Here is a 55,885-nt window from a genome sequence, read left to right as displayed (position 1 = left end):
GCGGTTGTCGGTGCAGTGCAGCACCTGATCCGGACGAAACGGCCCGGCCATGCGCACATAGGTTTCGTAACCGAGAACATCGTTGGCCCGGGCCAGTTCAGCCTTGACCGCAGGCACCATCAGGTCGGCGGCGCCAGGCCCCAGGCCAATCACCGCCAGGCGACCGCGGGCGCGGCCAATCTGTTGCACATCGATTGGCTGGTTGGCGACCACAATGGCCAGGCCATCAGTTGCCGCTTGCGGTGGCAGCAATTGCGGCATCGCTTGGGCGGCCAGGGCGCTGGCATTACCCGCACCCGGTGCAAATCGCACGACCACACCCAGCTCGGCCGCCGCAGCATGCAGGGCCGGGTTGGCCATGTGCGCGTCGTCTGCCAGCAGGCAGGCCAGCGCCGGCTCGGCAATCCGTGCTGCCTGCAGGGCAGCTCGAATGGCCTGGGCCAACTGCGGCAGGACTTCACTGACCGCCACCATCACACAACGCGGATAGATCACCAGCTCATTGGCCAAGGCTTCACGGGCATCACAGCCGACATGAATGGCCAACCGGGCCTGCTCGCTTTGTGGCAGCTGCGCCTGCTCAAGCCAGGGTGCGGCGCCCTCGATACGCACGCTTTCACCCGCCAGCAGATCAGAGACAAAGCGCTTGCCCAGCTCAAGGTCAGCCAGGGCATAACCGCTGGGTGGATTGAGCAGGCAGGTACCGAACCGCAGCTCGCCACTGGTGGTAATGGCTGCCGCCACGCCCAGGCCGGCGCCGATTTCCCGGGCCATGACATTGACCCCGCCCAGGCCTCCCAACAACGGCACCACAGCGCTGCCATCTTCGGCCACGGCCAGTACCGGCGGCTCGACACCTTTCTCCAGCAACAGGCCAGCCAGGCTGCGGATGACGATGCCAGCAGCACACAGGGCGATGATTGGCGTGTCCTGCCGATAGAGCTGACACAAGGTGGCGCCAAACGCCTGGTAGCTGCGATCGGCGCCTTCGACCCGGCCTTCAAGGCCATGGATCAGCGCGTCCGGGTACAGCTGCTGAATCTTGCGGGCAGTGGCCAGGCTGCCTTTGCCGAGGATGACAATGGCCGGTGCTGTGCGTGTCATCAACCTTGCCACCTTTCGCCCGGAACGATGATCAGCGAGAAATACGGCGACGATTGCGGGTCGACTTCATCCAGGGCCACGATCTTCTGGTTGGCCATGGTCGCGCGCTCCACGTACAGCGCGCGCTCGGTCAGGCCGAGTTCGGCCAGCACATCGCGAACCTTGGGGAAGTTGCGCCCAAGCTTCATGATCACCGCAGCATCGGCATCGGCCAGGCGGCGCTTGAGCTCATCGTGGGGCAGCACGCCGGAGAGCACCGACAGGCTCTGGTTGCGATAGACCAGCGGCGCACCGAGCACCGAGGCGCCGCCGAGCATCGAGCAGACACCCGGAATCACCTGCGTGTCATAGCGCTCGGCGAGACGATCGTGCAGGTACATGTAGGAGCCGTAGAAGAACGGATCGCCTTCGCAGATCACCGCCACATCGCGGCCGGCATCAAGATGGGCAGCCACTTCCAGGCTGGCGGCATCGTAGAAGTCGCTGATGACCTGCTCATAGGACAATGGCGCGGGCAGCACTTCGGTGGTCACCGGGTACACCAGGGGCAGCAAGGTCTGGGCCTGCTGCAGGTGAGCCTCGATAATGCCAAAGGCATTGCCACGCTTGCCCTTGGCGACGAAGTAGGCCACCACCGGCGACTCGCGCAACAGGCGCAGGGCTTTGACGGTAATCAGTTCCGGGTCGCCAGGGCCGACGCCCAGGCCCAGCAAACGTCCTCGAGCCTGCATCATTCGACCTCCGTGGCCAGGGCATTGACCGCCGCGGCGGCCATGGCGCTACCGCCCAGGCGCCCCTGCATGATCACGAAGGGTACGCCACGGCTGTCGGCGGCAAGCATGGCCTTGGACTCGGCCGCGCCGACAAAGCCCACCGGGAAGCCGAGAATCAGCGCGGGTTTCGGCGCGCCGGCATCGAGCATTTCCAGCAGGTAAAACAGTGCGGTCGGCGCATTGCCAATGACCACCACGCTACCTTGCAGGTGTGGCCGCCACAGCTCCAGAGCCACCGCCGAGCGGGTGTTGCCCAGTTCGCGGGCAAGCTCCGGCACCTGCTCGTCGCGCAAGGTGCAGATCACCGGGTTGTTGGCTGGCAGGCGTGCGCGGGTAATCCCTTCACTGACCATCCGCGCATCGCAGAGGATCGGCGCGCCAGCGGCCAGGGCATCACGCCCGGCCTTGCCGGCACCCGGGGAGAACTGCAGGCCATCGATCGCATCGACCATGCCGCAGGCGTGAATCACCCGGACCGCGAGTTTTTCCAGATCGGCCGGGATGCGATCGAGCCGCGCTTCCTCTCGAATGATCGCGAAGGAATTGCGATAGATCTCCTGACCATCGCGGATGTAATCAATCATCAAGGGTGCTCCGTGAGCAGGCGTCTAGCAATGCGCCGGCTTCTTTCAGTGTGAGGTTGCGTGCGCGCAAGTGGCCGAAGCCCGGCTGGGTTGCGTCACGCAGAAACAGGTCATAGCGGCCGGGGCTTTGCGCCAGCAGTGTCGCCGGGGCGACATGAGCCATGGCGCAAGAGCGCGGACAGCCGCTCAGGTGCACGCTGGCCGGCGCACCGGGCGCCAGCAGGGTGGCCAGCAGGCGGGCATCGCCCTTGGTGTCGGCCTGGCCCTTGGCACAACCGGCGGAACCGGTGCAGGCGACCAGGCGCGACAGTTGCTCCGTGGCTGAGACCAGCAGGCCCAGGCCGGCCAGGCGGGCGCTGACGCCTTCGGCATGGCGCTGCGCGATGTTGGGCAGCAGCACGCCCTGCCACGGGGTCATGCGCAGGGTACCGTCGCCCTGCTCACGTGCAAGCCGGGCCGCACCGCGCAACATCGATGGATTCAGGCGGCCCAGGGGCGCTGAGGTACCGATGGCACTCAGGCCGTGTTGCAGCTGTGGATAAATCCCCAGATAGCTCGCCGAGGCCTGCACACAACGCCACTGGCGAACCGCCGCATCCGCCCGCACTGGCACAGCCAACCCGGTGATGAACGCCTCTGGCAGATGTTCGCTCAGCAACTGACGCATTCGCGTCTGCTCTGGCCGGGCCAGATCGAGAAACCGCTTGAGCACCGCCAGCACCAGCTCATGCCCCCGCGTCAGCGGCACCGCGCCCAACGGCGCATCCTTGGCCGGGCAGCCCGCCAGGCCGAACGCCAGCCACAGCTCGCCGTCCAGCTTCAGGGGGCTGAGCCACAGGTCATGGGGGTGGTCGAGCATCGCCAGGGCTTCACCGCCATCCAGCTGCACGGCGAACTTGGCCGACAACTGATGAAAACGCGGGGTGGTTTCCAGCGACTGCAGTACCTGCGCAGCCAAAAGCCGGGTGTCGAACAGCATCTGCGGGTCGATACCTGCGCAGGGGCTGAGCATCAGGTTGCGCACATCGTCGCCAGCAGCCTCACGTGGCCCAAGACCGGCAGCCAGCAGCATCTCGATCAGTGCGCTGTGGTCGCGGCCGATGCCGCGAATTTGCAGGTTGCCGCGGTTGGTGACTTCGATTTCACCGCCCGCAAAACGCTCGGCCGCTTTGGCAACGGCCTCGGCCTGGTCCGCCGTCAGCGCGCCGCCCGCCAGCTTGATCCGGCAGATTCCGCCGTCCAGCGCCTGGACGATACGCCACAACCCCGGACAGGCCGAGGGACGCAGCGAAGCTTGAGGCTGGTGGGCCGATACAGGCTGGTTCAAAAGGTCACCCGGTAATCGTGAAAAGGCACTTCAGTGTAGAAGGCGCGGTATTATGCCTGCTTTGTCCGAAGGCATGAAAAGCCTGCCGGTCGGATTGCGTAGAATTGAGGAAATCCATGTCGCCCTGGCTGACAGTAGTAGGTATCGGTGAAGACGGTTTCAGCGGCCTGGGCAAGCAGGCCCGGCGTGCGCTGCTGGGTGCTTCACGGGTGTTTGGCGGCCAGCGCCAGCTGGACCTGCTGCCCCGATGCATCACCGCTGAACGCCTGCTGTGGCCCAGCCCCTTCTCGCTGGCGCCGGTGCTGGTGTTGCGCGGCGAGCCGGTGTGCGTACTGGCCAGCGGCGATCCGATGTTCTATGGCATTGGCGCAAGCCTCGCCCGGCAGCTCGATACCCGTGAGATGAGCATCCTGCCGATGCCCTCCTCCTGCGCCCTGGCTGCCGCGCGCCTGGGCTGGCCGTTACAGGAGGTCCTGACGCTGTCGCTGGTGGCCCGACCGATCGCTGCGCTCAATGCCCACCTGTACAGCGGCGTGCGGTTGCTGCTGCTGAGCAACGATGGCAGCAGCCCGGCAGCCATCGCTGCACTGCTGCGCGAGCGCGGATTCGGGCCGAGCCGCCTGCAGGTCTTCGAGCACCTGGGCGGCAGTGCTGAACGTCGCCTGGGCGGAACGGCCGCAGACTGGCCGCACACGCAGATTGCCGACCTGAACCTGGTTGCCATCGAATGCCTGGCCGCGCCCGATGCGCCGCGCCTGTCGCCCCTGGCCGGCTTGCCGGACAGCGCCTTCAAACACGATGGCCAGCTGACCAAGCGCGATGTACGCGCCATCACCCTGGCACGCCTGGCGCCGCAACCGGGCGAACTGCTCTGGGATGTCGGCGCCGGCAGCGGTTCAATCGGTATCGAGTGGATGCGCGCGCACCCCAGTTGCCGGGCGCTGGCCGTCGAGTCCGACGAGGGCCGCCAGCAGTTGATCGAACATAACCGCGATGCCCTTGGCGTGCCTGGCCTGCAGTTGATCCGCGGCCGTGCGCCGCTGGCCCTGCAAGGCCTGGAGCGCCCTGATGCAATCTTCATCGGTGGCGGCGTGACTCGCGAAGGCGTGCTGCAACACTGCTGGGAGCAACTACGCCCCGGCGGGCGCCTGGTGGCCAACGCCGTGACCCTGCAAAGCGAACTGGCCCTGGTCAACTGGCGCGAGCGTCATGGCGGTGAACTGACCCGCATCCATATCGCCCAGGCGCAGCCCCTGGGCGAGTTCGACACCTGGCGCCAGGCCCTGCCGATTACCCTGCTCGAAGCGGTCAAGCCTGCCGATGCGTGACGAAACCCGTGAACAACCCGCACCGCTGCGCAGCGGCCTGACCACCGGCAGTTGCGCCACCGCCACCAGCCTGGCGGCCGCCCGTCTGCTGCTTGCCGGCCAGAGCGATGATGCCGTGCACATCACCCTGCCCAAGGGCAAGGTGGTGCAGATGCGCCTGGAGTTCTGCCGCCTGCTGGCCGACGGCGCCGAAGCCGGCACCCTCAAGGATGCCGGGGACGACCCGGACGTTACCCACGGCGCCTTGCTCTACAGCCAGGTGCGCTTGCAGGCCGCCCCCGGCGTACGCTTCGTTGCCGGTAAAGGCGTCGGCACGGTAACCCGCCCCGGGCTGGTGCTGGCGGTCGGCGAACCGGCTATCAACCCGGTCCCCCGGCGAATGATCAGCGAGCACCTGCAACGCCTGGCGGCCGAACATGCCTATGCGGGCGGCTTCGAGGTCACGGTCAATGTCCAGGACGGTGAAAGCCTGGCGCTGAAAACCATGAACCCGCGCCTGGGCATTCTCGGTGGCCTGTCGATTCTCGGCACCAGCGGCATTGTCCGGCCCTTCTCCTGTTCGGCCTACATCGCCTCCATCCACCAGGGCATCGACGTGGCGAAAACCAACGGCTACCAGCACATCGCCGCCTGCACCGGCAACGCCAGCGAAGACACCATGCGCCGGGTCTACGACCTGCCGGAAATCGCCCTGATCGAGATGGGCGACTTTGTCGGCGCAGTGCTCAAGCACCTGCGCAAAGTGCCTGTGGATAAACTCAGCCTGTGCGGCGGCTTTGGCAAGATCAGCAAGCTGGCCGCCGGGCACATGGACCTGCACAGCCGCCATTCGAGCATCGACTTGCCGCAACTGGCCGACTGGGCTGCGGCCATTGGCGCCGACCCGGCCCTGCAAGACTCGATTCGTCAGGCCAACACCAGCCAGCAAGCGTTGGCCCTGGCCAGCGCTGCCGGTATTGCCCTGGGCGATGCAGTCTGCGCTCATGCCCTGGCGTTTGCCCGCAGCGTGGTGCCTACGCAGGTGCAGGTCGAGGTGTTCGCCATTGATCGCCAAGGCGGCATAGTCGGGCATGCCGGAGGCTTTGCATGAAACGTATCCTGTTGCTTGGCGGCGTCACCGAAGCACTGGCCATCGCCCGCAACCTGGGCCCGGAACATGTCTACAGCCTGGCCGGGATTGGCCGGGTGCCCACTGACCTGAACTGTCAGGTACGGGTTGGCGGCTTCGGTGGTGCAGAGGGTTTGGCGGCGTACCTGCTCAAGGAAAACATCGACCTGCTGATCGACGCCACCCACCCTTATGCCGCGCAGATCAGCGCCAATGCCGCGCGTGCCGCACAGCTCAGCAGCGTGCCGTGCTGGGCATTGCGCCGTCCGGCATGGACCGCCCAGGCTGGCGATGATTGGCGCGAAGTGGCCGACTGGGCCGAGCTGATTCAAGCCCTGCGCCCGTTCCAGCGCCCGCTGTTCACCCTGGGCCGTGAACCGCTGCAGCACCTTGATGAGATTCCCGCACAACAGTTCTGGACCTTGCGCGCCCTTGAGGCCTGCCCCGGCAACCAGCGCTGCGAAGTGATCGGTGCTCGCGGGCCGTTTCACCTGGAAGACGAACGCGCGCTGTTCGAGCGTCGGCAGATCGATGTGCTGGTGAGCAAGAACAGTGGTAGCGGGGCGACCGAGCCAAAACTGCAAGTCGCACGCGAACGTGGTGTGCCCGTGCTGGTGCTTCGCAGGCCTGATCTTCCCCGAGTCGCTCGCAGCTTCTCGACGCCCCAAGCACTGGTGCATGCGCTTGCGCCAGTACTTACAGGGGGCTCAGCTACATCCCGTTGACAGTTGCCAGTGCTCTTTTAAACTTGGATATACATTTGGCATATACAACGAGGTGGATCATGGAGCAAGGTGCCGTCTTCAAGAGCAACCGCAGCCAAGCTATACGGCTGCCCAAATCCGTAGCCCTGCCAGAGGATGTGAAGCGCGTGGATATAGTCGCAGTGGGTCGAACCCGAATTATTTCCCCCTCCGGCGAAGCCTGGGACAGCTGGTTCGAAGGGCAGGACGTCAGCCCGGATTTCATGGCCGAGCGCGAGCAGAATGCCGATCAGGAGCGCGAGGGCTTTTGATGCTCAAGTACATGCTTGATACCAACATTTGCATCTTTACCTTCAAGAACAAGCCTCAGGCCGTACGTGAGGCCTTCAATCGCCACCACGGGCAGCTTTGCATCAGCACAGTAACGCTGATGGAGCTGATTTATGGTGCAGAGAAGTCTGCCGCGCCTGAACGTAACCTTGCGGTAGTCGAAGGTTTTGCCGCACGCCTGGAAGTCCTCAGTTACGATGAGCACGCCGCCGCTCATAGCGGTCAGTTGCGTGCGGAACTGGCCAGAGCCGGAACACCGATTGGGCCCTATGACCAGATGATTGCCGGGCATGCACGGTCTCTGGGGCTGTTACTGGTAACCAACAACATGCGTGAGTTTTTGCGTGTTCCGGGGCTGCGTGTGGAAGACTGGCTCAACCCTGCGCCATAGCCCATCCCGCTCCACTCCCTTACACTACACCCCTCCTCCCTCGGAAGACTTCACCCATATGGAAATGCAATGGTGGATCTGGCTGGTGTTCGGTTTCGGCCTGATTGTGCTCGAACTGGTCCTGCCAACCTTCTTCATCCTCTGGTTCGGCATCGGCGCCGTGCTGGTTTCGCTCATCGCCTTTTTCGCACCGAGCCTGCAACTCGACATGCAGGTATTGCTGTGGGTGGTGTTCTCGTCGATTACCACGCTGCTGTGGTTCAAGGTGTTTCGCAAGAAACAGCCGGATACTCGCTGGACCGCGGACAGCGTGCTCGGCGAAGTCGGCTTGCTCACCGCCACGGTCTCCGAGTTCCACAAGGGCCGCGTGCGCTTTCAAAAGCCCATCCTCGGCAATGAAGAATGGGTGTGCGTCGCCGATGCCGAGATTCCGGCCGGCGAGCGCGTGCGCCTGACTGCCATCGAAGGCAATACCGCCCGGGTTGCCCGGGCCTGATCAGTAAAAGGAAAGATTGACTCATGACCAGCCTTATCGTCGTCGGCACGATCGCCGCATTCGTCCTCATCACCCTGTTCAAGGGCGTACGCATCGTGCCCCAGGGCGAGGAGTGGATCGTTGAACGCCTGGGCCGCTACCACAGCACCCTCAAGCCGGGCCTGAACCTGCTGATCCCGTACATGGACGTGGTCGCCTACCGCCTGCCGACCAAGGACATCATCCTCGACGTGCAACAGCAGGAAATCATCACCCGCGACAACGCGGTGATCGTCGCCAACGCCCTGTGTTTCGCCAAAGTCGTCGACCCGCAGAAAGCCGCTTACGGCGTGCAGGATTTCTCCTTCGCGGTGACCAGCCTGACCATGACCTCGCTGCGCGCCATTGTCGGCGCCATGGACCTGGACGAAGCGCTGTCGAGCCGCGAACAGATCAAGGCGCGCCTGCGCGAAGCCATGTCCGAGCAAACCGAAGACTGGGGCGTGACCGTGCGCTCGGTCGAGATCCAGGACATCAAGCCGTCGCAGAACATGCAGGCGGCCATGGAGCGCCAGGCTGCAGCCGAACGTGAGCGTAAAGCTGACGTTACCCGTGCCGAAGGCGCCAAGCAGGCGGCCATCCTCGAAGCCGAAGCGCGCCAGCAGGCGGCCAAGCTCGACGCGGAAGCACAGATCAACCTCGCCGAAGCCTCGGCGCGTTCGATCACCCTGGTCAAGGACGCCGTCGGTAACGAAATCACCCCGGCCATGTACCTGCTCGGCGAGCGCTATATCGGCGCCATGGAGAGCCTTGCCAGCAGCGACAACGCCAAGGTCGTGGTGCTGCCCGCCGACCTGCAGGAAACCGTGCGCGGCTTGATGGGCCGCAACAAGCAGGCCTGATGTGCACTGGGTGTGCGGCACTTCACCGCACCCCCGGTAAATTTTCCTATACTGGGCGTTACAATAGCCCCCTCTGATTCCTGACCGGATCTTTCCATGTCCTCACACCGGCCCGCCATTGCCTGGATCGCCTGCTTCGCAGTGCTGTTCAATCTGCTGGCCATGCCGTTGGCGTCCGCCGCCCCCAAGGGCCCGGCCGAACAACTGCTGTGGGGCGCCTTCTGCTCGAGTGTCGGTAGCAAGGCCAAGGCGCAAATCATCGCCCTGGGCAAGATCGACCTCGGTCAGCAAGGCGATGATCACGCCAGCATGCAGCACTGTTGGTGCTGCTCTGGCGCTGCACCGTTGCTGGCATTGCCTGGACACCCGCCACGCTTGCTGGTGCCCAGCCAGGATTTTGCGCCCTCGCCGGCGCCGCTCGCCATCAACCAGCCGACACCGCGGCAACAGTGGCCGGCCCTCAACCCCCGCGCCTCCCCTCTGGTCTGAGTTCACTACGCTACCTGTTGCGAACCTGAATCGACTGGAGAATCACCATGTTCAAGAACGCCCTGCTGCTGGCCGCCCTGATGCTGCCGGCGACCTTTGCCAACGCCCATGAATACACTGTTGGCGAGCTGCATATCGCTCACCCGTGGTCGCAGGAACTGCCACCCAACGCCCCCAACGTTGCGGCCTATTTTGTCGTGCATAACAACGGCAAGACTGCCGACACCCTGCTCAGCGTCGACAGCCCGATCAGCGACGACGCCCAGTTGCACGAACATGTACACAAAGACGGCCTGATGAAAATGCAGCAGGTACCGAGCGTCGAGGTACCTGCCGGCGGCGACCTGAAATTTGCCCCCGGCGCCTACCATGTAATGCTGATGCAACCCAAGGACCGCAGCCTGCTGACTGACGGCAAGCGCTTCCCGCTGACCCTGCACTTCAAGAACGCCGGTGATATCACCGTCGAGGTGGCAGTGCAGAAGCAGGCCCCCGAGGAAGCTGCCCACAGCCATTGATTGCTGAAGGCTGCCCGGCGTGAGTATCGCCCGCAGCAGGTTCAACCACCCCGCGCGTCCTGACCCCAGGACGGTTCGTGGCGGTTGGCTGAGCCTGTTCGCCATGTTGATGATCTTTATCGGCCCACTGGTTTCCCAGTCGATGCCGATGGATCACCGTGCCATGCCGGCAGGCATGAGCATGGCCATGGACAGCGCCGCCGATTGCCATGCCGACAGCCATCACGGCGGCAGCCCGGCGCTGAAGGTCATCTGGGAGAAGTGCGGCTACTGCAGCCTGTTCTTCCACTGCCCGGCGCTGCCTCAGGCCCTGAGCCTGCTCAACACCGAAGCCGTTCCCGCCAGCAGCCAGCTGCTGGTCTCCCCACGCCAGGGTCATGCCCGGCAAACGGTATTCCCCGGCGCCCGCAGCCGAGCACCGCCTGCCCTCATCGTCGTCTGAACCACTCCCTGCGCCCGAAGTCCGGTATCTGCCGTCGACTGCGCGCACCCTTATGACTGATCGATGTTGGAATCACTATGTCCGGCTGCACCGCTGTTTTTCGTCTGTCCCTGCAAGGCACCATCGCCGTGATCTGCGGCACCCTGCTCAGCCCCCTGGCCCTGGCTGCCAGCCAGGCTCATGACACGCATGTTCATGACCAGCCCGAACTGAGCCCGACGGTAATCACCGCCGTGGCCCCCAGCTCGCCATTGACTATCGTCACCAACCCCAAGGACCCACGCCAACCGGTACCGGCCAGCGATGGCGCCGACTACCTGAAAACCATCCCCGGCTTCTCGGCCATTCGCGCCGGCGGCACCAATGGCGACCCGGTATTGCGCGGCATGTTCGGCTCGCGCCTGAATATCCTCACCAACGGCGGCGTGATGCTCGGTGCCTGCCCCAACCGCATGGACGCCCCCACCTCGTACATCTCGCCGGAAACCTACGACCGCCTGACCGTGATCAAGGGCCCGCAAAGCGTGATCTGGGGCCCGGGCGCGTCAGCCGGGACCATCCTCTTCGACCGCGAACCAGAAAAGTTCGGCGAGCTGGGCAGCCGGGTCAATGCCAGCCTGCTGGGCGGCTCCAACGGCCGCTTCGACAAAGTGCTGGATGCCGCCGCCGGCAATCGCTACGGCTATGCGCGCGTCGTCGGCAACCAGTCGCGCTCCGACGATTACGAGGACGGCAATGGCGACACCGTGCCGTCGCGCTGGGACAAGTGGAACGGTGACGTCGCCCTGGGCTGGACCCCGGACGCCGATACCCTGGTGGAGTTGACCGCCGGCAAGGGTGACGGTGAGTCCCGCTACGCCGGGCGCGGCATGGACGGCTCGCAGTTCAAGCGCGAGAGCCTTGGCCTGCGGTTCGAGAAGTCCAACATCGGCGAGGTCTTCGACAAGCTCGAAGCCCAGGTCTACTACAACTATGCCGACCACGTGATGGACAACTACAGCCTGCGCACGCCCTCGGGCATGGGCATGATGGGCATGCCGATGGTCAGCAACGTCGATCGCCGTACCCTCGGCGGGCGAATCAAGGGCACCTGGCGCTGGGATGACCTGCAACTGATCAGCGGCATCGATGCGCAAACCAACGAACACCGCCAGCGCGGCGGCATGGGCATCGATGCCCACAAGCACATGGCCTGGACCAAGGACGCCGACTTCCACAACTACGGGGTGTTCGGCGAGTTGACCTGGTACGCCGCCGAGCAGGACCGCCTGATTACCGGCGCCCGCCTGGACCGAGCCTCGGCCAAGGATTACCGGGCTACCAGCGCCACCAGTGGCGATACCCGCGCCGATACCCTGCCCAGCGGTTTTGTCCGCTACGAGCATGACCTGGTGGATATTCCCGCCACCACCTACGTCGGCCTCGGCCACGCCCAACGCTTCCCCGACTACTGGGAGCTGTTCTCGCCCAAGTCCGGCGCACCCGGCTCGGTCAATGCCTTCGATAGCATCAAACCGGAGAAAACCACCCAGCTCGACTTCGGCATCCAGTACCAGACCGATACCGTCGAGGCCTGGGCCTCGGGCTATGTCGGGCAGATCCGCGACTACATTCTCTTCGACTACCGGCCGGGAATGATGGGCATGCCCAGCTCGCGAGCGCAGAACATCGATGCACGCATCATGGGCGGCGAACTGGGCGCGGCGTATAAATTGACCAGCAACTGGAAAGCCGACGCCACCCTGGCCTACGCTTGGGGCAAGAACAGCAGCGACGGCAAGGCACTGCCGCAGATGCCCCCTCTGGAAAGCCGCCTGGGCCTGACCTACAGCCGCGATGTGTGGAGCGCAGGGGCCTTGTGGCGCCTGGTGGCGGCGCAGAACCGCATCGCCGAGAACGCCGGCAACGTGGTGGGCAAGGACTACGAGAAGAGCAGCGGTTTCGGCGTGTTCTCGCTCAACGGTGCCTACAAGGTCAGCAACAACCTCAAGCTCAGTGCCGGGGTCGACAACCTGTTCGACAAGGCTTACGCCGAACACCTGAACCTGGCAGGCAACGCCGGTTTTGGCTACCCGGCCACTGATCCGCAGCCGATCGATGAGCCAGGGCGTACGTTCTGGACCAAGGTCGACCTGAGTTTCTGATCCAACCCGGGCGCGATCACTGATCGCGCCTTCCCCAGGCAACACGGGAGCGCTCCATGAGCAAACCGCACGTATCCTTCTACAACCTGGCCTGGCGATGGCATTTTTACGCAGGCTTGTTCGTTGCGCCGTTCATGATCGTGCTGGCGATCACCGGGATCATCTACCTGTTCAAGCCGCAACTCGACCCGTTGCTGTACCGCGACTTGCTGGTGGTCGAGGCCGGGCAGCAGCGGCACAACGCCGACAGCCTGCTGCAAAGCGTGCAGCAGGCCTACCCCAAAGGCCAGGTCAGCCAGTACCTACCCGCGCAGGCCAGTGACCGCAGTGCGCAGTTCGTGGTGCACAACGATGGCCGTGAATTGAATGTGTTCGTCGACCCCTACCGCGGCACGCTGCTGGGCGAGCAGGACGCGAAAAACAACCTGCAGGCCGTGGCCCGCGCTCTGCACGGCGAACTGATGATCGGCACCACGGGTGATCGCCTGGTGGAGCTGGCCGCCGGCTGGGGCGTGGTGCTGGTGGTCTCCGGCCTGTACCTCTGGTGGCCGCGGGGCAAACGCAGTGCTGGCGTGCTCTGGCCACGCCTGAACGCCCGCGGGCGTCTGCTATGGCGCGACCTGCATGCGGTCAGCGGATTCTGGGGTTCGGCCCTGCTGCTGTTGATGCTGCTCAGCGGCATGACCTGGACCGGGTTCTGGGGCAAGCAGTATGCCGACCTGTGGAACCGCTTTCCGGCAGCGATGTGGAACGACGTACCGCAATCCGACCAGCAAGCCCGAGAGCTCAACAGCGCCAGTCGCCAGACCGTGCCCTGGGCCATGGAAAACACACCGATGCCGCAATCGGGCGCTCACGCCGAGCATGCCGGCCACAACATGGGTTCCAGCACACCGGCGGCGCCGAAAATCGGCCTGCAACAAGTCGAAGAGTTGGCCATCACGCGCCGCGTCGAACCTGGCTACAGCATCACCCTGCCGACCAGCGCCGAAGGCGTATACACCATTGCCGTGTTCGCCGACGACCCACGCAACGATGCCACCCTGCATATCGACCAGTACACCGGCAAGGTCCTGGTGGACGTTCGCTGGCAGGATTACAGCAACGTCGCCCGCGCCACCGAGCTGGGGGTAATGCTCCACGAAGGCAAGATGTTCGGCCCGCTCAATCAACTCATCGTGTTGCTGATCTGCCTGATGATCCTGCTCGGCTCGGTCAGCGGCCTGGTGATGTGGTGGCAGCGTCGTCCCGAAGGTGGCCTTGGCGTACCGCCGCTGCGCCATGACCTGCCGCGCTGGAAGACCGCGACCGTGATCATGCTGATGCTGGGGGTGGTGTTTCCGCTAGTGGGCGGCTCGATGCTGCTGGTGTGGCTGGTGGATCGCCTGGCCACCCGCCGCTTCTACAGCAAATCCGTTAACATAGGCCCCTGATTTTTCGGGCCCGCAGGACCTTGATGAGCACCCTGAGTATCCGCGACCTGCACTGGTCGCCCCTGGGCCACGGCCACTGCCACCACCAGTTCCAGTTGCGCGACGTTGAGTTGCAGGTCGGCGCCAGCGAATTCGTCGGTCTGATCGGCCCCAACGGCAGCGGCAAGACCAGCCTGTTGCGTTGCGCCTACCGTTTCAACAAACCGGAGCGGGGCCAGGTACGCCTGGGCGAACATGACCTGTGGCAGCAATCGTCGCGCTGGTGCGCCCAGCGTATCGCCGTGGTCCTGCAGGAATTTCCCGATGCTTTCGGCCTGAATGTCGAAGAAGTGGTCGCCATGGGCCGTACGCCCCATAAAGGTCTGTTCGACGGCGACAGCCATGAAGATCGCCAGTTGGTGCAACAGGCCTTGCAGGCGGTCGGCCTGCAGGGCTTCGACGACCACACCTTCGCCAGCCTGTCGGGCGGTGAAAAACAGCGGGTGATCCTTGCCCGCGCCCTGGTCCAGCAACCCCAGGTATTGATCCTCGATGAGCCGACCAACCACCTTGACCCGCGTTATCAGCTGGAGCTGCTACAGCAGGTGCGGCGCCTGGGCATCGGTACCCTGGCGAGCATCCATGACCTGAACCTGGCGGCGGCCTTCTGCGATCGCCTGTACGTGCTCGACCACGGGCGCATCGTCGCCAGTGGCACACCCGATCAGGTACTGACTGCCGAATTGCTGCAGGAGGTATTCGGTGTACAAGCACTGATCGACCGCCATCCTCTGGCTGACCACCCACGCCTTACCTGGATAACCCAGCGATGATTCGATCCACCCTGCTGCTTGGCCTGGCCTTGCTGCTGGCCAGCCCCGGCGCTTTCGCCGAGGCCACCCAATACCCCTTGACCGTGCAGAGCTGCAACCGCCAGGTGACCTTCACCCAGGCCCCGGAGCATGCCCTGAGCCACGACATCAACATGACCCAGATGATGCTCGCCCTCGGCCTGCGCTCGCGCATGGTCGGCTACAGTGGCGTCAGCGGCTGGAAGGCGGTGACGCCGGAATTGCGCAAGCAACTCGACGGATTGCCGGAACTGGCGGCCAAGTACCCGTCGGTGGAAACCCTGCTCAATGCCAATGTCGACTTCCTGTTCGCCGGCTGGGACTACGGCATGCGCGTTGGCGGCGACCTGACGCCACAAAGCCTGGCGCCGCTGGGCATCCCGGTGTATGAGCTGACCGAGTCGTGCGCCTTCGTCATGAAGCGCCCGGCGGCCAGCCTGGAGGACACCTACACCGACCTGCGCAACCTTGGCAGGATCTTCGACGTGCAGGCGCGTGCCGAGCAGTTGATCAGCGCGATGCAACAGCGCGTGGCCGTGGTCCAGCAGCACTTGCCGGCCCAGCGCCCCCGGGTGTTCCTCTATGACAGCGGCGAAGACCGGGCCATGACCTCCGGACGCCTGGGGATGCCTGAAGCACTGATTGCCGCAGCGGGCGGGCGCAATGTACTCGACGACATCGAGGCCAGCTGGACCCGGGTCAACTGGGAAAGCGTGGTCGAACGCAACCCCGAGGTCATCGTCATCGTCGACTACGGCGAGGTCAGCGCTGCGCAGAAGCAGGCGTTCCTCGAACAGCACCCGGCCCTGCAATCGGTGGATGCAATCCGCAACAAGCGCTTCGTGGTCATTACTTACGTGGCTGCCACGCCAAGCCTTGAGAACGTCGAAGCCATCGAGACCATCGCCAAGAGCCTGCACGGCGCATGAGGTCGGCAAACTCCCGGCACCGGCTGTTGCTGCTCGGTCTGTTCGGCCTGCTGCTGGTGTCCTGCGTGGTCTCGCTGGGCTTCGGTTCGGCGCCGGTGCCGGTCGACGTGGTGTGGCGCGTGCTGTTGTTCAAGCTGTTGGGCATTACACCTGAAATGCCTGCATGGACCACCGGACAGGAGCATATCGTCTGGTTGATCCGGGTGCCGCGCATGCTACTGGCAGCGCTGGTGGGCGGTGGCCTGGCGATGATCGGCGCGGTGTTGCAAGCCGTAACGCGCAACCCGCTGGCCGACCCGCACCTGCTTGGCGTCACCTCTGGGGCGACTCTGGGGGCAGTGCTGGTAGTGCTGCATATCGGCGAACTGCTCGGCGTCCTGACCTTGCCGCTGGCGGCTTTTATCGGCGCGCTGTGCAGCATGCTGCTGGTGCTGGCCATTGCCAGCCGCCACGGCCGCCTGGACAGCGACCGCCTGCTGCTCTGCGGTGTAGCGGTGGCCTTTGTGATGATGGCGGCGGCCAATCTGCTGCTGTTTCTGGGGGATCACCGGGCAAGCTCGGCGGTGATGTTCTGGATGCTCGGCGGCCTGGGCCTGGCGCGCTGGGAGCTGCTGCCGATCCCAACCGTCAGCGTGTTGCTGGGCCTGGCCTTGCTGCTGGGCATGGCCCGTTCGCTGAACGCCCTGATGGCCGGCGAGCAGACCGCCGTGACCCTTGGCCTGAATGCGCGCAAAGTGCGCCTGCTGGCCTTTTTGATCTGCTCGCTGCTGACCGGCGTGCTGGTGGCGATCAGTGGCTCGATCGGTTTTGTCGGCCTGATGGTGCCGCACATTGCCCGGCGCCTGGTCGGTGCCGAGCACAGCCGCCTGCTGCCGGTGTGCCTGCTGCTGGGCAGCCTGTTCCTGATCTGGGTCGACGTCGCCGCGCGCACCCTGATCTCGCCAGAGGACCTGCCGATCGGCATCGCCACCGCCGCCATCGGCGGATTGTTCTTTATCGGCCTGATGCGCCGACGTTGACCACGGTCAACACCGCCCGCGCCTTGAGACGTATTGTCGCGCTAGCGCCAGGAAGGCGCGTGTTAGCCTAGCGGCGCACAACAAGACTGACCTCAACGGAATGCCTGCCTATGACCGCGAACCTGCCCCCGCAACATCCCGCCCCTGACGACCATGAACACCTGCAACGCAGCCTGTCCAACCGCCATATCCAGCTGATCGCCATCGGTGGCGCCATCGGCACCGGGCTGTTCATGGGCTCAGGCAAGACCATCAGCCTGGCCGGCCCGTCGATCATCTTCGTCTACATGATCATCGGTTTCATGCTGTTCTTCGTCATGCGCGCCATGGGCGAACTGCTGCTGTCGAACCTCAACTACAAGTCGTTCATCGATTTCTCCGCCGACCTGCTCGGGCCCTGGGCCGGCTACTTCACCGGCTGGACCTACTGGTTCTGCTGGATCATCACCGGCATCGCCGACGTCATCGCGATCTCGGCCTATTCGCAGTTCTGGTTTCCCGATCTGCCGCAATGGGCACCGGCGCTTGCCTGTGTCGGCCTGCTGCTGTCGCTGAACCTGATCACGGTGAAAATGTTCGGCGAGATCGAGTTCTGGTTCGCCATGATCAAGATCATCGCCATCGTCGCCCTGGTGGGTACCGGCCTGTACATGGTCATGTCCGGCTTCCAGTCGCCCGCCGGGCGCACCGCCGACCTTGCCAACCTGTGGAATGACCAGGGCATGTTCCCCCACGGCTTGATGGGCTTTTTTGCCGGTTTCCAGATTGCCGTATTTGCCTTCGTCGGCATCGAACTGGTGGGCACCACTGCCGCCGAAGCCAAGAACCCGGAGCGCAACCTGCCGCGCGCAATCAACTCGATCCCGGTGCGCATCATCGTGTTCTACGTGCTGGCGCTGATCACCATCATGGCCGTGACACCATGGCGTGATGTGGTGCCGGGCAAGAGCCCATTCGTTGAACTGTTCGTGCTCGCCGGCCTGCCGGCAGCGGCCAGTATCATCAACTTCGTGGTGCTGACCTCGGCGGCGTCCTCGGCCAACAGCGGCGTGTTCTCGACCAGCCGCATGCTCTTCGGCCTGGCCCAGCAGGGTGATGCGCCACGCAGTTTCGAACACCTGTCCAGCCGCAAGGTGCCGGCCAACGGTCTGTACTTTTCCTGCACCTGCCTGTTGCTGGGCGCAGCACTGATGTATGTGGTCCCCGACCTGATCGAAGCCTTCACCCTGGTGACCACGGTCTCGGCGATCCTGTTCATGTTCGTCTGGACCCTGATCCTGCTGTCGTATCTGAACTACCGCAAACAGCGTGCGGCGCTGCACCAGGCCTCGAAGTACAAGATGCCCGGCGGGCGCTTCATGTGCTGGGTGTGTCTGGCGTTCTTCGCCTTCATCCTGGTGCTGCTGAGCCTGGAGCACGACACCCGCCAGGCCCTGATCGTCACGCCGCTGTGGTTCGTGCTGCTGGCGGTCACTTACCAGTTTGTGCGGCGCAATCGTCAGGCTCAGCTTGAAAGCGTCAGCTCCCGCCAGGGCTGATCAGCCCTCGCTGGCCTTGAGCAATTTGGCCAGCACCGCGTCGGCCTCCTTGCGTTGGGCCGGCGTCGGTGCCTTGGCGAACTGGCTGCGGCCATTGAGGGTCAGGTAGGCATTGTCGCCGTCGCCCCAGATGTATGAGTAGACCAGCATGAAGCTGTCGGAGTCGGCGGCGCAGTAAGGCGCGACGCTGCGCAGTGGCGCCAGCAGCGAGATCATCTCGCCGTAGTTTTCGCTGAACTGCAACAGGGCGAACTGCCAGGCCCCGGCCTTCTCGTCGTACTCCGAGTACGTGCCCCAGCCAGTGACGCCGACCAGCTCGCGCAAGTTACGCGCCACCAGCGGCCGCAGGTCTTCGCTGCGGACCTTGCCGGGGCCATACATCCCCTGGCTGTCGAACCATTGCTGCCAATCATCGAAGGCTGGCGCCCCGCCCGGTGGAGCGGCCTTGGCCTCGGCGTACTGGGCCTTGGTCATGGTGCAGCGAAAGTACAACGAGGACGGTTCACCGGCCTGCGCCTGCCCCATTGCCACCCACAACCCGGCCAACATTGCTGCGCCCACGTATTTGATCACTGCCATCGTCCTTGAGCGGTATTGAAGACGGCGATCATACCTGCGCGATCCAATGCTGTGCAGGTGAGTGGCCCTGATGACCATCGAACAGATCAACGCCAAGGGCGGCGTCAGCTGCAAACTGCTGGAACCGGTGGTGGTCGACCCGGCTTCGAACTGGCCGCTGTTCGCCGAAAAGGGCCGCCAGTTGCTGACCCAGGACTCCCTGCACCAATATTCCGGCGGCAGCCACATCCTGCGCGGTGATCGCCGAGCTTGCCGACCAGTACCTGGTGATGTCGCGTGGCGAAAACATGCAAGCCGAGGGTGTGCGCGGCCTGGTAACCATTTAACCTGAGCCTATCACCGTGCCCCTGCTCGAGAACCTGCCATGACTTACCTGCTGCGCGATGCTGTGCCTGCCGACCTGCCAGGCATTCGCGAGATCTACAACGACGCCGTGCTCAACACCACGGCAATCTGGAATGAACAAGTGGTCGACTTGGCCAACCGCCAGGCCTGGTTCGATGCCCGCCAGGTCCAGGGTTATCCGGTCCTGGTGGCGGTGGACGCTGCCGACCAGGTACTGGGCTATGCTTCGTTTGGTGACTGGCGGGCATTCGAAGGTTTTCGCCATACCGTCGAGCATTCGGTGTACATCCGCAGCGACCAGCGAGGTATCGGCCTGGGTCCCACACTGATGCAAGCGCTGATCGAGCGGGCCCGCACCTGTAACAAGCACGTGATGGTTGCCGCCATCGAAAGCGGCAACGCCGCCTCGATTCGCCTGCACCAGCGCCTGGGTTTCACCCTCAACGGGCAGATGCCCCAGGTCGGCGTGAAATTTGGCCGCTGGCTGGACCTGACCTTCATGCAATTGATCCTCAACCCCGACGCCCCGCCCCCGACAATGGAATGACGCCCATGAATGCTGCGCAGCTCAATCGTGTAACCCATGAAAGCTTTGCCTATTACCGTGACGGCCTGGTGGCATTGCTGCTCGATGCCGTGCAACACGGCGCCTCGGTGGGTTTTCTGGAGGGTATCGATGCTCAGCAGTCCGAGCGCTATTTCGAAGAAGTGCGCCAACGCCTGGTCAGCGGCGAGCTGCTGCTGTGGGTGGTGGGCAAGGACAAGGAAGTGCTGGGCAGTGTGCAACTGGGCTTGTGCCTCAAACCCAATGGCTTGAACCGCGCCGAAGTGCAAAAGCTGCTGGTGCACAGCGCGGCGCGGCGCCGCGGCCTGGGCCAGCAACTGATGCAGGCACTGGAACTGGCGGCGCGGCAAAAGCAGCGTGGCATGTTGTACCTGGATACCGAGGCAGGGTCGGATGCCGAGGTTTTTTATCGCTCGCAAGGGTACAGCAAGGCCGGGGAGATTCCGGATTATGCTTGTGGGCCGGATGGGACCTACCGGGCGACGGCGTTATACTTCAAGTTGCTGTAGGTCTCTGGGCCCTGTTCGCGGGGCAAGCCCGCTCCCACATGTCCGCGATCAGCCCTGCACGAACCGCCCCAGGCGCTGCCTGAGCATGCTGTTCTCGCTGCGCAGCTGCTGGACCTCTTCCAGCAGCTCCAGCGCCAGTGCCACCCCTTCCCACTCCAGTTGCAGGTCGTGGTGCAACTTGGCCGCGCGCTTGGCCAGCACTTGCGCCTGATCGTCAAACAGCCAGTCTTCCGGCGTTCGCCCGGAAGGCTCGACAATGCCGTGTTCGACGATTTCGATCACATAGGCCGCCGGTAGATCGGCTTCCTGACAGAGGGTCTGCATGTCCAGTTCAACGATCAGGGTACCGCTCATGATCAGCTACTCCATTGTGTCCTCGGGTTAAATGCAGCCTTCTCCGACAGCTTGCTCCACAGCTCGCGAGCAGCGGCATCGGACTGGCTGGGCATCACCACTTTCAATTGCGCGTACAGGTCGCCACGCTGGCCCTGCTTGTTGCTCAGGCCCATGCCCTTGATCCGCAGGCGCTGACCGTTCTGGCTGTCCGGACGAATGGTCAGGTTGACCTTGCCGGTCAGGGTCGGCATCGCCACCTTGGTGCCCAGCGCAGCTTCCCACGGCGCCAGTGGCACGGTAATGATCAGGTCATGACCTTCGACATCGAACAGCGGATGCGGTGCCATGCGAATGGTCAGGAACAGGTCGCCATTGGCGCCGCCACCGATGCCCGGCGCGCCCTGGCCCTTGAGGCGAATCTTCTCGCCGTCGCTGACACCGGCCGGGATCTTCACATTCAGGGTCTTGGTGGTAAAACCGGTGCGCTGGCCGCTGGCGTTGTGCTGCGGCACCTGAAAGCTGATCTGCTTGGATTCGCTGGACAGGGTTTCCTCAAGGAAAATCGCCAGTTCCATTTCCACGTCCTGCCCCCGCCGTCCGGCACTGCGTTGCTGGCCGCGGCCAAAAGGATTGCCGTTGCCACCGCGCGAACCGAAGATCGAGCTGAAGAAATCGGAAAAATCGCCACCGTCACCGAAGCTCTCAGCACCTGACGAGCCACGGCTTTGCCAGCCAGGCGGGCCCTGGAAAGGCCGGCCATGCTGGCCGTACTTGCGCAGTTCGTCGTACTCGGCACGTTTTTCCGGGCTGCTCAGGGCTTCATAGGCCTCGTTGGCCTCCTTGAATTTATCCTCGGCGTCACGCTCTTTGCTGACGTCGGGGTGATACTTGCGCGCAAGCTTGCGGTAGGCGGTCTTGATCGCCTTGTCATCCGCAGTGGGCTCCACGCCAAGAATCTTGTAGTAGTCTTTGAAGTCCATCTATGGAATCACCATGGGTTAATCGAATGCTGGTATAGATTGGGGTCAAGCATAGCCTTTCAAGGTGCTCATGGGTTTGCCGCAAAGCAGATAATCGGTCTTGATTCTGCTGCCAGCTGGCATAAACTGCGCGGCCGTTTTTCCCCGGAAGTACAACCCATGAGTCAAGCATCTCCGGCCCGTGCCTGCGGCATCGACTTCGGCACCTCCAACTCCACCGTCGGCTGGCACCGCCCGGGCGTGGAGTCGTTGATCGCCCTGGAAGACGGCAAGATCACTCTGCCGTCGGTGGTGTTCTTCAACATCGAGGAGCGCCGCCCGGTGTACGGCCGCCTGGCCCTGCACGAGTACCTTGAAGGCTATGAAGGTCGCCTGATGCGCTCGCTCAAGAGCCTGCTGGGTTCCAAGCTGATCAAGCACGACACCAGCGTGCTGGGTACCGCGTTGCCATTCAAGGACCTGCTGGGCATGTTCATCGGCGAGCTGAAAAAGCGCGCCGAGGCCAATGCCGGCCGTGCCTTCGACGAGGTGGTGCTGGGCCGCCCGGTGCATTTCGTCGATGACGATCAGGCCGCCGACCAGGAGGCTGAAGACACCCTGGCTGAAGTGGCGAAGAAGATCGGCTTCAAGCACGTGTCGTTCCAGTACGAACCGATTGCCGCCGCCTTCGACTACGAGTCGAACATCCAGGGCGAAGAGCTGGTGCTGATCGTCGACATCGGCGGCGGTACCTCCGACTTCTCCCTGGTGCGCCTGGCCCCTGAGCGGCACATGCTCGACGACCGCCAGCAGGACATCCTCGCCACCGGCGGCGTGCACATTGGCGGTACCGACTTCGACAAGCAACTGAGCCTGCAGGGCGTGATGCCGCTGTTCGGATACGGCAGCCGGATGAAAAGCGGCGCCTTCATGCCCACCAGTCACCACATGAACCTGGCCACCTGGCACACCATCAACTCGGTGTACTCGCAAAAATCCCAGCTGGCCCTGGGCAGCATGCGCTACGACATCGAGGACACCGACGGCATCGACCGGCTGTTCAAGCTGATCGAACAGCGCGCTGGTCACTGGCTGGCGATGGAAGTGGAAGAAACCAAGATCGAACTGACCCAGAACGACCGCCGCCTGGTCGACCTCAAACGGGTCGAGTCGGGCCTCAGTGTCGAACTGACCCGGGCGCTGTTCGAAGAGTCGATCGACAACCTGCTCGAACGCGTACGCGGCAGTGTCAGCGAGTTGCTGAGCAAGGCTGGCGTGGGTGTGGCACAAGTGGATACGGTGTTCTTCACCGGTGGTTCCAGCGGCATCCCGGCCTTGCGCCATAGCGTGGCGGCGATGCTGCCGAACGCGCGGCATGTCGAAGGCAACATCTTTGGCAGCATTGGCAGCGGTTTGGCGATCGAGGCGCGCAAGCGTTACGGCTGAAAGCATCGCGGGGCAAGTCGAGTCGTCGCACCGCCGCTCCCACAAAGTGATGGTGGGAGCGGCGGTGCGACGACTCGACTTGCCCCGCGATAAAATTCAAACCAATTCTTGCTGACGCAACTCACTCTTCAGATAGGCATAGTAAATCGGCCCCGCCACCACCCCCGGCAAGCCGAACGCCGCCTCGCACACCAGCATCGCAAGCAACAATTCCCACGACTTGGCACTGATTTGCCCACCCACGATCCGCGCGTTGAGGAAGTACTCGACCTTGTGGATAACGATCAGGTAACCCAGCGCCGCCATCGCCACCCAGATCGACAACGACAGCCCGACGATGGTGATCAGGGTGTTGGACATCAGGTTGCCGATCACCGGCAGCAGGCCGAGCAGGAAGGTCAGTACGATCAGGGTCTTGGTCAGCGGCAGGTGCACACCGAACAGCGGCAGCACCACGGCCAGGAAGATCCCGGTGAAGAAGGTATTGAGCAGGGAAATCTTGATCTGCGCAAACACGATGTTGCGAAACGCCTGCACCAGCAGCGCCAGACGGTTGAACAGCGCCGCTGCCAGGGGCTTGCGCTTGGAGATGTCGGGGATGCGCTGCAGGGCAACAATGGCGCCGAGGATCATGCCGATCAGCAGGGTGACGAACATGTGCGCCGCGCCCTTGCCGACCAGTTGCAACTCACCCAGGTGGGTCTTGAGCCACTCGCCGATGGCCACCTTGAACTCCGAGGCGCTGGCCGGCAGATAGGCGTCGATGAACGGCGGCAACTGCCCACGGGCCTGGTCGACCAGCAGCATGAATTTATCCAGCGACGCGCCGGGGTTTTCCGCTTCATGCAACAGGAAGCTGATGGCACCGGCAAACAGCAACGTCAGGGTGCTGACCACCAGGGTGCCGAGCAACGCTACCGCCAGCCAGCGTGCCCGTTGGCCCGCTATCAGGTGCTGCAGCTTGGGCGTAAGCATGTTGACCAGTTCGAACACCAGCAGCCCGGCCAACAGGCTTGGCAACAACTTGAGCGGCAACACCAGCAACAGGCCGGTGAAGACGATGATCCAACTGGCCAGGGTGATCTGGCGCTGAGTAAAGGTCATACAACCTCGAAAGGCGACGGCATGGAAAACCGGCAGTCTGCCAGCCTTCGCCCGGCAGGCATAGTGGCACGCAGCAGCACTGCGGCTGGCAATGCGCTCGTGATGTTTCTATGATTGCCGCCCCCGATGGAACGGCGGCGCCCTTGAGGTGCATTCGCAGGTAAGCGAAACAGAAGTCCCTCTGTGCCTTCCCACCTTCAAGGCAAAGAGTTCCAGACCATGCGCAAACTGCTTGTCCTGATCCCCCTGATACTGCTTGGCGGCTGTTCGGAGGATTTCGCCACCCTGCACTTTGCGCAGTCGGTAAGAACCTTCTACGGTGATCTCGCCCCGCAATACGGCGACGACCTGTACAACGCCATCCTGGCACTTCATATCGACCCCAAGGACATTGAGGTCGAGCTGGATCACGACCACCCGCAGACCATTGTGATCAGCGTCTCACGCTCACTCGATGTCACCAAGCGCAAAGCCCTGCGTGACTTTTTCGACGAAATTCCCCGGGCGCGCGCCGCCACCTCCTGGGACGTCGACGTCACCCTTGAACCGCAGGCACTGGCCCCCCAATTCCAGGTCTGGAGGGAGCCGCTGGAAAAGATCAAGGGGCCGGTCACCCTCAAGCTTGAGCTTGGCGATCGTATCGAGGCGCTTTCCACCGCCTCGCTCCAGGATCGCATGCTTGCGGCCTCGAACAAGAGCGAAGTGTCGAGCATCATCACCTGCCATGTGCTGGCCAAAGTCTCGGGCGGGCCGTTCAAGCTCAGGTCGATCGTGCAGATCGAGGAAGGCCCATCGGAACGTGCGCAGGTGGTCCTCGAATACGACCAGATGCGTTACGCCACGGTGCCGGCACGCTTTGATTTCAAGGATCCGACGCTCAAGCAAAGAATCGGCAACGGCCAGATCAAGGCCTGGCAAGCCCAGAGGACGTTGCAGCGCAACCCTTACGGCCCCTTCGAAATGGCCTTTGAGATCGGTTCATTGGGCAAACAGAGCCTTAACCTCAACTCAGGCACAGACCAGCGCATAGGGATGGCTCAGGATGACTGCCGAGAGCTGGCCAACCGCGCCGGCCGGCCATTCTCGCTGTTTCTCGGCAGGGGCCTGGACCGGCTCGAGTCGGTGACTTACGCCGACGATTGATGCCGGTTATTTTTTCTTCAGGCAGTCGCTCATGTAGGCCTTGCGCTCATCGCCCTTGAGCGCTTTGGTGGTGGCGTCGGCGTTGCAGGTCTTCATCTTGTCCTGCTGGGTCGCAGGCTTGGCTTTGAGGCAGGTACTCATGAACGCCTTGCGTTCATCGCCCTTGAGCGCCTGAGTGGTGGCATCGGCGTTACAGGTTTTCATTTTCTCCTGTTGCGCGGTGGCGGCAAAGCCTTGGGAACACATCAGCAAACCGAGCAACAGCAATGGCACACGCACCCGCTTCATGGCGCTTTCTCCTGGTCGCCGCGCCGGGTGCGCAGCCTTGCCGTGAGTGTAGACAAAAAATCTTACAAACCACCAGCGCGCGCCTGCCGCCGATACTGCTCGGGCGTGCAGTGGGCCTGGCGCTGGAACATGGCGATGAACGCCGAGGCGCTGCTGTAACCCAGGTCGAAGGCAATCTGCTGGATCGGCAGGTTCTGCTCCAGTGCCTCGATGGCGCGCAAAAAACGTAAGCGCAGGCGCCACTCGCCAAAGCTCATGCCCAACTCGCGGATAAACTGCCGGGCCAAGGTGCGTTCGCTGACATGAACACGCTGCGCCCAGTGGCCGAGTGGGCGATTGTCGCCGGGCTCGGCATGCAGGGCCTGGAGCACCTCGTTAAGGCTCGCGCTACGTGCGTACGGCAGGTAGCACGTCTGGGTCGGTGCACGGCGCAGTTGGTCGACCAGCACCTGTGCCAGACGCTGGTCGGCTTCATCTTCGGCAACCCTGACGTCACGGGCAGCGAAGTCGCCAAGAATGGCTTTGAGAATGTCGCTGATCACCAGGGTGCAGGGCTCACCAGGCAGGCCTTCGCACACGCTGCGGTCCAGGTACACCGAGCGATAGACAATGGCCTGCGGGTTGTAACAACTGTGTTCGGTGTCAGGCGGCATCCACACCGCATAGTGTGGCGGCGAGATGAAGCGCTGGCCGTCGACTTCCAGGTGCATGATGCCGTGGGCCGCATAGTTGAGCTGGCCCCAGGCGTGCCGGTGTGCGGCGCTGTGAGTATCGGCGCCGAACTCGTCGTAACGGAAGTACACCGGGGCCGGCAACGCTTCGAATTGCGGGATGTTCAGGTATTTGATCGACATGCTGTCTGGATCTATGCGCAGGTTGTCTGGATACAAGTATAAGCAACAGGACAGACAAGCGGATAATAACCGCCTGTACCTTCAAGAGCTCCCGTTCCATGAATTATGTGTTTCCATTGCTGGCAATCTTCATCTGGGCCGGCAATACCGTGGTCACCAAGATGTCTGCCGGGGCGATCTTCCCGGCCGAAATCGGCTTCTATCGCTGGCTGCTGGCCGGCCTGCTGTTCACCCCCTTCCTGTTGCGGCCGGTGTTGCGCAACTGGGCGGCCATCGGCCCGAACCTGGGCAAAGTCTTTATCCTTGGCGTGCTCGGCATGGCGGTGTACCAGAGCCTGGCCTACTTCGCCGCCGCCATCACCAGCGCCACCAACATGGGCATCATCCTCTCGCTGATGCCACTGATGTCCCTGGCCCTGGCAATCATCAGCCTAGGCCAGCGACTGACCATCGGCGCGCTGATTGGCGCAGTGGTGTCGTTCATCGGTGTGCTGGTGGTGGTGTCGGCTGGCGACCTGGCGGTGCTGGTGCAACACGGTCTCAACGGCGGCGATGCGCTGATGCTGATCGCCACCCTGGCCTATGCGGTGTACAGCACCCTGCTGAAAAAGTGGCAGTTGCGCATCCCGCCCCTGCAACTGCTGTACCTGCAGGTACTGGTGGCAATCATCGTGCTGTTTCCGCTGTTCCTGTTCTCGCCAAAGACCGGCCTGGGCACCGGCAACATCGGCCTGGTGATCTACGCCTGCGTCCTGGCCTCGATGATCGCGCCGCTGGCCTGGATGCAGGGGGTCAACCGCCTGGGCCCGAGCCGCACGACATTGTTCTTCAACTTGCTGCCAGCAGTCACGGCGGTCATTGCGGCCCTGGTACTGGGCGAGCAACTGGCTCTCTATCACCTGGTGGGCGGATTGTTGACCCTGGTCGGGGTGATCCTCGCCGAACGCTGGAAGACACCCCTGCGGCGCAGCACTACAGCCCCGCAGCCTTGAGCCTGGCGGCATGTTCGGTGAACAGCCGCAGCGGTTCCGCGCCCTTGCCCACCGCGCCCAACGACTGATTGACGATGTCCAGGTGATCGAGCGGGTAGTCATCGCCGATCACCTGCCCCAGGTGCGAACTGAAGCGCCCGACCATGCCGTCGCACTGGCCCTTTTCCCGCACGAAGGTGCGGGCGAACAGGCGGCAGAAGCGGTTGCTGCCATCCAGACGATTGAGGCCGCGGTCGGTCAGGCCCGGTTGCAGGGTGCCGGACCAGGAGTAGTAGCGCACACCGTTGACCTCGTAAGGGCCTTCGCCGCCCCAGGTGCTCGGCAAGCCCTGTGGATAAGCCTGGTTGAACAACGCCACACCGGCACGGGTCAGTGAATGGTGCGAGGCGTGTACGTCGATCGGCAATGTCGGCCCGCGCCAGCCGGTTTCCAGCCAGCCCATCAATACCCCCAGCCCATGCAACAACGCCTTGAGCAGGCGACCACGCGCGGAATCGCCAGGGTAGTGTTCGAGCAGGTAATCGGCCAGCTCAGAGCCATGGTTGGGGCCGGCGATCGAGGTCACCGAAGCCACCCACTCCGGCCGCTTGGCCGCGGCGTAACGCGCGGTCAGGGCGCCCTGGCTGTGGCCGAGCAGGTTGACCTTGTCGGCCCCGGTACGCTCACGGATATCGGCGATGATCAGTAGCAACTGCTCGCCGCGCACCTCGCATGAGTTGAGCGGCGAAACCTGCACGGCGAACACCTTGGCCCCGCCCCGGCGCAACGCCGAAACGATGCCGTACCAGTAGGGATACAGCAGCAGGCGGACAAACCCGAGCATGCCCGGCACCAGCACCAGTGGATAACGTGTAGCGAGCCCTTGGGCCATGGCTGCATTTCCCGTTCCGTGGACAGTCGCCCAACACTACAGGCACCTCGAAGGCAATCGCAATCGAACTCCCGCCGCGCGCTGGGGTTCCAAGTCAATAGACCCTCAGCAAGGAGCTCAACCATGTACCAAAAGACCTTGGCCATTGTGCTGACCACCTTCACCCTCGCAGCTTGCGGCAGCCGCCCGGAAAACCCGGTGGACTACGTCACGTACCGTGAGCAACCGCTGGTCAAGCACGTCGAGAACGGCATGACCATGCAACGGGTGATCGCCATTGGCGGCAGCCCCTCGACCGTGATCGACCTGCCTCACGGCGGTACCTGCAACAACTACATCCTCAACCGCGAAGGCCAGCAGCAGGCTTACTACGTCCGCTTCGATGCCACCGGCCATGTCGACGCCAAAGGCTTCAAGACCTGTGCACAACGCCAGGCCGATGACGACGCCGTCGAGAAGGCCAAATCCCACGTGTAAAACTTTTTTGCCCGCAGGCCACTCACAGTTTAAGTAACCAGCGCGCCAACAGTGCGTGAATATCTCGCCGATTTCAGCCTGGAGATGATGATGAGCAACGTTGAACTGACTGATGTCAAAACCTTGCGTGAACGCGCCCGCCAGCATGTCGAGAAGGGCGCCGTGACTGAAGGCTACAGCGCCGACCGGAAAACGATCCTGCGCCTGCTCAACGAGTCGCTGGCTACCGAGTGGGTCTGCGCCCTTCGCTACAAACGCCACTACTACATGGCCAGCGGGATCAAGGCCAGTGTCGCGGCTGACGAGTTCCTCGAACACGCCACCCAGGAGCTGGAGCACGCCGATAAACTGGCCGAACGTATCGTCCAGCTGGGCGGCGAGCCGGACCTGAATCCGGACAACCTGAGCAAGAACTCCCATGCCCAGTACGTCGCGGGCAGCAACCTCAAGGAGATGGTCCTTGAAGACCTGGTCGCTGAGCGGATCGCCATCGACAGTTACCGCGAGATCATCCGCTACATCGGCGAGAGCGACCCGACCACCCGGCGCATCTTCGAAGACATCCTGGCCCAGGAAGAAGAGCACGCCGACGATATGGCGGATCTGCTCCAGGGGCTTTGAACCTGATCGCGGGGCAAGCCCGCTCCTACACCACCGAGTAGGAGCGGGCTTGCCCCGCGATTGCTTTTCCTCAACCCGCCTTCACCGCCCGCGGCGCCTTGCCGGTCTTCATTTGCTCCAGCAACGGCGTGCACTGATTCGGCACATCGCCACTGGGCGCGATCAGTGCCAGCAATCCGGCCGCCGGCCCCACTGCAACCCCCAGCGCGACCATGCCCACACCGCGCAACGCCAGTGGCAATGCCTGCACGCCAGCGCTGGGCTTGGCAAACGGCCCGCGCACATACAAGGGTGAACGCAACGAGATCAGGCGCACGCCCTTGGATTCGGGGTTGATCTTCAGGTCCAACTGCTCGCTGGCGAAGTTGGCCGTGCCGTCGATATAGATGATCGCGTTCTCGGTATCGAAGACAAACACCCGGGTACTGGCCAGGCCATCCTTGATACCAAAATCGGCCGCCGCGCAATTGATCTTCACGTCCTTGTCGCCAAACAGCTTGCCGACCACATAGTTGCCAACGTTGAGCCCGGCGATTTCCATCAACCCACGGCTGATCGCGCCATCGTTGATCAGCATCTTCAGGTCGCCATTGGCCGTGGCCAGCAAAGTCGCTACCGAGTTGCCACGCCCGCTCAGGTCGGCGTCGCCATTGAGCTCCCCGAAGCTGGTCTTCATCGGCTCGAAGGTCGGGAACAACTGCTTGAGCTTGAAGTTGCGCGCGCTCAATTGCGCTCGCCCCTGCAACGGCACACTACGGCCATCCAGGCGCACCTGGGCGTCGAGCTTGCCACCGGCAATGCCAAAGCGCAGCGGTTCCAGGCGCAGCACGCCATCGTCGAGAACAAAGTGGCTGGAGAGATCGGTAAACGGCAGTTCGGCACTGTGCACGATGCGCTTGCCGCTGAAGGTCACGTCGGCATCCATGCTCCGCCAGCGTTCGGTACGAAACGCCTCGACCGGCAACACCTTGCCCGTCGGTTGCTTGCTGGCACCGCCTCGGGCTTTCTGCTGGGCATTGGAATCGGCACCGATCAGCGGCGCCAGGTCCTTGAACAGCAACTGATTGGAGACCAGCTTGCCGGTCAGTTTCGGCCGCGGCTGACTGGCGACAAAGGCCAGCTCGCCATGGATATCGCTGTCACCGATCTTGCCGTTGAAGTCTTCATAGCGAAACAGCGCGCCGCCGGGCTCATGCAACTTGGCCGTGAGATGACCATCGGTGGCATAGGGCGGCGAGTCGGGCAACGTCACGCCGGTCAGCGGATACAAGTTTCCAAGGCTGGTACCGGAGAGTCGCAAGCGCAGGTCCAGCGCACCGAGATTGCGCGGATCAGTGAGGGTGCCAGCGACCGCGATACGGGTAGCGCCAATGGCCATCTCGGCCTGCAGCGGAAACGGTTGCGCCGCGTCCTGCAGCGCCAGCAGACCGCCGATCTTGCCGGTACCGGCCAGCGCCTGGCCTTTGTAGCGGCCCTTGACCTTGAGGCCGAAGGCATAATCCTGGGCGGCACCGGCCTTTTGCGCGGCCCCCTTGCCGACGATATCGCTGAACGGGATCGGCTTGCCCAGTGGGTCGATCAGCACGTCCAGTTGAGTCTTCAGGCTCTGGTCGTCGAGGCTGACCTGGCCTTTGTCGAAGCCGATAGCGCCGATATCCAGCACCCATTGCGAGGGTTCGGCCTGGTCATCCCTGGGCCCGAAGTCGAAGTTCCAGTTGGCACGGCCATCGGCCAGGCGCTTGAGGCTGGCGGTCGGCTGGTTGAGGTCGATACGCGGGATGACGATCTGCTGCACCAGCAGCGGCAGCGGCGCCAGGCGGAACTCGACACGCTTGAGGCCGACCATCTGCGGTTCCTTGAGCCAGTCCGGGTTGCCCAGGGTCAGGTCCTCGGCAATGAAATGCGGCCACGGCAGCCAGGCACGCCAACCACCCTGCTCCGGCTCACGCTGCCAGCGCACCGCCAGGTTGCCATTGATCGCAAAAGGCCGGTGCAGCGCTTCGGAGACCTTGGCGTTGAGGGTCGGCTTGATCCGGTTCCAGTCGAAGGTGGCGATGACGATCACCAGTACGCCCAGGACCAGCAGCAGGCTGGTCAGGGTCCAGGTGAAGATTTTGGCAGGGCGCGTCATTGCACGGTTCTCCGCAGGGCTGCAGGGCAAAAATCGGGGGGCGCTGATGGCATCTATCTCTTCGGACTGATGAAATCCCGAGGGGTTTAATCGATCAGCCATGATAACGAGATTTTTGCTGACCCTTCTCTCAACTTTTGTCGATCGTTACCCCCTTCGGCGGCGTCGGTAACAGCTTGCACACCATGGCCCATCAAGCGCTAAGCCGCTATCCAGAGCAGTCGCGGCAAAACATCAATTCCGTTGATTGTTACCATTATCTTTATGAACTTTTATCTGGCGTTTCCCGGCGTAGCATTGGCTCCGTACCCACTTTCCAGCCCCACCGAGGAGCACCGAACCATGAAACGCCAATTACTGCTTAGCCTGTCCCTGTCCATCCTGGCTGCCAACGCTTTTGCCGTACCCGCTGCCGAACAGGCCCTGACCGCCGAATCGCGCTCGAGCTCGAGTTCGACGGTAATCTCGCAACCGCTCAATCCACTGGCCGAAGGTGGCTCGGATCGGCTGCTGGAGCGTAACAATCGTGTCGCCGAAGGCGGTGCCGATCGCCTGAACGACCGAGTCAAAGTGGCCGAGGGTGGTTCTGATCGCGTGAAACAGTATTTCAAAGTAGCCGAAGGTGGTTCTGACCGTCTGAATGCACGCTTCCAAGTCGCAGAAGGTGGATCTGATCGTCTGATCGAAAACCAGCGCGCGAGCTGAAGCCTATGCCAGACAACAACAGACACCAGCGCTGTAGCAGCTCCCCTCCCAGCCCGGTCCATTGACCGGGCTTTGTTTTTCTGGCGCCAGGCTATTAGAGTGCAGGGCTGTTTCATTGCCTGCCGATACTTGCCATGCTGCCGCGCGCCGAACAAAAGCAACAGACCCGCCAAGCCCTGCTGGATGCCGCCCGCCACCTGATGGAAAGCGGTCGAGGCTTCGGCAGCATCAGCCTGCGCGAAGTGGCGAAAACCGCAGGCATCGTCCCCACCGGCTTTTACCGGCACTTCGTCGACATGGACGAACTGGGCCTGGTCCTGGTCAATGAAGTCGGCGAAACCTTCCGCCAGACCATCCGCCTGGTGCGCCAGAACGAATTCGAGCTCGGTGGCATCACCGATGCCTCGGTACGGATCTTTCTCGACGTGGTCGCGGCCAACCGCGCCCAGTTTCTGTTCCTCGCCCGCGAGCAGTACGGCGGCTCGCAGCCGGTACGCCAGGCCATCGGCGACTTGCGCCAGGGCATCAGCTCGGACCTGGCCACCGACCTTGCGCGCATGCCGCGCTGGCAGCACCTGGACGCCGCGGCCCTGGCGGTGATGGCCGACCTGGTGGTGAAAACCGTGTTCGCCACCCTGCCGGAGCTGATCGACGAACCGAGCGCCAATGCCGCCGAATCGATCAGCGCCCAAGAGAAGATCACCCAGCAACTGCGCTTCATCTTTGTCGGCGCCAAGCACTGGCAGGGGCTCAGTACCCTGTAGACCGTGTGCTGTGCTGGCCGCTTCGCCGCGCCCACAAACTCCCTGCCGTTTCCTGCTACCATTGCGCGCAAACGCACCGACCGCGACGATTTTTCCATGCCCGACCTTCGTACCGCCCCGTCTGAACTGCTCGCCAAGGTCCAGGCGCATTTTGACCTGCGCATTGTGCCGCTGTGGCAAGGCCCGGGCTGGAATGCAGACATGGCCCTGCCCTTCGAAGCCCTCGATCCGCAGCAACGGCCACTGCCGGTGCAGCGCTACCGGGCCATGGCCTGCGCGCGCCAGTTGTATCTGTTCAGCAGCCGTATCGAACAACCTGGTGCTCGCGAGCGTGCTGCGGCGCTGTTTCGCTCGTTGCAGCGGCACTTCCATGATGCCGAGCACGGTGGCTGGTTCTACAGCATCGATGCCCAGGGCAAGCCGCTGGACCGGCGCAAGGACCTCTATACCCACGCCTTTATCGTCTTCGCCTGCGCGCATTACTGGGGCAAGGTTCGCGAGCAACTGGTCGAATCGACCCTCAACGCCGCGCTGGCAGTGATTGCCGAGCAATTCGCCCGTGATGATGGCCTGTACGAGGCGAGCCTTGGCGAAGACTGGTCGGACCTTGCCAGTGGCCCGCTGCAGAACCCGCTGATGCACCTGGCCGAAGCCTTCCTCGCCACCTTGTCGGTGCGTGACGATGAGGCCGTCGCGCAGGCGTTGGTAGCCCTGTCCGCGGCCATGCAGGCGCATTTCATCGACCCAGAACACGCAGTGATGCTGGAGAAACCGCTCGGGGCTGTGGATAACTGGTTCGAACCAGGGCACCAGTTCGAGTGGTTCTACTTGCTGGAGTCATCGCCGCTGCTACGCGGTGGCGAGTTGCATCGGTCGCTCAGCCGGGCATTCACCTACGCCGAGCAATGCGGGGTGAAGGACACCGCAGTGCTGGCCATGCTCAGCGCCGATGGCCAGGTGCGCGACGCCACCCAGCGCATCTGGGCCCAGGCCGAGTACCTGCGCGCCCTGACCTTGCGCCCGAACAGTGACGCCAAGGTACTGGCCCAGCTCCAGGCGCTGCAGCAGAACTTCCTGCATGCCGATGGCTGGTATGAGTGTCGGGATGCCAGTGGCAAGGTCAGCCGCGAAGATATGCCGTCGACCACGCCTTACCATTTGGCGACTTGTCTGAAAGGGTTGCAGCGTCAGCGCTGATGCTATCGCGGGGCATTGTGGGAGCGGGCTTGCCCCGCGATAGGCCCTCAAGCCTTACCAGATCGATCAATCGAAAAACCAGCCCACGCCTGGCTCACCGGCATCAGCTCAAGGCTGTTGATGTTGATGTGCGCCGGCTGGTTCATGATCCAGAAGATGGTCTCGGCAATATCCTGCGGCTGAATCGGCTCGGCGCCAGCATAGGTCGCGTCGTATCGCGCCTGGTCACCACCGAAGCGCACCAGCGAGAACTCGCTCTCGCACAGGCCCGGCTCGATGTTGCTGACCCGCACGCCAGTGCCCTGCAGGTCGCAGCGCAGGCTCAACGAGAACTGCCCTACAAATGCCTTGGTGCCACCGTACACATGGCTGCCCGGATACGGATAATTACCCGCTACCGAGCCGACGTTGAGAATGGTCGCGCCACGGCCATGGGCGATCAGCCGTGGCAGCAGCAGGCGGGTGCTGTACATCAGGCCCTTGATGTTGGTGTCGACCATGGTTTCCCAGTCATCCAGGTCGCACTTGGGCGCCGGATCTGCGCCCAGGGCCAGGCCTGCGTTGTTGATCAGCCCGCGCAGCTTGGCGAACGCCGGTGGCAGGTTGGCGATGGCCGCCTCCATGGCCTTGCGGTCACGCACATCGAGCACCAGGCCGTGCACTTGGGTTTGCTTGGACAGCTCGGTGCACAGCGCTTCCAGGCGCTCCTGACGGCGACCGGTGAGTACCAGCGACCAGCCGGCTTCAGCAAAACGACGGGCGCAGGCTTCGCCGAAGCCGGACGTTGCACCAGTGATGAATACGGTAGAGGTCATGCAGGTCTCCTTGATAAGGCTGATCACAGGGTTCGCAGCATGCCCGCCGTCGCGTTCGGCAGCAAGCCATTCAGGATACTGTACAAAAAACGATCAAATCTGTGAAACCCCTGATATACAAGGCCTGCAGCAAGCTTTACTCATCTTATCCACAAGCCCTTCCACAAAATCCGGGGGCAACTCGAAACCCCTGCAAGCCATGTAGTTCGGGCCTTGCGCAAGTATTTTGCTTGACCTTCGGCACAGCGCTTGACCTCGACCTGCGGACAAGGAGGTACGGAGATGTTTTCCGTGATGGCTCCAGGCCTGTAATTGCGCCGTCTACACCGATCCGTCCAAGGCTTGCCCACAGAGTTATCCACAGGCTTTTCAGGTCCTTTTAGTGTCTTTTGCGCTAGAGACAAAGCACTTGACAAAGTCTGCTGGAAAACCCTGGAAAACTTCTGATCAAAAAACAACCACACGCCTAAAGACCTTGTAAATAAAGGCCTGCAGCAAGATGCACCCAAGTTACCCACAGTCGCTTCCACACCAATGGTGGACAACTCAAGGGTCGGGAAAACAGCCAGTTACAGCGACTTTCTGTCGCGCCGCAGAGAAAGTTGCCGCAAGGTTTTCCACAAAACGCTGGACAAAAAAATGCCCCGTCACACGGGGCATTTTTCCAGCGAAAGATCAGTGCCCGCCCAGATAAGCGTTGCGCACCTCCTCATTGACCAACAGCTCCTGGCCAGTACCGGTCAGGCGAATATGACCGTTGACCATCACATAGGCGCGGTCCGAGAGCTTCAGCGCGTGGTTGGCGTTCTGCTCAACCAGGAAGATGGTCATGCCGGTCTGCGCCAGCTCACGCAAGGTGGCGAAGATCTGCTTGACCACGATCGGCGCCAGGCCCAGCGACGGCTCATCGAGCAGCAACAACTTGGGCCGGCTCATCAGCGCCCGGGCAATGGCGAGCATTTGCTGCTCGCCGCCAGACATGGTCATGGCGCGCTGGTTGCGCCGCTCCTTGAGCCGCGGGAACAGTTCGAACATGCGCTGCATGTCCTCGTTGGCAAACTTGTCGCCAATCGGGATGGTACCCATCATCAGGTTCTCTTCCACCGACATGTCGGGGAACACCCGCCGGCCTTCCGGCGACTGGGCTATACCGTTGGAGGCAATGTAGTGCGAAGACTTGTGGGTAATGTCGGTGCCACGGTAGATGATCTGCCCCGCGGCGGCCCGCGGTTGGCCGAAGATCGACATCAGCAGGGTCGACTTGCCGGCACCGTTGGAGCCAATCAGGCTCACCGTTTCACCTTCGTCAATGTGTAGGGAGACTTTTTTCAGGGCCTGGATCGGCCCGTAAAACACGTCGATCTCTTTGAGTTCGAGGATCGGTGCACTCATACCAGTTCCTCTTCATCGGCGCCCAGATAAGCGGCAATCACCGTCGGGTTGTGACGGATGTCCTGCGGTGCGCCTTCGGCGATCACGTTACCGTGGTCAAGCACCACGATATGGTCGGAGATGCTCATGACCATACCCATGTCGTGCTCGATCAGCACCACCGTCAGGTCGTGCTCGTCGCGCAGCACACGGATCATCTTGCTCAGCGCTTCGGTTTCTTGCGGATTGAGGCCAGCCGCCGGTTCGTCCAGGCAGATGATCTGCGGTCGCGTGCACATGGCCCGGGCAATCTCCAGGCGTCGTTGCTGGCCGTACGACAGTTCACCGGCCAGGCGGTTGGCGCAGTCGACCAGGTCAACCACCTCCAGCCAGTAGAAGGCGTGGTCCAGGGCATCGCTTTCAGCCTTGCGGTAGCCCTTGGTGTTGAGCACGCCGGCCAGCAGATTGCGGTTGACCCACATGTGCTGGGCCACCAGCAGGTTCTCGACCACCGACATTTCCCGGAACAGGCGAATGTTCTGGAAGGTCCGCGCCAGGCCGGCGCGGTTGACCAGGTGAGTACCGCCAAACATCTTGTAATGCAGGCGGTTGATAAAGCGCTTGGGCGAGACGAAGTCACCGAACCGGAAACGCTCACCCAGCAGCTGGATAACGTTGGTTCGGGTGCCGCGCATGTTCAACTCGATCTTGCCGCCACTGGCCTTGTAGAAGCCGGTCAGGCAGTTGAACACCGTGGTCTTGCCGGCACCGTTGGGGCCGATCAGGGCGAAAATGGAGTTGCGTTTGACCTTCAGGCTGACATCGCTGAGCGCCTTGATCCCGCCAAACTGCATCATCAGGTTGTCGACCGAGAGAATCACCTCATCGCTCATGGCGCTACTCCTTTACGCGGAACTACACCGGTACGGCTGATACGAATAAGGCCGCGCGGCCTCCAGATCATCATCAACACCATCAGCACGCCGAACAGCAGCACCCGGTATTCGGAAAAACTGCGCAACAACTCCGGCGCCACGGTCAACACGAACGCGGCAATCACCACACCGACGGTGGAGCCCATGCCGCCGAGCACGACGATGGCAAGGATCAGCGCCGACTCGAAGAAGGTGAACGAGGACGGGTTGACGAAACCCTGGTAGCTGGCGAAGAACACCCCGGCAAGGCCGGCGGTGGAGGCGCCAAGGGTGAAGGCCGAGAGTTTTACCAGTACATGGTTAAGGCCCATGGAGCGGCAGGCGATCTCGTCTTCGCGCAGGGCTTCCCAGGCGCGGCCAACCGGCATGCGGGTCAGCCGGTGCTTGATGTACAGCACGGCCAGCACTACCAGGAACAGCACGATGTAGATGAACAGGAACTTCAGGTTGGGGTTGTAATCGATGCCGAAGAACTCATGGAACGGCACGCCACCGTCCTTGGCCCGGCGACCGAACTCCAGGCCCATGAAGGTTGGCGAAGGCACCGGCATGCCGTTGGGGCCACCGGTGAACGACAACCAGTTGTTCAGTATCAGCCGGATGATCTCACCAAAGCCCAGGGTGACGATGGCCAGGTAGTCGCCATGCATCCGCAGCACCGGGAAGCCCAATATGCACCCGGCTAAAGCCGCCGCGATGGCGGCCAGCGGCAGCACGGTCCAGAAACCCAGGCCCAGGTACTGATAACCCAGCGCCAGGCCATAGGCGCCAATGGCGTAGAAGGCTACGTACCCCAGGTCAAGCAAACCGGCCAGGCCGACCACAATATTCAGGCCCAGGCCCAACAGCACGTAGATCAGCCCGAGGATGACCACCGTCAGCAGGTATTTGTTGGCGAAGAACGGGAAGACGATGGCGATCACGATCAGTGCCGGGATGATCCAGCGCAGCCGCGACTTGTAGTCCGGCGCCAGCACATGCACACCGGAGCCACTGCCCTCGAAACCCTGCAGGATCGACTGCCCCTTGGGCGTCTGCAAGAACAGGCTGAGCAGGAAACGCCCGGCCATCACTCCGGCCACCAGCCAGGCAACACGTGTGGGTTCGAGGTTGAAGCTGTAGCCGTCTAGCACTACGCCGACGATGGGGCCGAAGACGATCAGGGAAATCAGCCCGGCGAGAATCGCATCGATCAGGCTGCGCTTGATATCGAATGAAGTAGATTTGGCAGCAGACATACTTACACCTTCGCCACGAGTGGGCGACCCAGCAGGCCTTGGGGACGGAAGATCAGGATCAGCACCAGCAGCGAGAAACTGAACACGTCTTTGTAGTCGGAATTGATCAGCCCGGAGAACAACGACTCGGAAATGCCGAGGATGATCCCGCCAAGCATCGCGCCCGGTAATGAGCCGATGCCACCGAGGACTGCGGCGGTGAAGGCCTTGATACCAATGATGAAGCCGGCATAGAAGTCGAAGGTGCCGTAGTTCATGGTGATCAGCACGCCGGCCAGGGCCGCCATCACTGCACCGATCACAAACACATAGGAGATTACCCGGTCGGTGTTGATACCGAGGATCGAAGCCATCTTGCGATCCTGCTGGGTGGCCCGGCACATGCGCCCCAGTTTGGTGAACTTGATGATGTAGGTCAGCGCGGCCATGCCGACGAAGGCTGCCACCAGGATGAAGATCTTGGTGTAGGTCAGCTGGACGAAGCCGGTGCCCACTTCCATGCGCCAGGCGCCTTCGAGCAGGGTCGGAACGCCTTGCTGGCGTGCGCCCTGGCTGATCTGTGCGTAGTTCTGCAGGATCAGCGAAATGCCGATGGCGCTAATCAAGGGGGCCAGGCGGGTGGAGTTACGCAGGGGTTTGTAGGCGATGCGTTCGATGGTCCAGCCGTAGACACCGGTGACCACCACCGTGAAGATCAGCGTCCCGAGCATCAGCAAGGGGAAGGATTCGATACCGAAATACGCCAGCAATGCCAGGCTGATTGCCGCCAGATACGCGGAAATCATATACACCTCGCCGTGCGCGAAGTTGATCATGCCGATGATGCCATAGACCATTGTGTAGCCGATGGCGATCAAGCCATAGACCGACCCGAGGGTCAGACCGTTGACCAGTTGCTGCAGGAAAATACCATCCATAACGCAATCTCACGTATTTGAGATTGCACAAGCGCCGACTACGGTGAGCCCCGGATGAAGCGGCCCTCGCAGCGCAGGGTTGTGCAGATCTACGAGAAAAGACAGGTACGGCGCAAAACCGGGTAGCGACCCGGGCACAAGCCCAGGTCGCCTACCGTTGTTATTTTTGTTTTTCCAGTTGGTGATACTTGCCGTCCTTGTCCCACTGGTAGACCACATAGTCGGAGACCGTCAGGTCGCCCTTGCTGTCCCACTTCTTCTCACCCATCACGGTTTGCACCGGATTGGCCTTGAGCCATTTGGCCGCGTCTTCACCCTTGTTCGACTTGGCACCATTGAAGGCTGCGGCCAGGGCCTGAACCGAGGCATAGGCGTACAGGGTGTAGCCTTCAGGTTCGGTGCCGCCTTTGCGGAATTCTTCCACCACCGCCTTGCTGTCAGGCAGCAGGCGCGGGTCGGCGCCGAAGGTCATGTACACACCATCGACGTACTGCGCGCCACCGGCGGTGGTCACCAGCTCGTCGGTGACGATGCCGTCATCGGACATGAACTTGACGTCTTTCAGACCGTTCTCACGCAGTTGACGGACCAGCGGGCCAGCTTCCGGGTGCAGGCCACCGAAATAGACCACGTCGGCACCGGCAGCACGGATCTTGGTGACCACCGCGCTGAAATCCTTCTCGCCACGGGTCAGGCCTTCATACAGCACCGGCGTCACGCCACGTTTGGTCAGTTGCGCCTTGGTGGCATCCGCCAGGCCCTGGCCGTAGGTGTCTTTGTCGTGCAGCACCACGACCTTCTTGCCCTTGAGCACATCGACGATGTAGTCGCCGGCGACGATGCCCTGCTGGTCATCACGCCCGCACATGCGGAACATGGCGCTCAGGCCACGCTCGGTAACCTGGGGGTTGGTCGAACCTGGAGTGATGGCGATGACACCCGCTTCGTCGTACACCTCCGACGCCGGGATGGTATTGGATGAGCAGAAGTGCCCGACCACTCCGATTACCTTGTCCTGGTCGACCAGGCGGTTGGCCACGGCCACGGCCTGCTTGGGCTCGCAGGCATCGTCACCCTTGACCAGCACGATCTTCTCGCCATTGACCCCGCCCGCAGCGTTGACCTTGTCAGCCGCTGCCTGTGCACCTTTCATGTACTGCTCGCCAAACGCTGCGTTGGCACCGGTCATCGGGCCCGCTACGCCGATCTTGATGTCGGCCTGAACATACGAAGAAACGCCCAGCGCCGTAGCCACGGCGAGGGCCAGAAAGCCTTTCTTGTAAAACGTCTGCGACATGAGGTGGTGCTCCTGGAGTTTTTTTTGGTTGGCACTACAACTTTCAGCAATTGCTCTGAGCAAGGGCCGTGCCAGTGGTTTTTTATTCTGGAAAAACTCGTGAACAAGTTGCACAGCGCGAATTCGTGGCCTTTTTTTACGGGTCGTGCAACCGTCTGCCTCACGGCAAGCGCCACTCGATTCCGCAAAAAAGAGCAACCATGAAGTGCCATCATTGCAACCCTGGGTTGTGGTTACGTGCAACCAGCCTGTAACAGGATGCGTAACCGAACTGCACATCCTTGGTGCGCGACTGCTACAGCGGGCACAACTACAGGCTAGCCGCTGAGCGCTAAAAGCGCCGCTACCTGTAGCCTGCTACCGAATTACCCCGGCCCCGGCCTGCCCTGATCAAGGCAAAGGCTGGCACAATGCGCAGGTCTGTGCGCCGTCGCTGGCGGTGATGGCGCGCGCCCCCTTTGGAGCCCCCTATGAGCGAGAGTGCATTTGCCGATCGCATCGTGCAGAACCTGCTCGACACCGATTTCTACAAGCTGACCATGATGCAGGCCGTGCTGCACAACTACCCCAACGTCGACGTTGAATGGGAGTTTCGCTGCCGCAATGGTGAAGACCTGCGCCCATACCTGGCGCAGATCCGCGAGCAGATCGAGCAGTTGTGCGAACTGAGCCTGGGTAACGGCCAGCTGGGCTTCCTGGAACAGATCAGCTTCATGAAACCGGACTTCCTGCGCTTTCTCGGGCTGTTCCGCTTCAACCTGCGCTACCTGCAACTGGGAGTCGAGAACGACCAGCTGTACCTGCGCCTGCGCGGGCCCTGGCTACACGTGATCCTGTTTGAAGTGCCTTTGCTTGCGATCATCAGCGAAGTGCGCAACCGCCATCGCCATCCCCAGGCCAAACTCAGCGATGCCCGCGACCAGCTGTACCGCAAGTTCGACTGGCTCAAGGCCAATGCCAGCAGCGAGGAACTGGCCGAATTGCAGGTCGCCGATTTCGGTACTCGTCGGCGCTTCTCCTACAAGGTTCAGGAAGAAGTGGTGCGGGTACTCAAGGACGACTTCCCGGCGCGCTTCGTCGGTACCAGCAACGTACACCTGGCGCGGAAACTGGATATCAAACCCCTGGGGACCATGGCCCATGAATGGATCATGGCCCACCAGCAACTGGGGCCGCGGCTGATCGACAGCCAGATCGCCGCGCTCGACTGCTGGGTCCGCGAATACCGTGGGTTGCTTGGCATCGCGCTGACCGATTGCATCACCATGGATGCCTTCCTGAACGATTTCGACCTGTACTTCGCCAAGCTGTTCGACGGCCTGCGCCATGACTCGGGCGATCCGGTGCAGTGGGCGGAAAAGGCCATCGCCCACTACCGCAAGCTGGGGATCGATCCGATGACCAAGACCCTGGTGTTCTCCGACGGCCTGAACCTGACCAAGTCGCTGGAGATCTTCCGTGCCCTGCGCGGGCGGATCAACGTCAGTTTCGGCATTGGCACCAACCTCACCTGCGACCTGCCTGGGGTGGCGCCGATGAGCATCGTGCTTAAAATGACCGACTGCAACGGCCAGCCCGTCGCCAAGATTTCCGATGAGGCGGCCAAGACCCAATGCCGCGACGAGAACTTCGTCGCCTACCTGCGCCACGTCTTCAAAGTGTCCAAGGAGTAATTCATGCAAGCTGTCCAGCGAGAGATTGCCCAAGCGCTCAAGGTCCAGCCGCCGTTCACCGACAGCGCCGCGCTCGAAGCCGAAGTGACCCGGCGCGTGGCCTTCATCAAGACCTGCCTGAGCAACGCACGGCTCAAGACCCTGGTGTTGGGCATCAGTGGCGGCGTCGATTCGCTGACCGCAGCGCTGATGGCGCAACGGGCGGTCAATGAGCTGCGCAACGAGACCGGTGACGAGCAGTACCGCTTCATTGCCGTGCGCCTGCCCTATCAGGTGCAGCACGACGAGCACGACGCCCAGGCTTGCCTGGAGGTGATCAAGGCCGATGAGGTACACACTGTCGACATCGCCCCGGCCGTGCGCGCCCTGGCGGGCGAGGTCAAGGCTCTGGAGAATGGCTCGCCGGCGCTGGTCGACTTCGTCGTCGGCAACACCAAGGCGCGCATGCGCATGGTCGCCCAATACACCATCGCCGGCGCCCGCCAGGGCCTGGTGATCGGCACTGATCACGCCGCTGAAGCGGTGATGGGCTTCTTTACCAAGTTTGGTGATGGTTCCTGCGACCTGGCGCCGCTCAGTGGCCTGGTGAAGAACCAGGTACGGGCTATCGCGCGCAGCTTTGGTGCGCCGGAGTCACTGGTGGAGAAGGTCCCGACCGCAGACCTGGAAGACCTGGCACCCGGCAAGCCGGACGAAGCGTCCCACGGCGTAACCTATGCGCAGATCGATGCGTTCCTGCATGGCGAGCCGGTGAGCCAGGAAGCCTTCGACATCATCAGCGCCACCTACCGCAAGACCCAGCACAAGCGCGAGATGCCGTTCGCGCCTTGAAAGCATCGCGGGGCAAGCCCGCTCCCACAAAGTCTGTGGGAGCGGGCTTGCCCCGCGATAGGGTTGCCCGGAATTACTTCAGGGTAACAGTGCCTTTCATCATCGAGATGTGGCCAGGGAACGAGCAGAAGAAGCCATACTTCTCGTCCGCCTTGAGCTTGGACACGTCGAAGGTCACCGAATCAGTTTCCTTGGCGCCAATGATCTTGGTGTGGGCGATCACGCGCTCGTCGCCGTCTTTCACATAATTTTTGTCGATGCCGGCAGTCAGACCGTCGGTGGCGATCGGCTGCATGTCAGCTTCTTTGCTGATGACCAGGTTGTGGCCCATGACGTTCTTGGGCAACGAACCGGAGTGGGTCAGTTCGACAGTGAAGGTCTTGCAGCTCTTGTCGATTTCGATGGCCTTGGTGTTGAAGGACATCTGGTCGGTGGAGTCGATCGTCGCCTTGCACTCAGCGGCAAATACCTGAGCGCTGGCGAGGGTCAGCAAGGATACTGCGACAACTTTGGCAAACATCGTGAATCTCCATGGCAGGGTTTTATCAGTTTGCAGACTGCCTGAAACCGCAAGGCCGGCCCATGATGTGGGTCAAGCGCTGGCCGAAGAGCCAGGCAGTGAATTTGTTCTATGGATTGTATACAGGAAATCTAAGTGCCCATCATGCACCTTTGGGCGAGGATGAGACAACCTCTCATTCAGGAGTCAATGACTATGTCCTTGGGTAGCATGATCAACAGTTTGCTGGCGGCTTATGCCTGCGGCGCGGCGGGTGCTTCGTGCGAGTTCGCGCGCCCGCAGTGACCAGGCGGCCGGCATTATGAACTTGGAAGCGCGGGCCGTGCGCCTTACTCTGTGTGCGCTTGTAACCGGAGAGAAGCAATGCCCGTACGTTCCATTTGTGTGTTCTGTGGCGCCAGCAGCGGCGTCAACCCGGCCTATCGCGAAGCGGCCATCCACCTTGGCCGGAGCATCGCCGAGCGCGGCCTGACCCTGGTCTATGGCGGTGGCGCCGTGGGCCTGATGGGTATCGTTGCCGATGCGGCCATGGCTGCCGGTGGCGAAGTGATCGGTATCATTCCTGAAGCCCTGAAGAATGCCGAAATCGGCCACACCGGCCTGACCCGCCTGGAAGTGGTCGACGGCATGCACGCGCGCAAGGCGCGCATGGCTGAACTGAGTGACGCCTTCGTCGCCCTCCCGGGTGGCCTGGGGACCCTGGAAGAGCTGTTCGAAGTCTGGACCTGGGGGCAACTGGGCTACCACGCAAAGCCGCTGGGCCTGCTCGATGTCAACGGCTTCTACAGCAAGCTGGGCAGCTTTCTCGACCATGTGGTGGCAGAAGGCTTCGTGCGCCCGCAACACCGCGCCATGCTACAGCTGGCCGATTCGCCCGCCCAGCTGCTCGACGCCATGGACAGCTTCGAGGCCCCGGTACTGCCCAAGTGGGTCGACAAGCAGCCTGACTGACCTGCAACTGCGCAGATCCTGTGGGAGCGGGCCTCGCCCCGCGATCGAGCGCGCAGCGCTCGCAATCCAGGCAACCCTTGATGTACTGGCTGTATCGGCCTCATCGCGGGGCAAGCCGCTCCTACAAGAGCGGTGTGGTAGCAGCCTCATCCAGCGGCGTCACGGTGACCTGCACCTGCGGGTCATGGCTGCCGCCACCGAGGATCACCCCGCGCAATGGCGACACATCGCAAAAGTCCCGGCCCCAGGCCAGGGTAATGTGTTCCAGCGCCGGGCGCAGGTTGTTGGTGGGGTCAAAGTCGATCCAGCCCTGCCCCGGGCAGAACACCGATACCCAGGCATGCGAGGCATCGGCGCCGATCAACCGCGGCTGGCCGGGTGGTGGCCGGGTCAACAGGTAACCACTGACATAGCGCGCCGCCAGGCCACGCGAACGCAGGCAGGCGAGCATCAGGTGGGCGAAGTCCTGGCACACGCCACGGCGGCGCTCCAGCACCTCCACCAGCGGCGTGGCGACCTGAGTCGCATCAGCGTCGAAGGTGAATTCGCCGAAGATTTTCTCCATCAACCCCTGCACGCCTTCGAGCAGTGGCCGTCCGGGTTCGAAACAGGCGTCGCTGAACGCCACGAAGCGCTGCTTGAGCCGCACATACGGCGACTCGAATCGAAAACGGCATGCTTGCAGGTGCTCGCTCGTCAGCGGCTGACCACCATAGGTCAAGGCATCGCGCACCCGCTCCCAGGCGGGCGAGGCGGTAAAGTCCGGCACGGCCCGCTGCAGTACGTCGACCTGCAAGCGCGCCACCACTCGCAACTGTTCATGCGGGCGTTCGAAGGCCAGGCGGGTCAGCGGGTTGCCAAACACATCCCACTCGTCACGACGCTGGCTGGGCGCGGGACTGACCTGCAGGTCCTGGGCCTCGCAGCGTTGCCACGCGCAGGGCCGTGGCCACAGGTGCGCCAACTGCTGGGCCAGGGAAACCGGGCTGTCGTAGCGGTAATGGGTGTCGTGAATGATCTGGTAACGGGCACTCATCACAGCGATACCGTCTGTTGGCTGACATCATCGACGTGAGCGAAATGGCGCAGCACCAGCCGCTCGGAAAGCTCGCCACTGGCCAGGGCGACCGCTTGCAGCAGGTCGGCAAGCCCGGACAGCACGGCCTGGACACTGGCGCTGCCGAACAAAGGGTCTTCCAGGCTGCGCAAGTCGAACAGACGCAACTGCTCGGCCAGCAGGGCCAGGGCCGGATCGCGAGGGCTGTCGAACTCCTCGCTCAAACGCTGGTTGGCACGCACCAGCAACTTGAGCTGGAACAGCACGGCATGGGGATTCTGTTCGTCGAGCAAGAGCAGGTCGAGCACCGGGATCAATTGCGCGACGGCCAGGTAGCGCGAACGGTAGGTGATACTGCTGTTGCCCAGTTCCAGCAACCACTCGAGCCCCGCCTGGTCGTACACCGCCGGCCCGCGCAGAAACGCCGCCAGGCTGCTGCACAGTGACTGCAGACGCTCGATGCGCCGGCCAATCATCAAGAAGCGCCAACCCTCGTCGCGGGTCATGTCGTCCAGGGCAAAACCGGACAGCGCCGCCAGCGACATCACCAGGCGGTTGAGAAAATCCACCCGCTCGCCAAAATCCGCTTCGGCGTCTTCCAGGCTCTGCGCTTCGCGTTGCAGCTCAAGCAACGCCTGCCAGTTTTCCCGCGAGAGCTTGCCGCGCACTTGCGAAGCCGCCCACTGCAGGCGCTGCAGATTGGCGCGCAGGCTGAAGGCCCAGTCGGCATCGTCCAGTGCTACCTGCAGGCGCTCGGGCAAGTCGCCTTCCTCCGGCAGCAGCGACAGTTCATCGGCCAACTCCACCGCGGCCTGCAAGGCCAGCGGGTCATCGCCATCAAGGTAGCGGGTGAGGATGATCCGCAGCAGCCTCGCACTGGTGTCGCAACGCTCGCAGTAGCGTCCGAACCAGAACAGGTTCTCCACCACCCGCGATGGCAGGTATGGGTCCTGGCGAATCAGATCGGCCACGCCGATGCTGCGCTGGGCCCGCCATTGCTCGCCCTGTGCCGCTGTTTCACCGAGCACCCAGGTGTCCTTGCTGGCTCCACCGCACTGCATCGACACCACTTCGGCATCGGCCTGGGCCGCGACCCGGGTCAAGCCACCGGGCAAGATACGATAGCCCTCAGCCGACGCCACGGCATACACCCGCATACCGATGGGGCGCGCCTGCAACTGGCCGTGCTCGGCCTGCCATACCGGTGCCAGGGATAGCTGCGCCAGTTCCTGGGCCACGTAGGCATAGGGTCGCGCCTGTATACGCGCAGCCAACGCCTGACGCTGGGCCGGGTCGAGATCACGGCCCAATACCGGGCTGAAACTCTGCGAGGGGAATGCCGGCTTGATCAGCAATTTGGGCAACTGCTCCAGCGCCCGGGCCATCACCGGTGGCTCACCGCACCACCAGGTGGCGATGGACGGCAGGCTCAATTCTTCAGCGAACAAGCGCTGGTTGATCGCCGGTAAAAAGCCCAGCAGGCCCGGCGACTCCAGCACCCCACTGCCCAGCGCGTTGGCCACCAGGACCCGGCCCTGGCGTACGGCATCGAGCAGGCCGGGCACACCCAGGGCCGAGTCCGTGCGCAGCTCCAGCGGGTCGCAGAAATCATCATCCAGACGACGCATGATCGCGTGTACCCGGCGCAGGCCGCTCAAAGTCTTGAGGTAGACGGTGGCATCGCGCACGGTCAGGTCGCTGCCCTCGACCAATGGATAACCCAGCTGTCGGGCTAGGTACAGGTGTTCGAAATAGCTTTCGTTGAAACGCCCTGGGGTCAGCAACACCACCAGCGGTGCGTCTTTGTCGCTGGGCGCCAGACGCGCCAGGGTTTGCTGCAAGGTGCGGAAGAAACCGGTCAGGTGCTGCACCTGCAGATCACGGTACAACTCAGGCAGAGCCCGCGAGACGATGGTGCGGTTCTCCAGCGCGTAGCCGGCGCCCGACGGTGCCTGGGTGCGATCGGCTGTGACCCACCAGCGGCCGTCTGGCGCGCGGGCAAGATCCACTGCGTAGACATGCAGGTAGGTCCCTTCGGGCGGGGCAATACCCTGGCAGGGCCAAAGGAAATTGTTATGGCCATAGACCAGCTCGGCCGGCAGCAGGCCCTCACTGATCAGTTGCTGCGGCCCGTAGATGTCGGCCAGCAGCGCATTGAGCAGGCGCGCGCGCTGTGCAACCCCGGCCGCCAGTTGCTGCCATTGCGCAGCGGGCAGCACATGGGGCAACAGGTCCAGCTCCCAGGGCCGGTCGGCGCCCTTGGGGTCGGCGTAGATGTTGTAAGTCACACCGTTCTCGCGCAACTGGCGGGTCAACGAAGCCTGGCGCTGGGCCAATTGCGCCGCCCCGCTGCGCTGCAGGTAGGCGCACAACGGTTGCCAGTGCTCGCGCACAGCCCCCTGGCCTGCGAGCATCTCGTGATAGGTCCCCGCACTGAGCGGGTAAGCATCAAACAGGGCAGGCATGGCAATGCTCGAAGGCCACAGGTCAGTTCAGAGTAGCGCTCAGTCGCGACGCAAATCCAGGGTAAAGGGCAGTTCCGGATTCACCTGCGGCACTGGAATCTGTAGCACACCCGGGCTGTGCCCGAGGCGGAAGAAGCGCGCCTGTCGCCGGCTCTGGGCCTCATTGGCATTAACCGGCAGAGTCTCGTAATTGCGCCCACCCGGATGCGCCACATGGTACTGGCAACCGCCCAGCGAACGGCCCATCCAGGTGTCGAGCAGGTCGAACACCAACGGCGCCTGCACCGCGATGGTCGGCTGCAAGCAATTGGCTGGCTGCCAGGCGCGATAGCGCACGGCGGCGACGAACTCACCGACCCGACCGGTGGGTTGCAAGGGAAGCGCCCGACCATTGCAGGTCAGTTGGTAGCGTTCCGGCGGCAGACCGCTGACCTTGACCTGCAGGCGCTCCAGCGACGAATCGACATAGCGCACGCTGGCACCGCCACTGCCCTCCTCGCCCAGGACATGCCAGGGTTCCAGGGCCTGGCGCAGCTCCAGCTCGATACCATTGACGGCATAGTCACCGACCTTGGGAAAGCGAAACTCCAGGTGTGCGGCAAACCACTCGGCGCGCAACGGGTAGCCTGCGGCCTTGAGTTCGATCAGCACATCGGCAAAGTCCTGCTCGATAAAGTGCGGCAGCATGAAACGGTCGTGCAGCTCGGTGCCCCAGCGGGTCAGGCGCTTGGGTGCATAGGGCTCACGCCAGAACCGCGCAACCAGGGCGCGCAGCAGCAGTTGCTGGACCAGGCTCATGCGCGCATGGGGCGGCATCTCGAAGGCGCGCAACTCCAGCAACCCCAGGCGTCCGGCCGGACCGTCGGGTGAGTACAGCTTGTCGATGCAGAACTCGGCGCGGTGGGTATTGCCGGTGACGTCGATCAGCAGGTTGCGCAGCAGCCGGTCGACCAGCCACGGCGGGCACTCCTCGTCAGGTGCGGGCATCTGGGCGAAGGCGATCTCCAGTTCATAGAGCGCGTCGTTACGTGCTTCATCCACCCGTGGCGCCTGGGACGTCGGGCCGATGAACAGGCCGGAAAACAGGTAAGACAACGATGGGTGGTTATGCCAGTAGCTGATCAGGCTGCGCAGCAGGTCCGGGCGGCGCAGAAAGGGTGAGTCGGCCGGCATCGCACCGCCGAGGACAAAATGATTGCCACCGCCGGTGCCGGTGTGACGGCCGTCGATCATGAACTTTTCGCAGCTCAAGCGCGTCAGGCGCGCCTGTTCGTAAAGAAATTCGGTGCGTTCCACCAGTTCATCCCAACTGGCCGAAGGCTGCACGTTGACCTCGATGACGCCCGGGTCGGGAGTGACCTTGAAATTGGCCAAACGCGGGTCGGACGGCGGCTCATAACCTTCGAGGATAACCGGGCAATGCAGCTCGGCCGCAGTCGCCTCGATCACCGCGACCAGTTCAAGGTAGTCTTGCAGCCGCGACAACGGCGGCATGAACAGGTACAAGCGGCCCTCGCGTGGCTCGGCGCACAGTGCAGTACGGGTCAGCCAGTGCGCCGAGGCATCGATCACGGGGGCCGCACGTTCCTGCTCATCGACCGCATGCCCGGCACTGGCGTTGAGCAACTCATCACGGCCAGGCAAGTCGCCGAGTGCCTGATTGGGATCGGCAGGATGCACATAGGGGTATTCAGCGGCCTTGACCCAGGGCTGCGCCGCCAGCGGCAAGCGATAGCCCAGCGGCGAGTCGCCGGGCGCCAGGCGGCAATGCTCGTCACGCAGGTACCAGCGCCCACTCTGCCAGCGTTGTTCATCGGCGCTGCGGGCCAGCGGCAGCACCTGGCCAATGACCTTGTCCAGGCCCTGGCTGAATACCTTGCGCAGCCTTGCACGCTCCATCTCATCGTTCAGGCGCGCATCGTCGGGGCGCACATTGGACGGCAGGCCGCCCTCGCGCCACAGGTAATACAGCGCGTCTTCATAAGCGGCGAAGACATAGCGCGGCGCCAGCTTCAGCCGTTCGGCGACACTGGCCAGGAAGCGCCCGGCCATATCGCTGTCGGCGCCAAGGTCCTCCCGTTCATCGGCCAGCAACGCCGGATTGCTCCACAGCGGTACTGCGTCGCGCCGCCAGAAGCAGTTGAGCGACCAGCGCGGCAACTGCTCGCCCGGGTACCACTTGCCCTGGCCGAAGTGCACCAGGCCTTGGGGCGCGTAATGTTTATACAGACGCTGGAACAGTTCACCCGCCAGACGCCGCTTGTTCGCCCCCAAGGCGGCGGTGTTCCATTCGGCGCCCTCTGGGTCGTCGATGGCCACGAAGGTCGGCTCGCCGCCCATGGTCAGGCGTACATCCGCAGCGTTCAGGTCGCGATCGACCTGGCGCCCGAGGGCGACGATGGCCTGCCACTGCTCATCACTGTAGGGCAGTGTCACCCGTGGCGACTCCCACACACGCTCGACCCGCATTTCATGTTGCAGGGTGCTTGCGCAGGGCTCGACCAGACCGCTGATGGGCGACGCCGACGTCGGGTCAGGGCTACACGCCAAAGGGATATGACCTTCACCGGCAAACAGACCAGAGGTGGCATCCAGGCCAATCCAGCCGGCCCCAGGCAGGTACACCTCGCACCAGGCATGCAGGTCGGTGAAGTCCTCTTCGGTACCGGACGGGCCGTCCAGCGCCTTGATGTCGGTAGCCAACTGGATCAGATAGCCGGAGACAAACCGCGCCGCCAGGCCCAAATGACGCAACAGTTGTACCAGCAGCCAGGCCGAGTCGCGGCAGGAGCCCGAGCCCAGTTCCAGGGTCTGTTCCGGGGTTTGCACGCCAGGTTCGAGACGGATCAGGTAACTGACGTCTTCGCTCAGGCGCTGGTTGAGGGCAACCAGGAAGTCAACGCTGGCTTGCGGCTTGCGCTCGATGCGGTGCAAGTAGCTGGCGAACTTCGGCGTCAACGGCAGCTGTTCCAGGTAAGGCATCAGCTCATGCCGTTCGTCGCGGCCATAACTGAAGGGAATCTGCTCGGCGTAGGGTTCGAGGAAGAAGTCGAACGGGTTGAACACGGCCATCTCGGCGACCAGGTCGACTTCCACGCGCAGGCTGTCGGCTTTCTCTGGGAACACCAGACGCGCCAGGTAATTGCCCTGCGGGTCCTGCTGCCAATTGATGAAGTGTCCGGCCGGCTGCACCTTCAGCCCGTAGGAGAGGATCCGCGTGCGGCTGTGGGCAGCCGGGCGCAGGCGCACGATTTGCGGGCCCAGTTCAACCGCACGGTCGTAGCGGTACTCGGTGACATGGTGCAAGGCGACATGAATCGACACGGCGGGCCTCCTGCGAGCCTGGGCGGTAGCGGAACCGCGCAAGACTTGTGCCATGGGCCCAGGCCTGCGATTCCCTGCATGCAGCCTGCACAGTCGCAGCAAAAGCGCACCGTAGCGAGGCCGCCGTGCAAGCCTTGCACAGATTTGAGGCTTTGCCAGCGACGCTAACAAAAACGCCAGCCCGAAGGCTGGCGTTTCAGTGTTAGCGCGGCACCGCCGGCGGGCGTACGGGCTTTTTGCCCTTGCCGCCCTTGGCTGCTTCCTTACGTTCCTTGGCTGCCTGCTGGTTGCGGGCAAACGCCGCAGCCTTGGCCTGTTCGCGCTTGTCCCAGGGCTTGGCGCCGTCGCTGGCGCGTGGCGGCAAGCCGGTGTGCTGGGTCAGAATCTTCTGCTCCTTGGCCACCTTGTGGCTGCCGGCTGGCGTCGAGTTCTTGCGCCGGGCGCTCTGGTAACTGTCAGTCGCAGGCTGGTGCAGCGGAATCAACTGGTGCTTGCCCGGGCCGATCAAGTCGGCACGGCCCATGCGTTCCAGGGCTTCACGCAGCATCGGCCAGCCTTTGGGATCGTGGTAGCGCAAGAAAGCTTTGTGCAGGCGGCGCTGCGCCTCGCTCTTGACGATGGTGACCGGGTCGCTCTTGTAGGTGACCTTGCGCAGCGGGTTCTTGCCCGAGTGGTACATGGCCGTGGCCGAGGCCATTGGCGACGGGTAGAAGGCCTGCACCTGGTCGGCACGAAAACCGTTGCCCTTGAGCCACAGGGCCAGGTTCATCATGTCTTCGTCGGTAGTGCCCGGGTGCGCGGCGATGAAGTACGGGATCAGGTACTGCTCCTTGCCCGCCTCTTTCGAGTACTTCTCGAACATGCGCTTGAAGCGGTCATAGCTGCCGATGCCCGGCTTCATCATCTGATTAAGCGGGCCTTCCTCGGTGTGCTCCGGGGCGATTTTCAAGTAGCCGCCGACGTGGTGGGTCACCAGTTCCTTGACGTATTCAGGCGACTCTACCGCCAGGTCGTAACGCAAGCCCGAGGCGATGAGGATCTTCTTCACCCCCGGCAGGTCACGGGCGCTGCGGTACAGCTTGATCAGCGCCGAGTGGTCGGTATTGAGGTTCGGGCAGATGCCGGGGAACACGCACGATGGCTTGCGGCACGCCGATTCGATCTCGGGGCTTTTGCAGGCGATTCGGTACATGTTCGCGGTCGGCCCGCCAAGGTCGGAGATGACCCCGGTAAAACCGGGCACCTTGTCGCGAATTTCTTCGATTTCGCGAATGATCGACTCATGCGAACGGTTCTGGATGATGCGCCCTTCGTGCTCGGTGATCGAGCAGAAGGTGCAGCCGCCGAAGCAGCCGCGCATGATGTTCACCGAGAAGCGGATCATGTCGTAGGCTGGGATTTTCTCTTTGCCGTACGCCGGGTGCGGGATGCGCGCATAGGGCATGCCGAACACGTAGTCCATTTCTTCAGTGGTCATCGGAATGGGTGGCGCGTTGAACCAGACGTCTACTTCGCCATGCTTTTGCACCAGGGCGCGGGCGTTGCCCGGGTTGGTCTCCAGGTGCAGCACGCGGTTGGCATGAGCGTAGAGCACCGGGTCGTTGCGGACCTTCTCGAACGACGGCAGGCGGATGACCGTCTTGTCGCGGGTCATGCGCGGGCTGGCAAGGATCTGCACGACCTTGGCTTCGTTCGGGTCTTCGACCTCGCCCTTCTCCTGCTCGATGGCGCAGGCCTGGGTGTCCTGGGTGTTGACGTACGGGTTGATGATCTTGTCGACCTTGCCCGGACGGTCGATACGGGTCGAGTCGACCTCATACCAGCCTTGCGGCGTGTCACGGCGCACGAACGCGGTACCGCGAATGTCGGTAATGGTCTCGATCGACTCGCCGAACGAAAGGCGCTGGGCCACCTCGACAATGGCCCGCTCGGCGTTGCCGTACAGCAGGATGTCGGCGCAGGCGTCGATCAGGATCGAATGACGGACCTTGTCCTGCCAATAGTCGTAGTGCGCGATTCGGCGCAGGGACGCTTCAATGCCGCCGAGGACGATCGGCACATGCTTGTAGGCTTCCTTGCAGCGCTGGCTGTAGACCAGGCTGGCGCGGTCCGGACGCTTGCCGGCCAGACCGCCCGGGGTGTAGGCGTCGTCGGAGCGGATCTTCTTGTCGGCGGTGTAGCGGTTGATCATCGAGTCCATGTTGCCGGCGGCGACACCGAAGAACAGGTTCGGCTCGCCGAGCTTCATGAAGTCGTCCTTGGACTGCCAGTTCGGCTGGGCAATGATGCCCACGCGGAAGCCCTGGGCCTCCAGCAGCCGGCCGATAATCGCCATGCCGAACGACGGATGGTCGACGTAGGCATCACCGGTCACGATGATGATGTCGCAGGAATCCCAGCCGAGCTGATCCATCTCCTCCCTGCTCATTGGCAGGAACGGTGCTGGCCCGAAGCATTCGGCCCAGTACTTGGGATAGTCGAAAAGTGGTTTGGCTGCTTGCATGTCAGTGACCGGTAGCTAATCGATGAAAAATCGCGGGCGCGGAATATAGCACAAAAATTGACCAAATCCGACGGTGGTGGTCGGAATCCGCTTCAACAACTATTTACCGCTCGTCACCATCCGCATCGCGTTCTGATCTGCGTTTTCCCCCATGGAGACGCACAGTATGACCAATTCGACTGCCGACCAGGACCCGCTTGTACCCAACGACCACCAGCGCTGGTCGGACCGGCTGACGCTGGACCTGATCGAGGAGCATCTGCTCCAGGGCCTGCAAAGCCTGGATGAACAGGAACAGCACCAGTACCTGCAATTGGCCCGCCTGGGCCCGCAATGCCGACTGCGCTTGAGCGATGCTTTGCGCCAGTTTCGCAGCGCGTTCGAGACACAGGCGCTGGACGACCTGCGCCAACAACTGGCCCAGGCGTCAGGCCTGGCGCTGGACCCGCTGACCACTTACCTGCACACCTACTCGCTGCAGATTGAGCGCGAATTCCCCCACAAGGAAACTGAACACCTGCAGACCCGCAGCCTCTGGCAGGCGGCCCAGGGCAACTTCGGCTTCAACATTGCCTTGCAAAGTGGCTCGGGCCTGGATTTCCTCAAGGCCAGCAGCATCAATACCCGAACGTCGGGCGGGCGCGACACGCTGGTCCCGGTCAGCACCTTCGTCGAGGTGGTGCGCAGCCTTGACCTGGGCAAGCGCTTGCAAGACTGGCTGCAGCAGAAACTACCCGACGTGATCGGCCAAGCGGTCACCGACTATCACGCTGCCCTGCTGCGGTTTGCCCTACTGGAAGCCTACCGCAGCACCGAGGATCACGACTTCAATCGCGAACAACTGGCCAAACTGCAAACTGCCTGCGAACGCCCCGGGGCGCTGCAGTGGAATTACTTCAGCTTGAAGTTACCGGATGATGTCTTCGAGCACCTGCTCCGGCTGGCCCGGGCCGCACTGCCGCTGCAGTCGCTGAAGCAGGCGTTGGACCCACTGTCCAGCCAACGCATGGCGCAAACCCTGGCGGGCAACCTGATACCCCTGCCGTTCTTCGTGGTGAAGCTGGACAATGGGGTCTTCAGTTATTTTCCTGAGCGCCCGGGCGGCGCCTGGCGCCCTCACGCCTCGACCCACGAAGCCATCGACTCGCTACGCGGGCAGATTCACCAGGCAAATAGCAGCAGCGAGCTGCATTGGCTTTATCAGTGGATGCCATTGGCGCTACAGCAGAAGCTGTCGACGCTGCTCAAGCCTGACAACGTTGACCGCAACGATCTCACTACCTTGGCAAAATGGCTGTACGACACCTTCGCCACCCAGCCCTCCACCGCCCTGCTCGATATCGTCGAAAACTCGCACAGCCCCTGGGGGCAGCAATCGCTGCTGCAGGTCATCGCCCAGGAACAGCGACACGGGATCGCCGTCGATCTTTCCCTGATGGCGATCAGTAATAACAGCGTGGATTTCGACACGTTCCGCAAAGGCGTCCTCTTCGTGGTCAGCGAAGTGCTGGAACTTCTGACACTGTCCGTACCCGGCGGCGCCACCGGACTCAATCGCGCCATGCTCACCGCCACCTTCGCCAGCCTCGGTTTCCAGTCGATCTCGGCAGCCAATGCGCTGCTGTCCGGGCGCTCCAGCGAAGCGGTCCAGGCAGCGGCCGATATCGTCGATCTGATGATCAGCGCCAGGCTTCAGGGCCTCGGCGCGCAACTCTCGGCGCGCCGCTCCCGACA

At 62.8% G+C, this 55,885-nt stretch carries 53 protein-coding genes and 2 pseudogenes (2 of these 55 running past the window's edge); 32 read left to right on the top strand and 23 right to left on the bottom strand.

Going from position 1 to position 55,885, the window contains the following annotated elements:
• The 4 genes in view from cobJ to cobG are tightly spaced (each overlapping or abutting the next) and all read right to left on the bottom strand, a layout consistent with a single transcriptional unit that may run on beyond the window.
• A protein-coding gene (cobJ, locus tag EXN22_RS04410; RefSeq protein WP_130262925.1) for a precorrin-3B C(17)-methyltransferase crosses the window boundary here: on the bottom strand, positions 1-1,104 show its 5' portion. Its footprint begins 597 nt before the window's first position; the window shows 1,104 of its 1,701 coding nt (coding positions 1-1,104); the start codon lies at positions 1,102-1,104; its stop codon lies beyond the left edge, outside the window.
• Positions 1,104-1,838 (bottom strand): precorrin-2 C(20)-methyltransferase, encoded by a 735-nt coding sequence (locus tag EXN22_RS04405; protein WP_407691942.1) that lies wholly within the window; start codon positions 1,836-1,838, stop codon positions 1,104-1,106. Before EXN22_RS04405 ends, cobJ begins: the two co-directional genes overlap by 1 nt.
• A complete protein-coding gene (locus EXN22_RS04400) occupies positions 1,835-2,461 on the bottom strand; it encodes a precorrin-8X methylmutase (protein ID WP_130262924.1) in 627 nt (208 codons plus the stop codon). The genes EXN22_RS04405 and EXN22_RS04400 overlap by 4 nt, the downstream gene beginning before the upstream one ends.
• Positions 2,454-3,788: a precorrin-3B synthase gene (cobG, locus tag EXN22_RS04395; protein ID WP_130262923.1), complete on the bottom strand. Its 1,335-nt coding sequence runs from the start codon at positions 3,786-3,788 to the stop codon at positions 2,454-2,456. Before cobG ends, EXN22_RS04400 begins: the two co-directional genes overlap by 8 nt.
• Before the next feature lie 116 nt (positions 3,789-3,904).
• Between cobG and cbiE the strand changes: the two genes are divergently transcribed.
• The 16 genes from cbiE to cycA all read left to right on the top strand — a co-directional run bounded on the left by cbiE (position 3,905) and on the right by cycA (position 18,368).
• Positions 3,905-5,116 carry a precorrin-6y C5,15-methyltransferase (decarboxylating) subunit CbiE gene (gene cbiE / locus EXN22_RS04390; protein ID WP_130262922.1) on the top strand — a complete coding sequence of 404 codons (1,212 nt, stop codon included), beginning with the start codon at positions 3,905-3,907 and terminating at the stop codon, positions 5,114-5,116.
• Complete coding sequence (locus EXN22_RS04385) at positions 5,109-6,206, top strand: cobalt-precorrin-5B (C(1))-methyltransferase (RefSeq protein WP_130262921.1); 1,098 nt, start codon at positions 5,109-5,111, stop codon at positions 6,204-6,206. Before cbiE ends, EXN22_RS04385 begins: the two co-directional genes overlap by 8 nt.
• A complete protein-coding gene (locus EXN22_RS04380) occupies positions 6,203-6,949 on the top strand; it encodes a cobalt-precorrin-6A reductase (RefSeq protein WP_130262920.1) in 747 nt (248 codons plus the stop codon). The genes EXN22_RS04385 and EXN22_RS04380 overlap by 4 nt, the downstream gene beginning before the upstream one ends.
• A 59-nt stretch (positions 6,950-7,008) precedes the next feature.
• Positions 7,009-7,239: a type II toxin-antitoxin system VapB family antitoxin gene (gene vapB, locus EXN22_RS04375; RefSeq protein WP_130262919.1), complete on the top strand. Its 231-nt coding sequence runs from the start codon at positions 7,009-7,011 to the stop codon at positions 7,237-7,239.
• Positions 7,239-7,649 carry a type II toxin-antitoxin system tRNA(fMet)-specific endonuclease VapC gene (gene vapC / locus EXN22_RS04370; RefSeq protein WP_130262918.1) on the top strand — a complete coding sequence of 137 codons (411 nt, stop codon included), beginning with the start codon at positions 7,239-7,241 and terminating at the stop codon, positions 7,647-7,649. Before vapB ends, vapC begins: the two co-directional genes overlap by 1 nt.
• 58 nt (positions 7,650-7,707) lie before the next feature.
• Complete coding sequence (locus tag EXN22_RS04365) at positions 7,708-8,145, top strand: NfeD family protein (protein ID WP_130262917.1); 438 nt, start codon at positions 7,708-7,710, stop codon at positions 8,143-8,145.
• Positions 8,146-8,168: 23 nt separating this feature from the next.
• Positions 8,169-9,026 (top strand): SPFH domain-containing protein, encoded by an 858-nt coding sequence (locus EXN22_RS04360; protein WP_130262916.1) that lies wholly within the window; start codon positions 8,169-8,171, stop codon positions 9,024-9,026.
• 96 nt (positions 9,027-9,122) lie between these two features.
• Positions 9,123-9,515 carry a DUF2946 domain-containing protein gene (locus tag EXN22_RS04355; RefSeq protein WP_130262915.1) on the top strand — a complete coding sequence of 131 codons (393 nt, stop codon included), beginning with the start codon at positions 9,123-9,125 and terminating at the stop codon, positions 9,513-9,515.
• A gap of 47 nt (positions 9,516-9,562) precedes the next feature.
• The gene (locus tag EXN22_RS04350) at positions 9,563-10,033 is read left to right on the top strand and encodes a copper chaperone PCu(A)C (RefSeq protein ID WP_130262914.1); all 471 of its coding nucleotides are present in this window, start codon (positions 9,563-9,565) and stop codon (positions 10,031-10,033) included.
• Positions 10,034-10,052: 19 nt separating this feature from the next.
• On the top strand, positions 10,053-10,475 hold the full coding sequence (locus EXN22_RS04345; RefSeq protein WP_130262913.1) for a DUF2946 domain-containing protein: 423 nt from the start codon (positions 10,053-10,055) through the stop codon (positions 10,473-10,475).
• Between the two features lie 77 nt (positions 10,476-10,552).
• The gene (locus tag EXN22_RS04340; protein WP_130262912.1) at positions 10,553-12,619 is read left to right on the top strand and encodes a TonB-dependent copper receptor; all 2,067 of its coding nucleotides are present in this window, start codon (positions 10,553-10,555) and stop codon (positions 12,617-12,619) included.
• A 56-nt stretch (positions 12,620-12,675) separates the two neighbouring features.
• A complete protein-coding gene (locus tag EXN22_RS04335; RefSeq protein WP_130262911.1) occupies positions 12,676-14,052 on the top strand; it encodes a PepSY-associated TM helix domain-containing protein in 1,377 nt (458 codons plus the stop codon).
• Between the two features lie 23 nt (positions 14,053-14,075).
• Positions 14,076-14,864: an ABC transporter ATP-binding protein gene (locus EXN22_RS04330; RefSeq protein WP_130262910.1), complete on the top strand. Its 789-nt coding sequence runs from the start codon at positions 14,076-14,078 to the stop codon at positions 14,862-14,864.
• The gene (locus EXN22_RS04325; protein WP_130262909.1) at positions 14,861-15,811 is read left to right on the top strand and encodes an ABC transporter substrate-binding protein; all 951 of its coding nucleotides are present in this window, start codon (positions 14,861-14,863) and stop codon (positions 15,809-15,811) included. The genes EXN22_RS04330 and EXN22_RS04325 overlap by 4 nt, the downstream gene beginning before the upstream one ends.
• Positions 15,808-16,830 (top strand): FecCD family ABC transporter permease, encoded by a 1,023-nt coding sequence (locus EXN22_RS04320; RefSeq protein WP_130262908.1) that lies wholly within the window; start codon positions 15,808-15,810, stop codon positions 16,828-16,830. The genes EXN22_RS04325 and EXN22_RS04320 overlap by 4 nt, the downstream gene beginning before the upstream one ends.
• Before the next feature lie 110 nt (positions 16,831-16,940).
• Positions 16,941-18,368, top strand: coding sequence for a D-serine/D-alanine/glycine transporter (gene cycA, locus EXN22_RS04315; protein WP_130262907.1), 1,428 nt, complete (start codon positions 16,941-16,943; stop codon positions 18,366-18,368).
• On the opposite strand, the gene EXN22_RS04310 is transcribed toward cycA, so the two are convergent.
• On the bottom strand, positions 18,369-18,947 hold the full coding sequence (locus EXN22_RS04310; RefSeq protein WP_165392182.1) for a hypothetical protein: 579 nt from the start codon (positions 18,945-18,947) through the stop codon (positions 18,369-18,371).
• Positions 18,948-19,008: 61 nt separating this feature from the next.
• Between EXN22_RS04310 and EXN22_RS04305 the strand changes: the two are divergent.
• The 4 genes and pseudogenes from EXN22_RS04305 to EXN22_RS04290 all read left to right on the top strand — a co-directional run.
• A pseudogene (locus EXN22_RS04305) lies at positions 19,009-19,149 on the top strand (transporter substrate-binding protein); the annotation flags it as partial.
• 40 nt (positions 19,150-19,189) lie between these two features.
• Positions 19,190-19,273: pseudogene (locus tag EXN22_RS04300) on the top strand (branched-chain amino acid ABC transporter ATP-binding protein); the annotation flags it as partial.
• Between the two features lie 38 nt (positions 19,274-19,311).
• On the top strand, positions 19,312-19,839 hold the full coding sequence (locus EXN22_RS04295) for a GNAT family N-acetyltransferase (RefSeq protein WP_130262906.1): 528 nt from the start codon (positions 19,312-19,314) through the stop codon (positions 19,837-19,839).
• Between the two features lie 5 nt (positions 19,840-19,844).
• On the top strand, positions 19,845-20,366 hold the full coding sequence (locus EXN22_RS04290) for a GNAT family N-acetyltransferase (protein WP_130262905.1): 522 nt from the start codon (positions 19,845-19,847) through the stop codon (positions 20,364-20,366).
• Positions 20,367-20,414: 48 nt separating this feature from the next.
• Here the strand turns inward: EXN22_RS04290 and EXN22_RS04285 are convergent, their stop codons facing one another.
• Positions 20,415-20,720, bottom strand: coding sequence for a chaperone modulator CbpM (locus EXN22_RS04285; RefSeq protein ID WP_130262904.1), 306 nt, complete (start codon positions 20,718-20,720; stop codon positions 20,415-20,417).
• Positions 20,721-20,722: 2 nt separating this feature from the next.
• Entirely contained in the window at positions 20,723-21,682 is a 960-nt protein-coding gene (cbpA, locus tag EXN22_RS04280; RefSeq protein ID WP_130262903.1) for a curved DNA-binding protein, read from the bottom strand.
• Between the two features lie 159 nt (positions 21,683-21,841).
• Here cbpA and EXN22_RS04275 point away from each other — a divergent pair, with 159 nt between their 5' ends.
• Positions 21,842-23,107 (top strand): Hsp70 family protein, encoded by a 1,266-nt coding sequence (locus EXN22_RS04275; protein ID WP_130262902.1) that lies wholly within the window; start codon positions 21,842-21,844, stop codon positions 23,105-23,107.
• A gap of 96 nt (positions 23,108-23,203) precedes the next feature.
• On the opposite strand, the gene EXN22_RS04270 is transcribed toward EXN22_RS04275, so the two are convergent.
• On the bottom strand, positions 23,204-24,211 hold the full coding sequence (locus tag EXN22_RS04270; RefSeq protein ID WP_045196927.1) for an AI-2E family transporter: 1,008 nt from the start codon (positions 24,209-24,211) through the stop codon (positions 23,204-23,206).
• A gap of 219 nt (positions 24,212-24,430) precedes the next feature.
• Between EXN22_RS04270 and EXN22_RS04265 the strand changes: the two genes are divergently transcribed.
• The gene (locus EXN22_RS04265) at positions 24,431-25,354 is read left to right on the top strand and encodes a hypothetical protein (protein ID WP_130262901.1); all 924 of its coding nucleotides are present in this window, start codon (positions 24,431-24,433) and stop codon (positions 25,352-25,354) included.
• Between the two features lie 6 nt (positions 25,355-25,360).
• Here EXN22_RS04265 and EXN22_RS04260 read toward each other — a convergent pair whose 3' ends face one another.
• Entirely contained in the window at positions 25,361-25,642 is a 282-nt protein-coding gene (locus EXN22_RS04260; protein WP_130262900.1) for a PsiF family protein, read from the bottom strand.
• 62 nt (positions 25,643-25,704) lie between these two features.
• Positions 25,705-26,496, bottom strand: coding sequence for an AraC family transcriptional regulator (locus EXN22_RS04255; protein WP_130262899.1), 792 nt, complete (start codon positions 26,494-26,496; stop codon positions 25,705-25,707).
• A gap of 98 nt (positions 26,497-26,594) precedes the next feature.
• Here EXN22_RS04255 and EXN22_RS04250 point away from each other — a divergent pair, with 98 nt between their 5' ends.
• Positions 26,595-27,488, top strand: a complete 894-nt coding sequence (locus EXN22_RS04250) for a DMT family transporter (protein ID WP_130262898.1) — start codon at positions 26,595-26,597, stop codon at positions 27,486-27,488.
• Here the strand turns inward: EXN22_RS04250 and EXN22_RS04245 are convergent.
• A complete protein-coding gene (locus EXN22_RS04245) occupies positions 27,469-28,359 on the bottom strand; it encodes an esterase/lipase family protein (RefSeq protein WP_130262897.1) in 891 nt (296 codons plus the stop codon). The genes EXN22_RS04250 and EXN22_RS04245 overlap by 20 nt on opposite strands.
• Positions 28,360-28,482: 123 nt before the next feature.
• Here EXN22_RS04245 and osmE point away from each other — a divergent pair, with 123 nt between their 5' ends.
• Positions 28,483-28,836 carry an osmotically-inducible lipoprotein OsmE gene (gene osmE / locus EXN22_RS04240; RefSeq protein WP_130262896.1) on the top strand — a complete coding sequence of 118 codons (354 nt, stop codon included), beginning with the start codon at positions 28,483-28,485 and terminating at the stop codon, positions 28,834-28,836.
• A gap of 90 nt (positions 28,837-28,926) precedes the next feature.
• Positions 28,927-29,457 carry a ferritin-like domain-containing protein gene (locus EXN22_RS04235; protein WP_130266750.1) on the top strand — a complete coding sequence of 177 codons (531 nt, stop codon included), beginning with the start codon at positions 28,927-28,929 and terminating at the stop codon, positions 29,455-29,457.
• Positions 29,458-29,527: 70 nt separating this feature from the next.
• Here EXN22_RS04235 and EXN22_RS04230 read toward each other — a convergent pair whose 3' ends face one another.
• Entirely contained in the window at positions 29,528-31,588 is a 2,061-nt protein-coding gene (locus EXN22_RS04230; protein WP_130262895.1) for an AsmA family protein, read from the bottom strand.
• A 342-nt stretch (positions 31,589-31,930) separates the two neighbouring features.
• Between EXN22_RS04230 and EXN22_RS04225 the strand changes: the two genes are divergently transcribed.
• The 3 genes from EXN22_RS04225 to EXN22_RS04215 all read left to right on the top strand — a co-directional run bounded on the left by EXN22_RS04225 (position 31,931) and on the right by EXN22_RS04215 (position 34,254).
• Positions 31,931-32,293: a hypothetical protein gene (locus EXN22_RS04225; protein ID WP_130262894.1), complete on the top strand. Its 363-nt coding sequence runs from the start codon at positions 31,931-31,933 to the stop codon at positions 32,291-32,293.
• A gap of 134 nt (positions 32,294-32,427) precedes the next feature.
• Complete coding sequence (gene fabR / locus EXN22_RS04220) at positions 32,428-33,057, top strand: HTH-type transcriptional repressor FabR (RefSeq protein WP_130262893.1); 630 nt, start codon at positions 32,428-32,430, stop codon at positions 33,055-33,057.
• Positions 33,058-33,153: 96 nt separating this feature from the next.
• Positions 33,154-34,254: an AGE family epimerase/isomerase gene (locus EXN22_RS04215; RefSeq protein ID WP_130262892.1), complete on the top strand. Its 1,101-nt coding sequence runs from the start codon at positions 33,154-33,156 to the stop codon at positions 34,252-34,254.
• A gap of 47 nt (positions 34,255-34,301) precedes the next feature.
• Here EXN22_RS04215 and EXN22_RS04210 read toward each other — a convergent pair whose 3' ends face one another.
• From EXN22_RS04210 to EXN22_RS04185, 6 genes are all read right to left on the bottom strand, one after another.
• The gene (locus EXN22_RS04210; protein WP_130262891.1) at positions 34,302-35,069 is read right to left on the bottom strand and encodes an SDR family oxidoreductase; all 768 of its coding nucleotides are present in this window, start codon (positions 35,067-35,069) and stop codon (positions 34,302-34,304) included.
• Positions 35,070-35,744: 675 nt separating this feature from the next.
• Positions 35,745-36,461, bottom strand: a complete 717-nt coding sequence (locus EXN22_RS04205; protein WP_130262890.1) for an ABC transporter ATP-binding protein — start codon at positions 36,459-36,461, stop codon at positions 35,745-35,747.
• Positions 36,458-37,333 (bottom strand): ABC transporter ATP-binding protein, encoded by an 876-nt coding sequence (locus EXN22_RS04200; protein ID WP_130262889.1) that lies wholly within the window; start codon positions 37,331-37,333, stop codon positions 36,458-36,460. Before EXN22_RS04200 ends, EXN22_RS04205 begins: the two co-directional genes overlap by 4 nt.
• Positions 37,330-38,613, bottom strand: a complete 1,284-nt coding sequence (gene livM, locus EXN22_RS04195; RefSeq protein WP_130262888.1) for a high-affinity branched-chain amino acid ABC transporter permease LivM — start codon at positions 38,611-38,613, stop codon at positions 37,330-37,332. Before livM ends, EXN22_RS04200 begins: the two co-directional genes overlap by 4 nt.
• A gap of 2 nt (positions 38,614-38,615) precedes the next feature.
• Positions 38,616-39,530 carry an ABC transporter permease subunit gene (locus EXN22_RS04190; protein WP_130262887.1) on the bottom strand — a complete coding sequence of 305 codons (915 nt, stop codon included), beginning with the start codon at positions 39,528-39,530 and terminating at the stop codon, positions 38,616-38,618.
• 160 nt (positions 39,531-39,690) lie between these two features.
• Positions 39,691-40,827 carry a branched-chain amino acid ABC transporter substrate-binding protein gene (locus EXN22_RS04185; protein WP_130262886.1) on the bottom strand — a complete coding sequence of 379 codons (1,137 nt, stop codon included), beginning with the start codon at positions 40,825-40,827 and terminating at the stop codon, positions 39,691-39,693.
• Between the two features lie 470 nt (positions 40,828-41,297).
• On the opposite strand from EXN22_RS04185, the gene pncB reads away from it, so the two are divergent.
• Positions 41,298-42,500, top strand: a complete 1,203-nt coding sequence (gene pncB, locus EXN22_RS04180; protein ID WP_130262885.1) for a nicotinate phosphoribosyltransferase — start codon at positions 41,298-41,300, stop codon at positions 42,498-42,500.
• A 3-nt stretch (positions 42,501-42,503) separates the two neighbouring features.
• A complete protein-coding gene (gene nadE, locus EXN22_RS04175) occupies positions 42,504-43,331 on the top strand; it encodes an ammonia-dependent NAD(+) synthetase (protein WP_130262884.1) in 828 nt (275 codons plus the stop codon).
• A gap of 73 nt (positions 43,332-43,404) precedes the next feature.
• Here nadE and azu read toward each other — a convergent pair whose 3' ends face one another.
• Positions 43,405-43,851, bottom strand: coding sequence for an azurin (gene azu, locus EXN22_RS04170; RefSeq protein WP_130262883.1), 447 nt, complete (start codon positions 43,849-43,851; stop codon positions 43,405-43,407).
• A 363-nt stretch (positions 43,852-44,214) separates the two neighbouring features.
• Here azu and EXN22_RS04165 point away from each other — a divergent pair, with 363 nt between their 5' ends.
• Positions 44,215-44,802, top strand: coding sequence for an LOG family protein (locus EXN22_RS04165; protein WP_130262882.1), 588 nt, complete (start codon positions 44,215-44,217; stop codon positions 44,800-44,802).
• Positions 44,803-44,923: 121 nt separating this feature from the next.
• Here the strand turns inward: EXN22_RS04165 and EXN22_RS04160 are convergent, their stop codons facing one another.
• The 4 genes from EXN22_RS04160 to EXN22_RS04145 all read right to left on the bottom strand — a co-directional run bounded on the left by EXN22_RS04160 (position 44,924) and on the right by EXN22_RS04145 (position 54,151).
• Positions 44,924-45,838, bottom strand: coding sequence for a transglutaminase family protein (locus EXN22_RS04160; protein WP_130262881.1), 915 nt, complete (start codon positions 45,836-45,838; stop codon positions 44,924-44,926).
• Positions 45,838-48,324, bottom strand: a complete 2,487-nt coding sequence (locus tag EXN22_RS04155) for a circularly permuted type 2 ATP-grasp protein (RefSeq protein ID WP_130262880.1) — start codon at positions 48,322-48,324, stop codon at positions 45,838-45,840. The genes EXN22_RS04160 and EXN22_RS04155 overlap by 1 nt, the downstream gene beginning before the upstream one ends.
• A gap of 39 nt (positions 48,325-48,363) precedes the next feature.
• Positions 48,364-51,648, bottom strand: coding sequence for a transglutaminase family protein (locus EXN22_RS04150; protein WP_130262879.1), 3,285 nt, complete (start codon positions 51,646-51,648; stop codon positions 48,364-48,366).
• Between the two features lie 202 nt (positions 51,649-51,850).
• Positions 51,851-54,151 (bottom strand): YgiQ family radical SAM protein, encoded by a 2,301-nt coding sequence (locus EXN22_RS04145; protein WP_130262878.1) that lies wholly within the window; start codon positions 54,149-54,151, stop codon positions 51,851-51,853.
• A gap of 166 nt (positions 54,152-54,317) precedes the next feature.
• Between EXN22_RS04145 and EXN22_RS04140 the strand changes: the two genes are divergently transcribed.
• A protein-coding gene (locus tag EXN22_RS04140) for a hypothetical protein (RefSeq protein WP_130262877.1) crosses the window boundary here: on the top strand, positions 54,318-55,885 show its 5' end (the start). 2,965 nt of this gene lie beyond the right edge of the window; 1,568 of the gene's 4,533 nt are visible here — the first part of the coding sequence; it begins with the start codon at positions 54,318-54,320; its stop codon lies off the right edge, out of view.

The organism is Pseudomonas tructae (genome assembly GCF_004214895.1).
In the GTDB taxonomy this organism is placed as follows: domain Bacteria; phylum Pseudomonadota; class Gammaproteobacteria; order Pseudomonadales; family Pseudomonadaceae; genus Aquipseudomonas; species Aquipseudomonas tructae.
Note: the sequence above shows the minus strand (reverse complement) of the source record. Positions and strands in the feature narration are given on the sequence as shown.

Excerpts from the sequence above, each read along its gene's own strand:
- EXN22_RS04405 (WP_407691942.1), bottom strand. The coding sequence starts at position 1,838 with ATGATGCAGGCTCGAGGACGTTTGCTGGGCCTGGGCGTCGGCCCTGGC.
- EXN22_RS04400 (WP_130262924.1), bottom strand. The coding sequence starts at position 2,461 with ATGATTGATTACATCCGCGATGGTCAGGAGATCTATCGCAATTCCTTC.
- cbiE (WP_130262922.1), top strand. The coding sequence starts at position 3,905 with ATGTCGCCCTGGCTGACAGTAGTAGGTATCGGTGAAGACGGTTTCAGC.
- EXN22_RS04385 (WP_130262921.1), top strand. The coding sequence starts at position 5,109 with ATGCGTGACGAAACCCGTGAACAACCCGCACCGCTGCGCAGCGGCCTG.
- EXN22_RS04380 (WP_130262920.1), top strand. The coding sequence starts at position 6,203 with ATGAAACGTATCCTGTTGCTTGGCGGCGTCACCGAAGCACTGGCCATC.
- vapB (WP_130262919.1), top strand. The coding sequence starts at position 7,009 with ATGGAGCAAGGTGCCGTCTTCAAGAGCAACCGCAGCCAAGCTATACGG.
- vapC (WP_130262918.1), top strand. The coding sequence starts at position 7,239 with ATGCTCAAGTACATGCTTGATACCAACATTTGCATCTTTACCTTCAAG.
- EXN22_RS04365 (WP_130262917.1), top strand. The coding sequence starts at position 7,708 with ATGGAAATGCAATGGTGGATCTGGCTGGTGTTCGGTTTCGGCCTGATT.
- EXN22_RS04360 (WP_130262916.1), top strand. The coding sequence starts at position 8,169 with ATGACCAGCCTTATCGTCGTCGGCACGATCGCCGCATTCGTCCTCATC.
- EXN22_RS04355 (WP_130262915.1), top strand. The coding sequence starts at position 9,123 with ATGTCCTCACACCGGCCCGCCATTGCCTGGATCGCCTGCTTCGCAGTG.
- EXN22_RS04350 (WP_130262914.1), top strand. The coding sequence starts at position 9,563 with ATGTTCAAGAACGCCCTGCTGCTGGCCGCCCTGATGCTGCCGGCGACC.
- EXN22_RS04340 (WP_130262912.1), top strand. The coding sequence starts at position 10,553 with ATGTCCGGCTGCACCGCTGTTTTTCGTCTGTCCCTGCAAGGCACCATC.
- EXN22_RS04335 (WP_130262911.1), top strand. The coding sequence starts at position 12,676 with ATGAGCAAACCGCACGTATCCTTCTACAACCTGGCCTGGCGATGGCAT.
- EXN22_RS04330 (WP_130262910.1), top strand. The coding sequence starts at position 14,076 with ATGAGCACCCTGAGTATCCGCGACCTGCACTGGTCGCCCCTGGGCCAC.
- EXN22_RS04325 (WP_130262909.1), top strand. The coding sequence starts at position 14,861 with ATGATTCGATCCACCCTGCTGCTTGGCCTGGCCTTGCTGCTGGCCAGC.
- EXN22_RS04320 (WP_130262908.1), top strand. The coding sequence starts at position 15,808 with ATGAGGTCGGCAAACTCCCGGCACCGGCTGTTGCTGCTCGGTCTGTTC.
- cycA (WP_130262907.1), top strand. The coding sequence starts at position 16,941 with ATGACCGCGAACCTGCCCCCGCAACATCCCGCCCCTGACGACCATGAA.
- EXN22_RS04310 (WP_165392182.1), bottom strand. The coding sequence starts at position 18,947 with ATGGCAGTGATCAAATACGTGGGCGCAGCAATGTTGGCCGGGTTGTGG.
- EXN22_RS04295 (WP_130262906.1), top strand. The coding sequence starts at position 19,312 with ATGACTTACCTGCTGCGCGATGCTGTGCCTGCCGACCTGCCAGGCATT.
- EXN22_RS04290 (WP_130262905.1), top strand. The coding sequence starts at position 19,845 with ATGAATGCTGCGCAGCTCAATCGTGTAACCCATGAAAGCTTTGCCTAT.
- EXN22_RS04285 (WP_130262904.1), bottom strand. The coding sequence starts at position 20,720 with ATGAGCGGTACCCTGATCGTTGAACTGGACATGCAGACCCTCTGTCAG.
- cbpA (WP_130262903.1), bottom strand. The coding sequence starts at position 21,682 with ATGGACTTCAAAGACTACTACAAGATTCTTGGCGTGGAGCCCACTGCG.
- EXN22_RS04275 (WP_130262902.1), top strand. The coding sequence starts at position 21,842 with ATGAGTCAAGCATCTCCGGCCCGTGCCTGCGGCATCGACTTCGGCACC.
- EXN22_RS04270 (WP_045196927.1), bottom strand. The coding sequence starts at position 24,211 with ATGACCTTTACTCAGCGCCAGATCACCCTGGCCAGTTGGATCATCGTC.
- EXN22_RS04265 (WP_130262901.1), top strand. The coding sequence starts at position 24,431 with ATGCGCAAACTGCTTGTCCTGATCCCCCTGATACTGCTTGGCGGCTGT.
- EXN22_RS04260 (WP_130262900.1), bottom strand. The coding sequence starts at position 25,642 with ATGAAGCGGGTGCGTGTGCCATTGCTGTTGCTCGGTTTGCTGATGTGT.
- EXN22_RS04255 (WP_130262899.1), bottom strand. The coding sequence starts at position 26,496 with ATGTCGATCAAATACCTGAACATCCCGCAATTCGAAGCGTTGCCGGCC.
- EXN22_RS04250 (WP_130262898.1), top strand. The coding sequence starts at position 26,595 with ATGAATTATGTGTTTCCATTGCTGGCAATCTTCATCTGGGCCGGCAAT.
- EXN22_RS04245 (WP_130262897.1), bottom strand. The coding sequence starts at position 28,359 with ATGGCCCAAGGGCTCGCTACACGTTATCCACTGGTGCTGGTGCCGGGC.
- osmE (WP_130262896.1), top strand. The coding sequence starts at position 28,483 with ATGTACCAAAAGACCTTGGCCATTGTGCTGACCACCTTCACCCTCGCA.
- EXN22_RS04235 (WP_130266750.1), top strand. The coding sequence starts at position 28,927 with ATGAGCAACGTTGAACTGACTGATGTCAAAACCTTGCGTGAACGCGCC.
- EXN22_RS04230 (WP_130262895.1), bottom strand. The coding sequence starts at position 31,588 with ATGACGCGCCCTGCCAAAATCTTCACCTGGACCCTGACCAGCCTGCTG.
- EXN22_RS04225 (WP_130262894.1), top strand. The coding sequence starts at position 31,931 with ATGAAACGCCAATTACTGCTTAGCCTGTCCCTGTCCATCCTGGCTGCC.
- fabR (WP_130262893.1), top strand. The coding sequence starts at position 32,428 with ATGCTGCCGCGCGCCGAACAAAAGCAACAGACCCGCCAAGCCCTGCTG.
- EXN22_RS04215 (WP_130262892.1), top strand. The coding sequence starts at position 33,154 with ATGCCCGACCTTCGTACCGCCCCGTCTGAACTGCTCGCCAAGGTCCAG.
- EXN22_RS04210 (WP_130262891.1), bottom strand. The coding sequence starts at position 35,069 with ATGACCTCTACCGTATTCATCACTGGTGCAACGTCCGGCTTCGGCGAA.
- EXN22_RS04205 (WP_130262890.1), bottom strand. The coding sequence starts at position 36,461 with ATGAGTGCACCGATCCTCGAACTCAAAGAGATCGACGTGTTTTACGGG.
- EXN22_RS04200 (WP_130262889.1), bottom strand. The coding sequence starts at position 37,333 with ATGAGCGATGAGGTGATTCTCTCGGTCGACAACCTGATGATGCAGTTT.
- livM (WP_130262888.1), bottom strand. The coding sequence starts at position 38,613 with ATGTCTGCTGCCAAATCTACTTCATTCGATATCAAGCGCAGCCTGATC.
- EXN22_RS04190 (WP_130262887.1), bottom strand. The coding sequence starts at position 39,530 with ATGGATGGTATTTTCCTGCAGCAACTGGTCAACGGTCTGACCCTCGGG.
- EXN22_RS04185 (WP_130262886.1), bottom strand. The coding sequence starts at position 40,827 with ATGTCGCAGACGTTTTACAAGAAAGGCTTTCTGGCCCTCGCCGTGGCT.
- pncB (WP_130262885.1), top strand. The coding sequence starts at position 41,298 with ATGAGCGAGAGTGCATTTGCCGATCGCATCGTGCAGAACCTGCTCGAC.
- nadE (WP_130262884.1), top strand. The coding sequence starts at position 42,504 with ATGCAAGCTGTCCAGCGAGAGATTGCCCAAGCGCTCAAGGTCCAGCCG.
- azu (WP_130262883.1), bottom strand. The coding sequence starts at position 43,851 with ATGTTTGCCAAAGTTGTCGCAGTATCCTTGCTGACCCTCGCCAGCGCT.
- EXN22_RS04165 (WP_130262882.1), top strand. The coding sequence starts at position 44,215 with ATGCCCGTACGTTCCATTTGTGTGTTCTGTGGCGCCAGCAGCGGCGTC.
- EXN22_RS04160 (WP_130262881.1), bottom strand. The coding sequence starts at position 45,838 with ATGAGTGCCCGTTACCAGATCATTCACGACACCCATTACCGCTACGAC.
- EXN22_RS04155 (WP_130262880.1), bottom strand. The coding sequence starts at position 48,324 with ATGCCTGCCCTGTTTGATGCTTACCCGCTCAGTGCGGGGACCTATCAC.
- EXN22_RS04145 (WP_130262878.1), bottom strand. The coding sequence starts at position 54,151 with ATGCAAGCAGCCAAACCACTTTTCGACTATCCCAAGTACTGGGCCGAA.